General features: G+C 68.4%; 53 protein-coding genes and 1 tRNA gene (2 of these 54 running past the window's edge). 21 read left to right on the top strand and 33 right to left on the bottom strand.

Annotated elements, in window-relative coordinates; genetic code table 11:
* Nucleotides 1-2,401 carry the 5' portion of an RNA degradosome polyphosphate kinase gene (locus tag EL340_RS13630; protein ID WP_126415072.1) on the bottom strand. 518 nt of this gene lie to the left of the window's left edge, so the window shows 2,401 of its 2,919 coding nt (coding positions 1-2,401); it begins with the start codon at nucleotides 2,399-2,401; its stop codon lies off the left edge, out of view.
* 259 nt (nucleotides 2,402-2,660) lie between these two features.
* A complete protein-coding gene (locus EL340_RS13625; RefSeq protein ID WP_126415071.1) occupies nucleotides 2,661-3,323 on the bottom strand; it encodes a hypothetical protein in 663 nt (220 codons plus the stop codon).
* Between the two features lie 247 nt (nucleotides 3,324-3,570).
* On the opposite strand from EL340_RS13625, the gene EL340_RS13620 reads away from it, so the two are divergent.
* Nucleotides 3,571-3,644: transfer RNA gene (locus EL340_RS13620), tRNA-Lys, on the top strand.
* Nucleotides 3,645-4,397: 753 nt separating this feature from the next.
* Here the strand turns inward: EL340_RS13620 and EL340_RS13615 are convergent.
* Nucleotides 4,398-5,126 (bottom strand): GNAT family N-acetyltransferase, encoded by a 729-nt coding sequence (locus EL340_RS13615; protein WP_126415070.1) that lies wholly within the window; start codon nucleotides 5,124-5,126, stop codon nucleotides 4,398-4,400.
* A gap of 785 nt (nucleotides 5,127-5,911) precedes the next feature.
* On the opposite strand from EL340_RS13615, the gene EL340_RS13610 reads away from it, so the two are divergent.
* Nucleotides 5,912-6,199 carry a hypothetical protein gene (locus EL340_RS13610; protein WP_126415069.1) on the top strand — a complete coding sequence of 96 codons (288 nt, stop codon included), beginning with the start codon at nucleotides 5,912-5,914 and terminating at the stop codon, nucleotides 6,197-6,199.
* A gap of 57 nt (nucleotides 6,200-6,256) precedes the next feature.
* On the opposite strand, the gene EL340_RS13605 is transcribed toward EL340_RS13610, so the two are convergent.
* On the bottom strand, nucleotides 6,257-6,898 hold the full coding sequence (locus EL340_RS13605; RefSeq protein ID WP_126415068.1) for a DUF6037 family protein: 642 nt from the start codon (nucleotides 6,896-6,898) through the stop codon (nucleotides 6,257-6,259).
* 444 nt (nucleotides 6,899-7,342) lie between these two features.
* On the opposite strand from EL340_RS13605, the gene EL340_RS13595 reads away from it, so the two are divergent.
* Complete coding sequence (locus EL340_RS13595) at nucleotides 7,343-7,870, top strand: hypothetical protein (RefSeq protein WP_126415067.1); 528 nt, start codon at nucleotides 7,343-7,345, stop codon at nucleotides 7,868-7,870.
* A 303-nt stretch (nucleotides 7,871-8,173) separates the two neighbouring features.
* Here EL340_RS13595 and EL340_RS13590 read toward each other — a convergent pair whose 3' ends face one another.
* Nucleotides 8,174-8,599, bottom strand: a complete 426-nt coding sequence (locus EL340_RS13590; RefSeq protein WP_126415066.1) for a hypothetical protein — start codon at nucleotides 8,597-8,599, stop codon at nucleotides 8,174-8,176.
* 1,103 nt (nucleotides 8,600-9,702) lie between these two features.
* Here EL340_RS13590 and EL340_RS13585 point away from each other — a divergent pair.
* Together EL340_RS13585 and EL340_RS13580 are read left to right on the top strand one after the other, a co-directional pair.
* Entirely contained in the window at nucleotides 9,703-10,113 is a 411-nt protein-coding gene (locus tag EL340_RS13585; RefSeq protein ID WP_126415065.1) for a hypothetical protein, read from the top strand.
* Nucleotides 10,110-11,189, top strand: coding sequence for a helix-turn-helix domain-containing protein (locus EL340_RS13580; protein ID WP_126415064.1), 1,080 nt, complete (start codon nucleotides 10,110-10,112; stop codon nucleotides 11,187-11,189). The genes EL340_RS13585 and EL340_RS13580 overlap by 4 nt, the downstream gene beginning before the upstream one ends.
* Nucleotides 11,190-11,264: 75 nt before the next feature.
* On the opposite strand, the gene EL340_RS13575 is transcribed toward EL340_RS13580, so the two are convergent.
* Nucleotides 11,265-11,972, bottom strand: a complete 708-nt coding sequence (locus EL340_RS13575) for a hypothetical protein (RefSeq protein ID WP_126415063.1) — start codon at nucleotides 11,970-11,972, stop codon at nucleotides 11,265-11,267.
* Between the two features lie 121 nt (nucleotides 11,973-12,093).
* Here EL340_RS13575 and EL340_RS13570 point away from each other — a divergent pair, with 121 nt between their 5' ends.
* Genes EL340_RS13570 through EL340_RS13535 form a run of 8 tightly spaced genes read left to right on the top strand, consistent with a single transcriptional unit; the run spans nucleotide 12,094 to nucleotide 21,501 of the window.
* Nucleotides 12,094-12,681: a DUF6668 family protein gene (locus EL340_RS13570; protein WP_126415062.1), complete on the top strand. Its 588-nt coding sequence runs from the start codon at nucleotides 12,094-12,096 to the stop codon at nucleotides 12,679-12,681.
* The gene (locus tag EL340_RS13565; RefSeq protein WP_126415061.1) at nucleotides 12,678-12,983 is read left to right on the top strand and encodes a hypothetical protein; all 306 of its coding nucleotides are present in this window, start codon (nucleotides 12,678-12,680) and stop codon (nucleotides 12,981-12,983) included. Before EL340_RS13570 ends, EL340_RS13565 begins: the two co-directional genes overlap by 4 nt.
* Nucleotides 12,983-13,786: a DUF8175 domain-containg protein gene (locus tag EL340_RS13560; protein WP_126415060.1), complete on the top strand. Its 804-nt coding sequence runs from the start codon at nucleotides 12,983-12,985 to the stop codon at nucleotides 13,784-13,786. The genes EL340_RS13565 and EL340_RS13560 overlap by 1 nt, the downstream gene beginning before the upstream one ends.
* 1 nt (nucleotide 13,787) lies before the next feature.
* Nucleotides 13,788-15,215, top strand: a complete 1,428-nt coding sequence (locus EL340_RS15035; protein ID WP_164719402.1) for a hypothetical protein — start codon at nucleotides 13,788-13,790, stop codon at nucleotides 15,213-15,215.
* Nucleotides 15,212-16,708, top strand: coding sequence for an SCO6880 family protein (locus EL340_RS13550; RefSeq protein ID WP_126415059.1), 1,497 nt, complete (start codon nucleotides 15,212-15,214; stop codon nucleotides 16,706-16,708). The genes EL340_RS15035 and EL340_RS13550 overlap by 4 nt, the downstream gene beginning before the upstream one ends.
* Complete coding sequence (locus EL340_RS13545) at nucleotides 16,708-18,249, top strand: putative type IV secretion/conjugal transfer ATPase (protein ID WP_232023104.1); 1,542 nt, start codon at nucleotides 16,708-16,710, stop codon at nucleotides 18,247-18,249. Before EL340_RS13550 ends, EL340_RS13545 begins: the two co-directional genes overlap by 1 nt.
* Nucleotides 18,236-19,936 (top strand): type IV secretory system conjugative DNA transfer family protein, encoded by a 1,701-nt coding sequence (locus EL340_RS13540; RefSeq protein WP_126415058.1) that lies wholly within the window; start codon nucleotides 18,236-18,238, stop codon nucleotides 19,934-19,936. The genes EL340_RS13545 and EL340_RS13540 overlap by 14 nt, the downstream gene beginning before the upstream one ends.
* On the top strand, nucleotides 19,933-21,501 hold the full coding sequence (locus EL340_RS13535) for a hypothetical protein (protein ID WP_126415057.1): 1,569 nt from the start codon (nucleotides 19,933-19,935) through the stop codon (nucleotides 21,499-21,501). The genes EL340_RS13540 and EL340_RS13535 overlap by 4 nt, the downstream gene beginning before the upstream one ends.
* Before the next feature lie 83 nt (nucleotides 21,502-21,584).
* Here the strand turns inward: EL340_RS13535 and EL340_RS13530 are convergent, their stop codons facing one another.
* The 5 genes from EL340_RS13530 to mobC all read right to left on the bottom strand — a co-directional run bounded on the left by EL340_RS13530 (nucleotide 21,585) and on the right by mobC (nucleotide 26,572).
* Nucleotides 21,585-22,364, bottom strand: a complete 780-nt coding sequence (locus EL340_RS13530; RefSeq protein WP_126415056.1) for a DUF4913 domain-containing protein — start codon at nucleotides 22,362-22,364, stop codon at nucleotides 21,585-21,587.
* A 22-nt stretch (nucleotides 22,365-22,386) separates the two neighbouring features.
* Nucleotides 22,387-23,613 (bottom strand): XRE family transcriptional regulator, encoded by a 1,227-nt coding sequence (locus EL340_RS13525; protein ID WP_164719401.1) that lies wholly within the window; start codon nucleotides 23,611-23,613, stop codon nucleotides 22,387-22,389.
* On the bottom strand, nucleotides 23,603-24,106 hold the full coding sequence (locus tag EL340_RS13520) for a hypothetical protein (RefSeq protein ID WP_126415054.1): 504 nt from the start codon (nucleotides 24,104-24,106) through the stop codon (nucleotides 23,603-23,605). The genes EL340_RS13525 and EL340_RS13520 overlap by 11 nt, the downstream gene beginning before the upstream one ends.
* Before the next feature lie 271 nt (nucleotides 24,107-24,377).
* Nucleotides 24,378-26,153, bottom strand: a complete 1,776-nt coding sequence (locus EL340_RS13515; protein ID WP_126415053.1) for a relaxase/mobilization nuclease domain-containing protein — start codon at nucleotides 26,151-26,153, stop codon at nucleotides 24,378-24,380.
* On the bottom strand, nucleotides 26,150-26,572 hold the full coding sequence (gene mobC, locus EL340_RS15610) for a plasmid mobilization relaxosome protein MobC (protein WP_232023102.1): 423 nt from the start codon (nucleotides 26,570-26,572) through the stop codon (nucleotides 26,150-26,152). Before mobC ends, EL340_RS13515 begins: the two co-directional genes overlap by 4 nt.
* 449 nt (nucleotides 26,573-27,021) lie before the next feature.
* Between mobC and EL340_RS13505 the strand changes: the two genes are divergently transcribed.
* From EL340_RS13505 to EL340_RS13495, 3 genes are all read left to right on the top strand, one after another.
* Nucleotides 27,022-27,495 carry a hypothetical protein gene (locus EL340_RS13505; protein ID WP_126415052.1) on the top strand — a complete coding sequence of 158 codons (474 nt, stop codon included), beginning with the start codon at nucleotides 27,022-27,024 and terminating at the stop codon, nucleotides 27,493-27,495.
* Between the two features lie 136 nt (nucleotides 27,496-27,631).
* Nucleotides 27,632-27,919 carry a hypothetical protein gene (locus EL340_RS13500; RefSeq protein WP_126415051.1) on the top strand — a complete coding sequence of 96 codons (288 nt, stop codon included), beginning with the start codon at nucleotides 27,632-27,634 and terminating at the stop codon, nucleotides 27,917-27,919.
* Between the two features lie 20 nt (nucleotides 27,920-27,939).
* Nucleotides 27,940-29,403: an ATPase gene (locus EL340_RS13495; protein WP_126415050.1), complete on the top strand. Its 1,464-nt coding sequence runs from the start codon at nucleotides 27,940-27,942 to the stop codon at nucleotides 29,401-29,403.
* Between the two features lie 81 nt (nucleotides 29,404-29,484).
* On the opposite strand, the gene EL340_RS13490 is transcribed toward EL340_RS13495, so the two are convergent.
* The 17 genes from EL340_RS13490 to EL340_RS13415 form a co-directional block, all read right to left on the bottom strand.
* Entirely contained in the window at nucleotides 29,485-30,069 is a 585-nt protein-coding gene (locus EL340_RS13490) for a hypothetical protein (RefSeq protein ID WP_126415049.1), read from the bottom strand.
* A gap of 17 nt (nucleotides 30,070-30,086) precedes the next feature.
* The gene (locus tag EL340_RS13485; protein ID WP_126415048.1) at nucleotides 30,087-31,028 is read right to left on the bottom strand and encodes a C40 family peptidase; all 942 of its coding nucleotides are present in this window, start codon (nucleotides 31,026-31,028) and stop codon (nucleotides 30,087-30,089) included.
* Nucleotides 31,025-33,208, bottom strand: a complete 2,184-nt coding sequence (locus EL340_RS15605; RefSeq protein WP_232023101.1) for a glutaredoxin family protein — start codon at nucleotides 33,206-33,208, stop codon at nucleotides 31,025-31,027. Before EL340_RS15605 ends, EL340_RS13485 begins: the two co-directional genes overlap by 4 nt.
* A gap of 285 nt (nucleotides 33,209-33,493) precedes the next feature.
* Nucleotides 33,494-34,291, bottom strand: coding sequence for a DUF6414 family protein (locus EL340_RS13475; protein WP_126415047.1), 798 nt, complete (start codon nucleotides 34,289-34,291; stop codon nucleotides 33,494-33,496).
* A 156-nt stretch (nucleotides 34,292-34,447) separates the two neighbouring features.
* A complete protein-coding gene (locus tag EL340_RS13470) occupies nucleotides 34,448-34,753 on the bottom strand; it encodes a helix-turn-helix domain-containing protein (RefSeq protein WP_126415046.1) in 306 nt (101 codons plus the stop codon).
* A 2-nt stretch (nucleotides 34,754-34,755) separates the two neighbouring features.
* The gene (locus tag EL340_RS13465; RefSeq protein WP_126415045.1) at nucleotides 34,756-35,112 is read right to left on the bottom strand and encodes a type II toxin-antitoxin system RelE/ParE family toxin; all 357 of its coding nucleotides are present in this window, start codon (nucleotides 35,110-35,112) and stop codon (nucleotides 34,756-34,758) included.
* Between the two features lie 189 nt (nucleotides 35,113-35,301).
* Nucleotides 35,302-36,201, bottom strand: a complete 900-nt coding sequence (locus EL340_RS13460) for a tyrosine-type recombinase/integrase (RefSeq protein ID WP_126415044.1) — start codon at nucleotides 36,199-36,201, stop codon at nucleotides 35,302-35,304.
* A gap of 496 nt (nucleotides 36,202-36,697) precedes the next feature.
* Entirely contained in the window at nucleotides 36,698-37,498 is an 801-nt protein-coding gene (locus tag EL340_RS13455; protein WP_126415043.1) for a ParA family protein, read from the bottom strand.
* A gap of 50 nt (nucleotides 37,499-37,548) precedes the next feature.
* Nucleotides 37,549-38,064 carry a single-stranded DNA-binding protein gene (locus EL340_RS13450; protein WP_126415042.1) on the bottom strand — a complete coding sequence of 172 codons (516 nt, stop codon included), beginning with the start codon at nucleotides 38,062-38,064 and terminating at the stop codon, nucleotides 37,549-37,551.
* Between the two features lie 17 nt (nucleotides 38,065-38,081).
* Nucleotides 38,082-38,843, bottom strand: a complete 762-nt coding sequence (locus tag EL340_RS15030; RefSeq protein WP_164719400.1) for a DUF2786 domain-containing protein — start codon at nucleotides 38,841-38,843, stop codon at nucleotides 38,082-38,084.
* Nucleotides 38,840-39,061: a hypothetical protein gene (locus EL340_RS15025; RefSeq protein WP_164719399.1), complete on the bottom strand. Its 222-nt coding sequence runs from the start codon at nucleotides 39,059-39,061 to the stop codon at nucleotides 38,840-38,842. Before EL340_RS15025 ends, EL340_RS15030 begins: the two co-directional genes overlap by 4 nt.
* Nucleotides 39,049-39,468 carry a DUF6248 family natural product biosynthesis protein gene (locus tag EL340_RS15020; RefSeq protein ID WP_164719398.1) on the bottom strand — a complete coding sequence of 140 codons (420 nt, stop codon included), beginning with the start codon at nucleotides 39,466-39,468 and terminating at the stop codon, nucleotides 39,049-39,051. Before EL340_RS15020 ends, EL340_RS15025 begins: the two co-directional genes overlap by 13 nt.
* Entirely contained in the window at nucleotides 39,465-39,692 is a 228-nt protein-coding gene (locus EL340_RS13440) for a hypothetical protein (protein ID WP_126415040.1), read from the bottom strand. The genes EL340_RS15020 and EL340_RS13440 overlap by 4 nt, the downstream gene beginning before the upstream one ends.
* Before the next feature lie 853 nt (nucleotides 39,693-40,545).
* Nucleotides 40,546-41,403: an alpha/beta hydrolase gene (locus tag EL340_RS13430; protein ID WP_126415520.1), complete on the bottom strand. Its 858-nt coding sequence runs from the start codon at nucleotides 41,401-41,403 to the stop codon at nucleotides 40,546-40,548.
* Between the two features lie 209 nt (nucleotides 41,404-41,612).
* The gene (locus tag EL340_RS13425) at nucleotides 41,613-43,142 is read right to left on the bottom strand and encodes a DEAD/DEAH box helicase (RefSeq protein WP_126415038.1); all 1,530 of its coding nucleotides are present in this window, start codon (nucleotides 43,140-43,142) and stop codon (nucleotides 41,613-41,615) included.
* Nucleotides 43,143-43,627: 485 nt separating this feature from the next.
* Nucleotides 43,628-44,533 carry an EamA family transporter gene (locus EL340_RS13420; RefSeq protein ID WP_126415037.1) on the bottom strand — a complete coding sequence of 302 codons (906 nt, stop codon included), beginning with the start codon at nucleotides 44,531-44,533 and terminating at the stop codon, nucleotides 43,628-43,630.
* A gap of 148 nt (nucleotides 44,534-44,681) precedes the next feature.
* Nucleotides 44,682-45,500, bottom strand: a complete 819-nt coding sequence (locus tag EL340_RS13415) for an undecaprenyl diphosphate synthase family protein (protein WP_126415036.1) — start codon at nucleotides 45,498-45,500, stop codon at nucleotides 44,682-44,684.
* A 382-nt stretch (nucleotides 45,501-45,882) separates the two neighbouring features.
* Between EL340_RS13415 and trhA the strand changes: the two genes are divergently transcribed.
* The 5 genes from trhA (at nucleotide 45,883) to EL340_RS13390 (ending at nucleotide 49,820) form a co-directional block, all read left to right on the top strand.
* The gene (gene trhA, locus EL340_RS13410; protein ID WP_126415035.1) at nucleotides 45,883-46,611 is read left to right on the top strand and encodes a PAQR family membrane homeostasis protein TrhA; all 729 of its coding nucleotides are present in this window, start codon (nucleotides 45,883-45,885) and stop codon (nucleotides 46,609-46,611) included.
* Nucleotides 46,612-46,943: 332 nt separating this feature from the next.
* Entirely contained in the window at nucleotides 46,944-47,429 is a 486-nt protein-coding gene (locus EL340_RS13405) for a GreA/GreB family elongation factor (protein ID WP_126415034.1), read from the top strand.
* A gap of 120 nt (nucleotides 47,430-47,549) precedes the next feature.
* Nucleotides 47,550-48,113 (top strand): hypothetical protein, encoded by a 564-nt coding sequence (locus EL340_RS13400; protein WP_126415033.1) that lies wholly within the window; start codon nucleotides 47,550-47,552, stop codon nucleotides 48,111-48,113.
* Nucleotides 48,114-48,204: 91 nt separating this feature from the next.
* The gene (msrA, locus tag EL340_RS13395) at nucleotides 48,205-48,921 is read left to right on the top strand and encodes a peptide-methionine (S)-S-oxide reductase MsrA (RefSeq protein WP_126415032.1); all 717 of its coding nucleotides are present in this window, start codon (nucleotides 48,205-48,207) and stop codon (nucleotides 48,919-48,921) included.
* A gap of 164 nt (nucleotides 48,922-49,085) precedes the next feature.
* Nucleotides 49,086-49,820 (top strand): hypothetical protein, encoded by a 735-nt coding sequence (locus tag EL340_RS13390; RefSeq protein WP_126415031.1) that lies wholly within the window; start codon nucleotides 49,086-49,088, stop codon nucleotides 49,818-49,820.
* A gap of 537 nt (nucleotides 49,821-50,357) precedes the next feature.
* Here EL340_RS13390 and EL340_RS15760 read toward each other — a convergent pair.
* The 5 genes from EL340_RS15760 to ilvA all read right to left on the bottom strand — a co-directional run.
* Nucleotides 50,358-50,489, bottom strand: a complete 132-nt coding sequence (locus EL340_RS15760) for a hypothetical protein (RefSeq protein ID WP_269471636.1) — start codon at nucleotides 50,487-50,489, stop codon at nucleotides 50,358-50,360.
* Between the two features lie 57 nt (nucleotides 50,490-50,546).
* Nucleotides 50,547-52,457 carry an ABC-ATPase domain-containing protein gene (locus EL340_RS13385; protein ID WP_126415030.1) on the bottom strand — a complete coding sequence of 637 codons (1,911 nt, stop codon included), beginning with the start codon at nucleotides 52,455-52,457 and terminating at the stop codon, nucleotides 50,547-50,549.
* Nucleotides 52,458-52,602: 145 nt separating this feature from the next.
* Nucleotides 52,603-53,160, bottom strand: a complete 558-nt coding sequence (locus EL340_RS13380) for an NADPH-dependent FMN reductase (RefSeq protein WP_126415029.1) — start codon at nucleotides 53,158-53,160, stop codon at nucleotides 52,603-52,605.
* A gap of 54 nt (nucleotides 53,161-53,214) precedes the next feature.
* A complete protein-coding gene (locus EL340_RS13375) occupies nucleotides 53,215-53,769 on the bottom strand; it encodes an NADPH-dependent FMN reductase (RefSeq protein WP_126415028.1) in 555 nt (184 codons plus the stop codon).
* Nucleotides 53,770-53,989: 220 nt separating this feature from the next.
* Nucleotides 53,990-54,795, bottom strand: the 3' portion of a protein-coding gene (ilvA, locus tag EL340_RS13370) for a threonine ammonia-lyase, biosynthetic (protein WP_126415027.1). It continues 760 nt past the right edge of the window; 806 of the gene's 1,566 nt are visible here — the last part of the coding sequence; the start codon falls outside the window, past its right edge — the gene reads right to left on this strand; its stop codon occupies nucleotides 53,990-53,992.

The raw sequence follows: 54,795 nt of genomic DNA, 5'->3' as shown, positions 1-54,795 counted from the left end.
GCTCGATGTGCTCGACGAGCCCGTCGCGCAGGCCGCGGGGGGCCACGAGCAGGCGACGGAAGCGGGCGCGCGGGGCATAGCCGGAGAGCTGGTTGAACAGGGTGGTCAGGTCCTGGGCGACATCGCGGTCGCAGGTCAGCAGGCCGAGGTCCTCGTAGCCGCGGGCGGTCTTGGGGTGGTAGTTGCCGGTGCCGACGTGGCAGTAGCGGCGCAGGCCGTCGGACTCCTGGCGCACCACCAGCAGCAGCTTGCAGTGCGTCTTGAGGCCCACCATGCCGTAGACGACGTGGACGCCGGCGCGCTCGAGCTTGCGAGCCCAGGAGATGTTGGCCTCCTCGTCGAAGCGGGCCTTGATCTCCACGATGGCGACGACCTGCTTGCCGGCCTCGGCGGCCTCGATGAGGGCGTCCACGATCGGGGAGTCGCCGGAGGTGCGGTAGAGGGTCTGCTTGATGGCCAGGACCTTGGGGTCGGCGGCGGCCTGGGCCACGAACTCCTGGACGGAGGTGGAGAAGGAGTCGTAGGGGTGGTGCAGGAGGACGTCGTGCTCGCGCATGGCGGCGAAGACGTCCGGCGCCGAGGAGGACTCGTAGGCGGCCAGGCCCGCGGCCGTCACCGGCACGAAGCGCGGGTACTTCAGGTCGGGGATGTCCAGGTCGTGGAGCTGGTTGAGGCAGGTCAGGTCCAGGGGCGCGGGCAGCTCGAAGACGTCGTCGGCCTTGAGGCCCAGGGCGCGCACCAGGTAGCGGCGGGTGAAGGAGGAGATGGTGTTCTCCACCTCCAGGCGCACGCAGTCGCCGAAGCGGCGCCGCTCGAGCTCCTTCTCCATGGCCTTGAGGAGGTTCTCGGCGTCGTCCTCCTCGACCTCGAGGTCCTCGTTGCGGGTGACCCGGAAGAGGTGGTGCTCCAGGATGTCCATGCCCGGGAAGAGATGGTCGAGGTGCTGGCCGATGACGACCTCCAGGGGGATGACGGCGCAGCCGGCGGACTTGTCGGCGGCGTCGAGCTCGCGGCCGGGGACCTGGACCAGGCGCGGCAGGGAGTCGGGGACCTTGATGCGGGCGAAGTGCTCCTTGCCGCTGCGCGGGTTGCGCAGGATGACGGCCAGGTTGAGGGACAGGCCCGAGATGTAGGGGAAGGGGTGGGAGGGGTCGACCGCCAGCGGGGTGAGGACCGGGTAGATCTGGTGGCGGAAGTAGCGGGTCAGGCGCTCCTGCTGGTCGGAGTTGAGCTCGTCCCAGCCCAGGATGTTCACGTTGTGCTCGGCCAGGGCGGGGCGGATGTCATCCTGGAAGAGGGCGGCCTGGCGGGCGGTGAGCTCCTTGGCGCGGCTGGTGACCTGGGCCAGGACCTGGTTGGCGTCCAGGCCCGAGGCGCGCACCGGGGTGATGCCGGCCTTGATGCGGCGCATGAGCCCCGCGACGCGCACCATGTAGAACTCATCGAGGTTGGAGGAGAAGATCGCCAGGAACCAGGCGCGCTCCAGCAGGGGCAGCGTGTGGTCCTCGGCCTGCTCCAGGACGCGCTCGTTGAAGTCCAGCCAGGTCAGCTCGCGGTCGATGAAGCGGTTCTTGAAGGACTTCAGCGGCGGCAGGAGGTCCTCGGGGTCGACCTGGGCGGTGTCGGCGGAGGCGGCCGAGGCCGCGGCGTCGGCGGCGCTGGCCGAGCTGAGCGAGGAGGCAGAGGAGGCGGCGCTGGCGGGGCTGACGGCATGGCCCGAGCTGGCGGCGCTGCCGGGGACGAAGGTGCCGCACTCCCCCGGCGTCGCGGTCGAGGGCGTCGCCAGGGCCTCGGCCGCGGAGGGGGCCGACTGCGAGCTGGCGGAGGTGATGGAGGACGGGGCGATCGCCGGGGTCGCCGTGCCGACGGGGCCGGGGGCCGGGGCGGCCTCGCCGTCGACGATCTCGTCGAAGTCCTCGTCCTCGTACTGGGGGCCGGAGTCGTCGGCGAAGTCGCGGGGGTCGGCGACCTCGATGACGTGCTCCTCCTCGCCGTCGTCGGCGTCGGGGTCCGGGCCCTCCGGCTCGTCAGGCTCGTCTGCGCTCGCGGCGTCCTCGGGGGCGACGGTGGGCCGGGTGGGCTCAGCCGCGGTCTCGGTGGGGGCAGCGGGCTCGTTGTCGGTGCCGGCAGAGGCGGCGGGCTCAGCCTTGGCCGCGGCGGCCTCGGGCGTGCCGGCCGACCGGGGGGCGTCGGCACCCTCAGCGACCTCGGCGGCCCCGGCGTGCTCGGCACCCTCGACCGCGTCGGATGGCTCGGTTGCCTCCAAGGGGGCGTCGGGGGCAGCCTCGGGGGCGTCGTCGGCGGGCTGCTCCTCGGGCTCCTGGGGGCTCGGGTGACGCATCCACCCGCCCAGGAAGCGGGAGAGCGGCGTGGGGGCGGAGTGGGACGCGTCGTTGGTCATGGTCACATGGTCCCACGTCCGGGCGACCTTGTGGGGTGGCGGTCCGCTCCAGTTCACAGAATAGGCGAGGCGCAGCGCGCATGACCTCGCCGACGATGCCCGATCGTGTCCAAATCTGTCACAAAGGAGCCTGCGGGCAGATCAGACACCTAAAGGAACCCCGGAATCATGCGGTTTCATACCGTCGACGGACGCTCACCTCGGGCCTTTGTGACAGATTTGGACATCCCGCGCCCGGATAGCCCCGACGCAGTCCCTCTCAGTCGAGCAGGCCTGCGGCGGCGCGGCGGGCGGAGTCAGTCAACTCGTCGGCGGTGGCCAGGAGGGCGGAGTCGCGGCGGGTGACGCGGTCGGCGAGCTCGTCGGCGTCGTCCTCGATCCACACGGGGTTGGAGCCGGCCGCAAGCGCCCGCAGGAAGTCGGCGGTCGCAGTCAGCAGCGGGGCGATCTCGGTGACGGAGTCCTCGACTCCGCCGGTCAGCACGACGTCGAGGCGCTCGCGCAGCTCGGCGGGAGCGGGCACGGCGCGCGCCTGCGCGAGGGCGGTCTCGAGGCGGGCGCTGGTGGCATCGTCGGTCCCGGTGAGGTCGACGACAGTGGCGTAGCGGCGGGCGACGAGCTCGGGGTCTCGGCGGACCCACTCGCGCACGAGGAACAGGCGCCACAGGGTGCCAGGCAGGGTGGTGGCCGGGGAGTCGGCCCACAGCTCGGCGATGTCGTCGACACCGTTGGTGGCGACCGCGGCGACGACGCCGGAGCGGGTGATGGGGTCGTCGTCGCTCTCGGTGCCGGGGAAGCCGCCGATGAGGGCCTGGGCCGCGCGATGGGCGAGCTCGGAGGCGACGGCGGTGTCGGCGCTGCCCTCGATCTGCTCGGCGGCCTCGGGGTCGAGCCGGGCGGGGCGGTGGAACTGGCGGGCCATGGGGACTCCTCACGCGGTGCGGGCACGCCGGCGACGACGCGCGGCCCTATTGTCTCGCGACCGGGACACCGGTCCCCCACCGGTTCACTTCCGGCCGACGGCCCGGCGACCGAGGCGGGCGGCGAGTCTGAGGGGCCAGCGGTGAGCTGAGGGGCCAGCGGCGCGGCGAGTTCGACACAGCGGTCGGTTGTCCGGTTATGCTGGCCCCTGCCGATGGCGTCTGGACTCTGCTTCCGGCCGTCGGTGCGCCCCCTTAGCTCAGTTGGTCAGAGCTGCGGACTTTTAATCCGAAGGTCGTGGGTTCGAGCCCCACAGGGGGTACCGCACCGGCCTCGGCCCCACCAGGGACCGGGGCCTTACTTGTGCCCGGAACGTAAGGTGCCGGAACCCAACCCTCGGCGCTGCGGGTGGGATAGAGGTCAGCAACCCCCACCCCGAAGAGCTCGGCGACGACGACGAGGTCGGCAGCAGTCCAACGACTTTTACCTCGTAGACGGTTAGACACATTGGAGCCCGCCACCCCTAAGACTTCCCCGAGGTCGGCTCGCGTCATCCCATGGGCGAAGAGGTACTGGTTCACGGTGAAGCCCAGGGCCTGATCGATCGACATCACAGCCCCTCCCTCGCCATGCACGCCTCGCACCGCTTGAACGGTTTGAGCACTAACGAACGTCATGCAACAAACGTAACATATGCACGATTTGCGTGCAATACAACGCTTGACGTACGCCACCACACAGTTCATCATGAACGTATGACTGAACGAAAATCGTACAGGCGAATGCCTGGCGATCTCCTCACTGCTCGTCAGGTAGTTGAGCAGTATCCAGAAGCGGGTCTCAGCCAGCCGATGCTGCGACGTTGGGGACGAGACGGCCTCATCGAGGTCGTGAGGTATCCATCTGGCCGCATGCGGTTCCGTCGTTCCAACGTCGAGGCGCTTCTGAGTCCGGTAGGCCCGTCGGCACCTTCGGTGTCGTCGGTGCCCGGTGTTGAGGGTGTGGAGCTTCCTGGTCAGGGGGTGTTGTTGTGATGGGTGCTGGTGGGGGTCGGTCGTGGGCCGAGTGCGTGGTGTCAGTTGAGGAACTGGACGCTCAGGATGTGGTGTTCGCCCCGGTTCGCGTGGGGCATCGGTTGGTGTACTCCCACGCGGATGGGAGGGTCGGTTGCCTGGTCGAGGATGCGAAGCGCCCAGGTGGTGCCTTCTTTCGCGGGGAATCCGTGGGCGCTTGCGTGTGCCTTGATCTGCATGATGAGCGTGATGTCCGGTGGGAGGAGGATGTAGTCGGCTGCCTGGTTGAGGTTGCGGGACGCCTGGTTCATTGGGACGGCGAGGATCAGGTGTGCGCTGTGGTCGCGCGCCCAGGTGTTGAGGTGGTGCTTGATGGCCAGGGCGGTGCCGGTCCTTCGGTGGGTGGGTTCTACGGCGAGGCTGTGGGTCATGGCCACGTCGCGGAGGATCACCTCGGCGTCGTGGTGCGCTGTGGGTCCTACGAGGTTGTGGGCCTCTTGTTCGGCGGGTCCGATGAAGGCGGCTCCTATGAGGTGGCTGTCGCGCCAAGCTCCTATCAGTTCCCGGTGCAGGTGGTTGTGCCGGTTGGGCAGGACTTCTGGGAGCGGAACGAAGTTTGGATACGGGACCTGTTCGGTGAGGAGGGTGCGGATTGCCTGTACTTCTTCCTGCGTCGCGGCGGGTCGGATATCGAGTCCGGTGGTTCCTGTTCTGCTGGTGGGGGTGACGTCGGTGTCGCTGGTGGGCCGGCGGAGGAGGTTTTTGAGGGGTTTGAGGATGTTGTGAGCCATGGTGGCTTTCCTTTCTTGGAGCACGGCGGCGGTTCCGTCGTTGCTTCAGTGGAGCGCGGTGGCCTTTCCACCGTCGCTTCCGTGGGGCGTGACGGTCGGTCCGTCGTCGCTCCGGTGGGGACGGCAGGTGGGTCCTGCCTGTCTCTTTCGAGGCTCGGGTTTCGGTCTGCCCGGTCTCGGTGGTCCGGCGGTTTTGGTTTGTTGCCGCTGGGCTGGGGTGAGGGGGCGTTGGTAGCGCCCTCTCACCCTTATTGCTTGTCGTGGGTTGTGGGCGCACGCCGTCGTGGTGCGAGCAGGTCGTCGGTGTCGGTGTCTTTGTCTGCTGGTTCTTCGGTGGGTGGGGTTTTGCCTGGTCAGGGGGCGTTGTTGTGATGGCTGGTGTTGGGGATGTGAGTACTGCGGATGTTGAGGCTCGTGAGCACTTCGTGCGTGAGCTTGTTCCTGGTGGGGTTGGTGGCTGCTCGGTGTGGGCTGTTGAGGCTTTGCCTGCTTGTGTGCGGGAGGTGTGTCAGGTTGCGGGTGTTGATGAGGGGTATCTGAGTCGTTGGCCTGTGGAGGCTTGGGTGGAGTGGTCCAGGGCGTTGGAGGCTTTCTCGTCTGGTGGGGTGCTGCTTCGTCCGGATGCGTGGTTGGAGTGTCCGGTGCTGCCTGGGTGGATGCGGCCGTTGGTGCGGCCGTGGTACAGCGACTTTGATGTGCCGTTCCCGTGCGTGGCCAGGGTGTCCTCCTCGGGGCACGACTGGTTCGCCGAGGCTGGGGAGCATCCGGAGTCGTTCAGGCTGAGCATGACGTTCTTCGGTATCCCGGGGGTGCCGTCCGTGGCTGAGGTGGAGGAGGCCTGGCGGTGGGCGGCTGGGCAGGGGCTGTCGCCTGTGCTGTCGATGTCGCTGGTTCCGGCTGCTCCGTGGGGGCAGGCCGTGGTGGGCGCAGTTGAGGCGTTGTGTGTTGACGGGCCGAGTGAGGAGCAGGTGGATGTCCTGGCGTCGTTTCTCGGCCGGGGTCGTCTTCGCCGGGACCCGTTGGAGGGGTTCACGGCCAGGCGGCCGGTGGCCTGGGAGTGGGTGGTCGGCTGATGACGTCAGTGGTGGCTTGCGGACGGCACTGGGACCAGCCGTTTCCCGTCGACGCTGCTAGTGGGGGTCTTCCCAGCCTGGGGGTAGTGGGCGGTGTTCGCAGTGCTTGAGTTTGGGGTTGTCTGGGGTGGTCCAGCACGAGCTGATGTGGTGGGTTCGGCAGTGGTCGGCGATGTCCTTGCCGAGCAGCTTGCGGGTCTTGTCGTAGTTCTTGGGGCTGGGGCCGTCTCGGAGGGGGTCGTTCTCCCAGGGCCGCCATCTGAGGAAGTAGATCTTGTCTTCTTCCTCGATGTTGGTGCGTGCGGCTTTGGGGAGCTCGTTGGGCGGGATCCAGGTTCGGGGTCGGGCTTTGCTGGCGCCGTGGTCGGCGGCTTCGAGGAGCAGGCTGGCGGGCCATGGCCTGGTGCCGCTGCCTCCGATGTTGAGGGCTTCGAGGAGGCGGCTGTAGTCGGCTGCGAGGAAGGCGTCGGCCCTGAGGCCGCCGCCGGGGCTGATGGTGATGTTGTAGGTGTGGGCCCAGTGGTGGGGGCCGATGAGGGCTATGAGGAGGGTCCAGGGTGGTTCTCCTTCGGCGGCGAGGACGCTGTCGAGCTCGTGGGTGCGGCCGCCGGCGTCGAGGGTGAAGCGGTAGAGGACGCGGTGTCCTCCTGCTCGCTTGGTGCGCCAGAGGGCTTGTGTGAGCTGGGGCAGGTCGGTCATTGGCCTGTTCCTTTCTGGGGGCGCGGCGGGCCTTCCGCCGTTGCTTCCTTGGGACGCGACGGGTGGTCCGTCGTTGCCCTGGTGGGGCCGGTAGGTGGTTTCTGCTGGTCCTGGTGGCCAGGTGGCGGTGGTGCGTCGCCTGGCCGGGGTGGGAGGGCGCCCGGGCTGGTGCCCTCCCACCCGTCCCGAATTGTTCCTGTGACCTACGACAAGTATTCCTGCGGCGAGATGCGAGGTGGTCGTGATGGTGTTTTCTCCTGAGTTCTGCTGGCTTGTGCTGGACGTGGTGCCGTGGTGGTGCTGGTTACTCATCGTCGCGTCCCTCCTGGGCGCGGTTGGGGTGGCGGAGCTTCTGCGCGGCAGGGCTGCGCGTCGTGAGGCTGCGGCTCCCGTGTTGGTTGAGGCTCGGTCTGAGGGGCGGGCTGTCCGGGTGGTGTCGGGGTCATGAGCTCGTCGGTGGCGGCTGGCTTGTGGGTGATGTTCAGTACCGGTCTGCTTGTGGGCCTGTGGGCCGAGGCGGCGGAGCAGCGCCCGCCAAGAGACCTCTCGGCGTCCGAGTGGGTGCCTGTGGCGTTGGGGCTGCTGCGTGCAGAGCTGGCCTGCCTGCTGGGGCTGTTGGTTCTGCTGATGCTGCGACCGGTGTCGTGGGTGCCGTTCGCCGCGCTGGTGGTGATGGCTGGGCTGGTCGGGCGCGTGCGGTTCATGCGGCTTGTCCGGCGTCGTTGCTGGTGGTGGTTGGTGGCCGGGGCGGGGCTGGTGGGGCTGTGGCCGGCGGTTGTCGCGGTGTTCCTGCCTGCGACCGCGCCGCTCGGCGTGCGTGTTGGGGCTGCCTACGTGGTGATGATCGTCGCTTGCTGGGTCCTCAGCGTGGCGCGGTTTGCGGCTGGCGTGGTGGCCGGTGCACGGGTTCGACCGGGTCGGCCTGGTGAGTACGTGGCTGTGCCCGAGTATGAGGGGCCCGCGGGGACCTGAGGGTCTACCCGTTAATTGTTCTTCATTTCTTCTTGTTTTCTTGAATCACATTCGTGTTGTTTACGAGTGGGAGGTTTCTGTGTTTGAGGGGCTACAAGCAGGTGTGGCGGTGGATGGCGCGGCTATGGGTAGGGGCGGCGAGGTGCTGCCTCCGGGCCGTGGGGTGTGCAGTGTGCTCACCCCGGTCATGGTCCTAGGTGAAGGCAGTTCCGTCGGCGTGGTGCCGGCTTATTGGAAGGGTGTTGAGGAGCAGTGAGCGCTAAGCGTGACGGCGCAGGCCGGGGACCGTTGGGAGCAGGACAGTCAGTCCACGTCGACGTCGGCGGCCTCGAGGGCATCGATGTCGTCGGTTTCGGCTTCGAGGGCGGCGTCGGCCTTGCCTTCGGCTGTGGTGGCGTAGGAGTCGGGGCTGTGGATGAGCCAGGAGAGGCCTTCGTCCTGGTCGGTGTGGCTGGTGATGACGATGTAGCTCTGCCATTTGAGGGCGACGTCGAGGAGGTTGGCGAGCCTGTCGACGTCTCCTGTGGTGGGGATGTACCTGTCGAGTACGGAGAGGGTGACGCCGTCGTGGCGGTTGGGGTCGCCGTAGGGGATGAGTGCCGGGGAGGTGACGCGGAAGGTCCCGTCGGGGGCCTGCTCGATCTTGACGGTGTCGCCGAGCTTGAAGGCGTCGTTGATGGCTTTGTCGAGGTGCTGTCGGGCGTCGGGGGCGATCTGCCAGAAGTGCATGGGGGTCCTGTTCTGGTTGGGGGGTGGGTGCTGTGAGTGAGTACTTCGTTGTTCGTAAGGGTGCCACAGCGCTGCCTAATGAGGTGGTGTGGGACTCGTCGATCTCGTACGGGGCTCTGGGGATTCTTGCGAGGGCTCTATCGACTGCTCCGGGGGCGGATCTGGGTTACCGGGCGTTCGCTGGCCGGGGTATGGGTGAGAAGGCCGTGCGGGCGGCTCTGGGTGAGCTGGAGGAGGCTGGTTACCGGCACCGGTTCACGGTGCGTCGTGAGGGTGGCCGGATCCGGACGGTGACGGTGTTCTCGGACGTGTCGATAGGGCGGGCTACGGCGTTGTCGGAGCTGCCTGAGGAGCAGCGGGCGGGTGTGGTTGACCCTGAGGAGCCGAGGCAGTCGTGCGGGTCGCGTATCCGCAGGTCGCACCGTGCGGCAGATGGTGCCGCACGGTCTGACCTGGGCAAACGCACCCCTTCCGAGGGGCCTGTGGATAACTTGTCTGATGATGGTCGCCGTGCGGCAACAGGTGCCGCACGGTCTGACCTGGGCAAACAGGGTGTTTCCGCAGGTCGCACCGTGCCGCGCTCCACCGTGGCACGGTCAAGCGCGGCACTATCCCTACGGGATACCAAACCTTCTTCCTCACTACGTTCGGAAGAAGAGTCTTTAGACCAGACCGGACCTGACCGGGCCGAGGTGGTGTCACCAGGCGCGGGCGCCGGTTCGCGGTCGGGGTCGGTCGGGGCGGGTCGGGATCGTGCTCGACAGGCGTCGGGCGCCGGCCGGGCTCGGCGGGGCGCCTCGCCCGGCGGCGTGAAGCACCCGAGTACCCAGGAGCCGGCTGGCCGCGGCACGTCCCGGACCGGCCCCGCGCCGAGCCCCGAGTCGGGCACGGAGCCGTCGAGGTCGCAGGAGCCTCGTGAGCGGCCTATCGGAGCCTCACCCAATCGCGGACACGGATCGGGTGTGAAATCCTCTTCACGGGCCTCACAGGCACCTTCTGAGGGTGTTTCTGGTGTTGAGCGAGCCGTCGATGGCCCTGTGGGTGGTGATCCGGGGTTGCCGGCTGAGGCTCGTGGCCTGCTGGGGTCGTGCCTGCCTGCGAGCATGCTGAGGGTCGCGTCGGACCCGCAGGGCGCCTCGGAGGTGGCCAGGCTGCTGCGGGAGCGGGTCGAGGCCGGCTGGAGGCCGAGCGAGATCCGTTCGGCGCTGGACGAGGACCTACCTGAGCCGGTGGGACACCTGTCGCGGCTGGTGGCCTGGCGGCTGAGGCACAAGGTGGATCCGACACTGGCGCCAGCGGCGCTGGTGGCGGCGGGTGAGGGACAGGTTGAGGTCGCCCGGCGGGCGGTGAAGGTCGTTGAGCCGCCGCGGACACGGGATCAGGAGCTGGCTGAGCGGGCCTGGGAGCAGGTGCGGCGTGAGCATCCCGATGTGGGGCGGGCCAGGCAGATGAGCCTGGCCGGCGAGCTGGTTGAGCAGTGGAGGCAGGCTGAGGTTGGGGAGGTTGCGTCGTGAGTGAGGAGACGCGGGTGTCGTGGCCGGTGTGGGTGGAGTCCTTGGAGGGGCTTAAGCCGGCGGATACGGCTGTGGTGATGGAGCTGGCGCGGTTGGCTGACTGGCGTGGTGAGGTGATTGCGTCGGTGGCTTGGTTGGCGGCTCATGCGCACGTGTCGGAGCGGTCGGTGAAGCGGGCTCTGGCTCGGATGGAGGATCGGGGTGTTCTGGTGCGTCGGCTTCGTCGTCGTAGGCAGCGTCAGGGGGCGAACTTGATTCGTCTGCTGCCTGTGGAGACGGGGGCTGATGAGGATGTGGATGAGGACGTGCGGGTGTACCGGTTCGCGGTCCCGGATGTTGACCCGGATGGGCCGTGGGTGGTTACTGGGGACAACCCGGGGCTGCGGGAGGCGGTTCTGGGGGCTATCTGCGAGGAGTGGGTGGGTGAGTCGATGGCTGTGGTGGCTCGGAGCCTGGACAAGGCGGTTGAGAGTCAGTTTGCGGGGTCGGTGCATCAGGGGATGCGGTTTGGTGGGTTGAGTCGGCGGGAGTCGAAGGCGGACACGATGGGCTGGGCCTGGGAGGTGATGCGTTTGAACGCCAGGGGGATCGCGATCGCGGACTCGCCGTGGGCGATGTGGACCCGGATCACGAGGACAGCGACCTTGGAGGGGCGTGACTGCCTGCCGCCTGAGGGTGTGTCGGTGACGTCGGTGGAGCCGGGGCTGGTTCCGGAGGGCAGTGGTCTGCCGGGTGCGCTGGAGGTGTCGGCGGTGGGGCTGGATGATTTTCAGGTGGTGATGTCGGGACTGGTGAACGCTCTGGTGGATGCGGGGATGGCGGAGCCGTTGGCGTGGGCCGGGACCCGGAGGGTCACGGAGCTGGCTTTGGCGTGGGGTGAGTCGAGGCGGCAGACGGCGGCGGCTAATGACTCTCGCCTGGCGGACCTGGGGGCGTCGAAGGCGTGTGCTCGGGCGTGGATGACGCTGCTGATCGGGTCGCGTCGAGGCACGAAGGCTCCGATTGTGGCGCTGGGGTCTGAGGAGGTGGCTGAGCGGGCTCGGGAGGTGGTCGAGGCGTTCCAACCAACCACGTAGATGTGATTGTGGCCACATATGGTTTCAGGGTGACACTGTGTCACCCTGAAACTTTTTCTTTTGGTGGTGGGGTTTTTACTGGGTGAGCTGGTCGTAGAGCTGGGTGATGGCCTGGGTGGGGTCGATGTTGATGTCGTCGGGGTACCAGGGGGTGGAGGCGCTGGTCTCGAGGGTGTACCAGAAGCGGATGCCGGTGGTGGGTTCGGGGTCGGGTGGGACGACTCTGTTGAGGTCCTTGGCGACGGTGAGGTAGCGGTCGCGGGCCTGGGCGTAGGTGGTGGGGGGCTCGTCGGCGTAGATGGGGCTTACCCAGATGTCGTCGACGCCGTCGTTGGGGTCGTCGGCCTCGAGGGTGACCGCCCAGGTGCCTTGGGTCTTGATGTTGGTGAGGGTGGGGGCGGTGGTGATGGCTGGGCGACCTAGGACGCGGGGGTCGGCGTGGTCTCCGGTGATGGTTGGGGTGGGGTGGGTGGCGAGCTCGGTGCGGGCCTTGGCGAGGATGGCGTCCAGGTCGATGTCGTGGTCGACGGGGATCCAGGTGGCTTGAGCGAGCAGGGAGAGCTGGTAGAAGAAGCTGGCTTCCCGCTCGGGGATGACGACGGCCATGTCGGCGAGGCGGACCCAGTAGTCGTTTGCGTCGTCGGGGACGGGCTGGAGGAGGCGCTGGTAGAGGGTGACCGCGGCGAAGTGTCGTGACTCGTGGAGGGGGCAGTAGTAGGGCTTGGTGTCTGGGTTGTTTCCGCGGGTGACTGCCCAGTGGTGCTGGACCCCTGCTACCGCCATGGCTTGTTTCCCCCTGTTTTCTTCGTGCTTTTGGGTGTGGTGGGCACCACGGTACCGGAGGGTGGTGGTGTCTTCCCTTGTTGTAGGCGGGTGTCGTGCGCCCACGTTCTACGTGATGGGCATGGGAAGCAATCCGTGGGTGCAGGAGCCTGCACCTCCTGAGCCGGTCAGTGACGGCGTGGAGGTGCTGGGCGTGGACTACCGCAGGTGGGCCAGCGGGGCTGAGGTGTCGGCGTCGCGGCGTCTGGGGCGTGTGCAGGTTCGGGGGTCGGCGCTGTGGGTCGTTGGGGCTCATGGTGGGGCTGGGACCTCGACGTGGGCGGGTCTGCTGGGCGCGGGGGACGCGGGGGTGTCGTGGCCGGTGCCGGCTGTGCCTGGTGAGGGCGTGCGGGTGCTGGTGGCGGCGCGGACTCATGCTGCCGGGCTGGAGGCCGCTCGGGCTGCGGCCGTGGAGTGGCTGGAGGGCACGGTTCCGGGGGTGGAGCTCCTGGGGCTGGTCCTGGGGGCGGACGCCCCGGGCCGGCGTCGCCCGAAGCCTCTTGCGCGGCTGGTGCGTGACGTGAGCGGGGCGTTTCCCGTGGTGCTGCGCGTGCCGTGGCAGGCGTCGTGGCGGCTGAGCCAGCCGAGCGAGGCGCACAGGGGTCTGCGCGTGCGCCGGATCATCAAGACCATCAACAAGATCAACAACGATGAGAGGAAGAGCTCATGAATGATGTCGTTCTCGGTGCTGTGGCGAATGTGCACACCCGTCTTCTGCAGGCGGGTCTTGTGCCTGTGGACTCGGGCCCGGTGGCGCCTCCTGGTGTGGCGACGAAGACGGACACGATTATCGGCTGGTCCAAATGGGTCTGCTTCGCCATCTGTATCTTCGGGCTGGTGGCCGTGGCCGCGAAGCTCGCGATCAATAACAGGCGCGGTGAGGGTGAGGACCACGCCAAGGCCCTGGGTTTCGTCATGGCCGCCGCGATCGTGTGCGGCGCGGCCGGCTCTCTGATTCAGGCGTTGCAGTGATGAGCGGGGGGAACGTGTCGGCTGGCAGCCCGGAGGGTGCCGGTCAGAAGAGCAGTAGTCCGTTTACGTCGCCGTGGTTCATTGCTGCGGTGGTGTTCCTGGTGGTCATTCTTGCTGCTGGCGGCTGGGTGGTTGGTGGCCGCGTCGTCAGCGGCGGCGGCCGCGCCGGTCGTGGTTCGCCGGCTCCTTCGGCTGCGCCGGCGCCGGCAGCGTCTGAGGGCGCCGCGGGGGCTGGTGGTGCTTCTGCCGGTGAGGGTGCGTCGGCGTCGGTGTGCGGCCTGGCGGCGGGGGACCAGCAGGTCCCGGTGCAGGCGCCCGTAGGTGATATCACCACGATCGCCCCGGGGGTTGGTGTCCCGGTGGTTGATGGTGCGGGGCCGGGTATCCGCACGGGTATCAGCCGGTGCTTCGCCCACTCCCCTACGGGGGCGGTGGTTGCGTCGGCGAACTGGATGAAGTGGTTCTCCTCGCAGCAGAGGCTGCCTGAGGTCATCACGACGCTGATGGCTGAGGGGGAGGACAGGGACCGTCTGGCTCGTCAGGTTGATGACGGCTGGGACGGGTCGACCACCAGCCCGGTGGGGATCAAGGGTTTCAAGGTCGACGTCCGCAGCTCTGACGAGGTCGTCGTGACCCTGGCGGTGAGGACCGGGCGTTCTTCGGACGAGGGGCTGGTGTCCTGGCCGGTTCTCCTGCGCTGGGAGAACGGCGACTGGAAGGTCGTGGCGCCGGCGTCCAACGCCTGGGGGCAGGAGCCGGTGGCGTCCGTGGCGGCGGGCGGTTTCACGGAGTGGAACATCTGATATGAGTGACTGCCACTTCTGGGAGGTCTCGTGCAAGGTCAGCGAGACGGTCGCTCAGGCCGGGGACGACATCGTCTCGAAGTGGGCTGAGCACATCACGGACGGTGTGAATAAGACCCTGGTGTCCCTGGGCACGATCTGGGTGAACGTCAAGACGAATGTCGGTGGCGATGAGTCGGTGGCGTCGTTCATTCAGGAGCACCAGCGGTGGCTGGTGATTGTGATCGCCATCGTGTCGCTGGTGGTCGCTGCTATGCAGATGGCCTGGCGGCAGCGGGTCGAGCCGTTGCAGGACGCGCAGGGCGGTCTGCTGCGCCTGATCGTGGTGGGGGCGGCCTTCCCGACGATCACGCAGCTGATGCTTGAGATCGGGGACCTGTACTCGCCGTGGATCATTGAGCAGGCTGGGTCTCAGGATGACGGGAAGTTTTTGACCAAGATCCTGGACATGGGACTGTTTCAGACCGGGCAGCTGGGCATGATCATGCTCATCGTCGGGGGCCTGATCGCGTTGCTTTCGAACATCGTGCAGGTTTTCTTGATGTTCGTCCGCTCGGGGCTGCTGACTCTTCTGACTGGTTTCTCGCCGCTGGCTGCGGCTGCGTCGACGACGAAGTGGGGCCAGCAGTGGTTCAACAAGTACATGGCCTGGACGATGGCTCTCATCGCTTTCAAGCCGACGGCGTCGACGATCTACGCGGCTTCGCTGAAGCTGCTGTCGGGGGACTCCTACAGCTTCAGCGACGATATCGGGAAGTTTCTGATGGGGATCATCTTCCTGATCCTGGCGATTGTGGCGCTGCCTGCGCTGGTGATGTTCCTGGTGCCGGTGACGGCGAACCTCGGTGGCGGTGGGGGTACTGGCGGCCTGCTCGGCGGGATGCTGGCCACGGGCGCGGTGAACGTGGCGAACCGGTCCATGTTCCAGGGCGGCTCCGGCGGAAGCGGTGGCGGTGGCGGTGGGGGCTCGTCCTCCAGCCCACCGAGTCAGCCGCAGTCGATGCAGGCGCCTACCGGTGCGGCGCCTACGGGCGGTGCTGCTGGTGGCGGCGGTGGAGCCGCGGCCGGCGGGGCCGGTGGCGCTTCTGGTGGTGGAGCTGCTGGCGCCGCCGGTGGTGGCGGCGGCGCTGCGGCCGGCGGCGGTGCGGCTGCTGCTGGTGGTGGCGCTGCTGCGGCGGCTGGTCCTGTGGGGGCCGGGATCGCGGCTGGCGCCAAGGTCGTGGGTGCTGGTGTGGGTGCCGCCAAGAGCGTGGCCGAGCAGACCACCGGTGCTGGGGGTGCCGCTCCGGTGGCTGCGCCCGGTGCGGCGGGGTCGTCCGGTGTCCAGGGCGGGCGCGGGGCCTCAAGTGGGGCGCGTTCCGGCGGCGGTGCTGCCGGTGGTAGTGGGGGTAGACAGTCAACAGGAGCGAGAGAGGTGCACAGGAGATGAGTGCTGCTGTTCAGGCGCAGGTGAAGGCCGAGGTGCGTACCTACGGCGGGTGGCGTGAGCCCCGGTCGGCGGGTATCGGCGCGCTGACCATGCTGGAGACGATGGCAGCGCTCGCCGGTCTGGTCGTGGTGATCATGGTGATGATGATCAAGGGCGTCGTATGGGCCGGTGTGGTGCTGCTGGTTGAGGCTGGTGTGCTGTATTTGGTGACGACGAAGGACAAGCACGGGATGTCGCTGCTGGACCGGGGTGCTGAGAGGCTGCGGTTTCGTCGTTCGGTGCGGGCCGGGAGTACCCGGTACGTGTCGGGGCCCTTGGCGCCTCGCTACACCACTGGCGGCTTCCGGCTGCCGGGGGTGCTGTGGCGCTCGACCCTGAGTGAGCACACGGACTCCGTAGGGCGCCCGTTCGCGCTGATCCATCACGGGGACAAGTCCCTGGCAGTGGTGATGGCCCTGTCCCCTCCGGGGACGGGACTGGTGGACCTGGATCAGGCCAATGACCTGGTCGCCCTGTTCGGGCACTGGCTGGGGAACCTGTCGGGTGAGGCGGCTGTGGTGGCCGCGTCGGTGACCGTGGAGACCTGCCCGGACTCCGGGGAGCGTCTTCGGCGGGCCATGGCGCGCCAGTCGGCGCCTGGGGCGCCGGAGGCCGCCCGCCGGGTGATCAGTGAGGTGGTGGACTCCTCTGCGCAGGGGGCCGTGGACATCAAGGTGTGGGCCACGTTGACGTTCTCTCCTGCGGCGCTGGGGGCCGGTAAGCAGGACCTGGCTGAGCAGGAGATCGCGGCTCGGCTTCCGGGCTTGACCCAGACGCTTCAGCACGCCGGTACAGGGCCGGTGCACCTGATGACGGCTGGCGAGCTGTGCCAGATGGTGCGGGTGGCTCACGACCCGGTTAGCGCCGCTCTGTTCGATGCTGCGGCCTCGCGGGGCGAGACGGCTGCTCTTGAGTGGGGCCAGTGCGGTCCTGCCGGGCACGACACCGGCCGGGACCGGTATGAGCACGACTCGGGTGTCTCGAGGGTGTGGACCATGAGCTCACCGCCGTCGGGGACGGTGCAGTTCAGGGTGCTGGAGCCCATCCTGGGGCTGCACCCGAGTGTCGAGCGCAAGCGGGTGACGTGGCTCTACCGCCCGATTGACGCCGCCATGGCCCCGTCGATCATCGACAACGACGTGAACCAGGCCAACGCACGGCTGTATACCAGCGGCGGTAACCCGAGCGCCCGAGCTATGCGTGAGGCGCAGGTGGCTCGCCAGATGGCTGATGAGGAGGCCGCCGGGGGCGGGCTGCTCGACTTCGGGGCAGTCATCACGTGCACCACGACGTCGGGTGACGTGGAGGACGCGGCGGCGCCGGTGGAGTCGCTGGCGGCCTCCAGCCGCCTACTGATCCGTGAGGCGTGGGGCGCCCAGGACTCCGGGTTCGCTGTGGGGCTGCCGCTGGGGCTCCGGCCGGGAGACCAGGACATGAGGAGGAGGACGCGCTGATGGACGGGTTCAAGGCTCTGGCGGGTGTGGCCCGCGGGGCGGTCGAGGTCGCCGGCCAGATGTGGGGGCTGCTGACCGGGGGCGGCTCCTCGCCGGCCGCCGGCGCCCTGGGGCCGGCGGGGCCGGGAGGCGGCCGGGCCGCGATGATGCCGAGGGTGCGGATGTTCCGCACCACCTCGGTGCAGGCGTGCGGCCTGTACCCGTTCGTGGTTGGCGGGGCGACCCCGCTTGAGGGGGTGATCCTGGGTGAGAACCTCAACGGGCCCGGGACCGTCTGCGCGGACCACATGGCGTGGTTCGAGCGGCGGATCATCTCGGCGCCCTCGGCGATGGTGATGGGCCTGAACGGCCTGGGGAAGTCCACGTTGATCAGGAGGATCATGCTGGGGCTGGCCAACCGAGGGATCCACAGCATGATCTTGGGCGACATCAAGCCGGACTATGTCGACGCTGTCGAGGCCATCGGCGGTCAGGTGGTGCGTATCGGCCACGGGCTGGCGGGTATCAACCCGCTGGACGCCGGTAACGTGGCCGAGGCGGCGGAGCTGCTGGCCGACCACCCGCAGGAGCGGGCGGCGCTGCTCCAGGCGGCGCACGAGCGCAAGAAGAACATGGTGGTATCCCTGGTGCACATCGTGCGCCGTCAGGCCCCCACCGACCGCGAGGAGGTGATCCTGGACGCTGCGGTGAGGATCCTGGAGGAGCGCGGCGGGGCACCGGTGCTGGCCGACCTGCTGGAGGTGGTGCGCGAGGCCCCGCCGCAGCTGCGTGCCGCGGCCCTGGACCGGGGGTCGATGGAGCGCTACCTGGACGTCACCGAGAACCTGGAGGCCTCCCTGATGGCCCTGTTGTCGGGGAGGTTGGGCGGGATCTTCGCTGCGGCCACGACGACGCCGATGATGATGGACCGTGCGGTGGTGTTCGATGTGTCGGCGACGAGGGACGAGTCCAGCGACGTACAGGCCGCGACGTTGTTGTCCACCTGGTCGTACGGGTTCGCGACGGTGGAGATCGCTCAGGTCCTGGCTGACGCGGGCGTGGCGCCTCGGCGCCACTACAACGTCATCATGGACGAGATGTGGCGGATCATGCGCGCCTCGCCGGGCCTGGTCGACCGGATCGACGCGCTGACGCGCACGAACCGGTCTGTGGGTGTAGGGCAGATGCTGTGCACGCACTCGATCACCGACATGGACACCCTTCCCAATGAGGAGGACCGGGTCAAGGCGCGCGGCTTCGTGGAGCGCTCCAAGATGCTGTTCACCGCCGGTGTCCCACCGCGGGAGATGGACATGATCGCCACGGTGTTCAACCTCAGTCAGGAGGAGCAGTCCCTGCTGCGCTCGTGGAACGCACCGGGCAGCCTGGACCCGACGTCGGGGGAGAACGTCCCGCCGGCCGGGATGGGCAACTTCATGCTCAAGACCTCTGACGCCCCGGGAGTCCCGTTCCACCTGCACCTGGCAGCCTCCGAGGTGGACATCAACAACACGAACAAGCGGTGGACGATGCAGGGTGGTGAGGGCAGTGAGGCTGCGTGACGAGATCAGGACGTGGGAGCCGTCCACGATCCTGCTGTGGCTGGGACTGATCGCCTTCGGGGTCTTCTCGGTGTGCCTGGAGGTGGGCGTGCACCTGTGGGCGTGGTGGAACGGCCAGCCTTCACCGTCGTGGAACCCTTTCGACCTGGTCCTGGCGCTGGGCAAGGGGCCACTGAAGGCAACGCCCGGTATGTGGGTGTGCGTCGGTCTCGTGGCGGCACTCCTGCCGGTGGTGGTGCTGGGGGTCCATCTGGTGCGTCGTCGTGGGCGTGCTCGACGCCGGCGTGGGGACGAGGCGTCGGCGCTGGTGGGCTACAGGCGTGACACGGAGCCGCTCAGCCGGGGACAGGTGGAGTCCACCGCCCGACGCCTGAAGGTGGCCACCGACAGCTTCGGGCTTCCGATAGGCAGGGCGGTCAGTGACAGCCGGCCCCTGTACTCCGACTTTGAGGCGGTGGGGGTGGGGATCGCCGGCCCCAGGACGGGCAAGACGACCTGCTGGGTGGTCCCCAGGATCCTGGCGGCCCCGGGCCTGGTGGTGGCGACGTCCAACAAGCCCGACATCGTGGAGCTGACACGTCAGGCGCGTCAGGAGCGCGGCAAGGTGTGGGTGTTCGACCCGCAGGAGATCGTCGGTGAGCCTCAGTCCTTCTGGTGGAACCCGTTGAGCTACGTCACCAGCTCAGTGCGAGCCACTGCGATGGCGCAGGCGCTGATGGACGCCAGCCGGCCGGCCACGGGCCAGTCCAACCCGTTCTTCGACACCGGTGCGCGTGACCTGGTGGCTCGCCTGCTGCTGGCCGCCGCCAGGTCGGGGCAGTGGCTGGATGCGGTCAAGCGGTGGGTCAACGACCCCAGTGATGACGAGCCGGTGATGCTCCTGCGCCAGGCCGGGGAGTACGAGAAGGCCGATGAGCTCCAGGCCACGCTCAACATGGTGGAGGTGACCCGTTCGGGCATCTTCGCCGGGGCGCAGCAAATCATGGGGTTCACGACTGACGACCGGACCATGTCGTGGGTGAGGCCGAACAACTGGATCCCGGAGCTGCGTATCGAGGATCTTGTGCGCAGCTCTGACACTCTCTACCTGCTCAGCCAGGAGGGGCCGGTGAGCGCTGCCCCTGTGGTGACGGCCCTGACGATGGTCTTCACCGAGACCGCGATGGAGTATGCCAAGCGTCAGAGCGGCGGCCGGCTGAGCGTTCCGGTCCTGGTGGAGCTGGACGAGGCGGCGAACGTCTGCCGGTGGAGCCAGCTGCCGGCCCAGTACTCGCACTTCGGGTCACGGGGGATCCTGGTGGAGGCGATGCTCCAGAGCTGGTCCCAGGGGGTCACGGCGTGGGGCCGGGAGGGGATGCAGACGCTGTGGTCGGCGGCGAACGTGAAGGTCTACGGCGGAGGCAATTCCGAGCCGGAGTTCCTCTCGATGCTCTCGGACCTGATCGGATCTCACTGGGTCGATCAGGTCCAGACGACCAGCTCGCAGGGTGGCTCGTCGTCGACGAGGTCGATGGAGGCCCAGGAACGCAAGATCGCCCCGATCGACCAGCTCGGCTCCCTGCCCCAGGGCCGGGCGTGGGTGCTGGCCTCCGGGGCGACCGCCCTGCTGACAAGGCTCGTCCCGTTCTGGGAGGAGACCATTCCCACGACGAGTAGCTCGATGAGCAAGGAAGGTGCACGACGATGAGTGACGACGTCCTGGCTGAGGCCAGTCAGGAGATCACCAAGGGCTGGCGGGCCGGCATGCAGGTTGCCGAGTTCCTGGCCAGGCGCCGTCAGCGCGACCTGACCAGGGCCGAGAGGCAGAGCCTTGAGGACGAGCGGCGCCTGCGCCAGGTCATGGAGGGTGAGCGGCGCCTGGCCGCCCCCGTCTACCGGGCGGCCCTCGATGAGGGCTGGTGGGAGACCGCGACGGTCGAGCAGGCGGCCCACGTCTACTCCGTGGCCGGGCGCTTCTCGCAGCTCGACCCTGAGGCTGCCCGGGCGGTGGCCGAGTGCGAGCGGCAGGCCAAGCTGCGGTGGAACATCGACCTCACCCAGCCCATCCAACCGCTCACCAGCCAGGACGTGGACCCCAAGGTCCTGGCGGCGTCTGCGCCGGCGATCGCCGGCGAAGAGCGGGAGGACTGGGGGCGACGTCTTGATGAGTCCGCCCAGGAGCACGTCAGTCAGGACCGCGGCCGTGACGCCGCGTCCCAGGATCCTCCGGCACGCTCAGCCTCTCGGGTCGACGTCATGGAGGCCGAGCAGGCCACGGCCGTGGCCTGGGTCAAGGAGCACTACAGCACCCATGACGCGCCCTGGGCGGCTGGCCTCGATGAGGACGCCGCCAGCAGGCAGTGGGCCCACAGGCTGTACTCCTCGCTGGCGGCCGAGGGCTACGACCTGGACGCTCCGCCGGCCCTGTCGTCCCTGGACGACCGGGTCAGGCCGGACCTTGAGGCGCAGGCGACCGAGGGCTACCAGGCTGACCTGGCTGCTGCCACGGGCACTGACCGCAGCCAGGTCGACATCAGCTCAGTGATCGGCGCTGACAGCACGGAGGCGCTCAAGCGGTCCTGGCAGGCTGAGCACGACGGCTCCTACCCCGATCCGCAGCAGTGGTTTGCGCACTTCGCCTCCCAGGGAAGCAGGGTGGCGCCGACGGTGCCCGGGACGGTGCAGCTAGCCGGCTCCCCCGCCCGGAGCGGCGCCTACACCGAGCTGGCTAGGCGCGCGGCCGCTGGTGAGGCCGAGCAAGCCGGTATGGCTCCGGAGGCCTACCTCGACAGTCTCCAGCTGCACCAGCGGCGCGCCCTGATAAACGGCTACGGAGTCACTGGTGACCAGAACGCGGCGTCCAGAGGACGCGTAGCCGCGTACCGCATCGCCTATGCCGGCGCTGCCGCTGAGGCGCGAGGACGGGGCTCGGTGGCTCACGCGCGCACCAACCTGGAGGCCGCTGAGGCTCGCGAGGCTCTGTACGCCTCTGGAGGGGCGCCTACCGCGGCCACGAGCAGGGAGCAGGCTGACGTCTCCTGGGCACAGGCGGCTGAGACGGCCTGGGACTCGCAGGCTGCTCGAGAGCAGTGGGCGCAGCAGCAGCTCGAGGCCGGTTCCCCACCTGAGGCGGTGCGTGCGGCTGTCACGGGCCAGCAGGCCCTGCACGAGCCGGCGTCCCGGGCCACGCGAGCCCCGTCCAGTCCGCGTCGTCGCGGCCGGGCTCGTGGCGTGCGCCAGAACGGGCCCAGGAGGCGCCAGCAGCACCTGTGACCAGGCACCCCGGTGGAGAAGGATGGGGCCTGCCACGATCACCGTGGCAGGCCCCATCCTTCTCGCCCTCCTGACGCTGGGGGTCAGCTGCGTTCGTCGAACAGGCCGGCGGGGGCCGGCTGACAGGGTAGGGCGGCGTTCTGGTGGGGGCGCATGGGTTTGTGGCCACGGTCGGACTTGCAGCCCCGGAAGGGGCCGGCCTCGGCGTCCAGGACAACGCTCATGATGGGGTCGGCGTACTCGACGAGCCAGGCGGCCATGGCGGTGGGGCCGTCGTGGAGGCGCATGTGCTCCCACGCCGTCCACAACGCCGTGAGCCGGAAGACGGCCTCGTCGTGGCACCACCACTTCGGGCACCACGTCAGGGTCTGGGAGCCGTCGGTGGGACGCTCCCAGACCACCGCGATGAAGTCCTCGACGAACCGGTCCAGACTCGCGTGCTGAAGCCGGGCCAGCCCCTTCTCCTGCGCGTCGGCGACCCTGCCGTCAAACAGGCCGGCGGGGGCCGGCTGACAGGGTAGGGCGGCGTTCTTGTGGGGGCGCATGGGTTTGTGGCCACGGTCGGACTTGCAGCCCCGGAACGGGCCGGCCTCAGCGTCCAGGACGATCGCCATGATGGGGTCGGCGTAGCGGGTCAGCCAGGCGGCCATGGCGGTGGGGCCGTCGTGGAGGCGCATGTGCTCCCACGCCGTCCACAACGCCGTGAGCCGGAAGACTGCCTCGTCGTGGCACCACCACTGGGGGCACCACGTCAGGGTCTGGGAGCCGTCGGTGGGACGCTCCCAGACCACCGCGATGAAGTCCTCGACGAACCGGTCCAGACTCGCGTGCTGGAGCGGCGGGATCTCCTGGTTACTGCTCATGGTCTTTACGTGGCGCGTGCGCTCACAGCATCCGTCCGCTGGAGCACGCTGAAACCGACCGTGATGGGCTCTCGCAGCGTCTGGAGGCAAGACGCTCAGTCAGAGACACAACATTGGTGTTGGTCTCGCGGACCGCAGTCACGGCTGGTTGCTTCGTCTCTGTCCAGGCGGAAATAAGGCTGTGCTTGACGCCGACGTCCTCAGCGGCCGCGCGGATGGTGTTGACGGGCCAGGCACGCTGTGTGGCCTGGTACAAGAGAGTCGGGTGCTCATCGGACACCGGGACCGGCTCGTTGTCTCTCCAACCACGTGAGGAGATCTGGATGTGAAGACTACGTGCACGCCGACTGGAGATGACGCCGAGTCTCTGGGCCCGCATCACTATGGCGCTGACGGAGGCCCCGTAGTCGGCCTTGATACGCAGGTAGGAGTTGAGGGTCATGTCCTCGTAGACGCGGCGACGCATCATGGACTCGGGCAGGAGGAGCGCGCTGGCGAAACTGTATGCCCGTTTCTCCTCGATCTCCCGAGCACGGGGCGAGACCTGTAGGTCGGGGTCGAAGATGATGTGCCCGAGCTCGTGCCCGATGGTCATGCGGGTAACAGCCCCGGGTTGCGGTGCCACGGTCGTGACCAGGGGACGGTCCTCGAAACGTGAGGGGGAGGAAACACCTGAGTAATCCTTGTCCCCAAGCTCGTTGTACTCGTCGGTCAGGCGCTGGGACAGCAGGGGGTCAAGTCCGAGGATGACGCCCACACCACGGCGTTCGGTAAAGCGCACCATGTTCGGGATCGGGTCCTCGGAGCCGAGTCCGTCCTCCTTCCGCAAAGCCACAGCGACGTCCTCGACACGATTGTCTCGCACGAGCTCGCGCAGGCCGCTCATGTCAACGGTGCGGAAGCCCGAGCTCTCGGAGGCGGTCCTCCACAGCCGTGCGGCTTCGCGGAACAAACGGGTGATGCGCTTATCGGCACGGATGCTGCTGGACGCCCGTTTGCGGAACGTTATGGCGGCCTGGTCCTGCTGCGCGGGCACGACGGAGAAGAACACGGCGGGAACCCCGTAGGTCGTGGTTGCCGCCTCGATGATGTCGGGGGTGAGCCGGCTCTTCGCGTTGACGATCTTTGATATGCGGTTCTGGGTGGTTCCGAGCGCGGCAGCGAGGTCGCGCATAGACAGACCTTCCATCTCAGCCAGGTCGCGGAGACGTTCCCCGCGAAACGGCGTGGCGTGGAGGTCAGCTGCCATCTTTCTGCTCCAAGTCGTCGATGTCGGCATAGAAGTCGGTGTCGTCCGCGTCCCCACGGAACCTCAGGCCGTGCTCCAGACCGAGGCTGGGGGCGAGGTCAACGCTGATGTCGAAGGGTGTGCAGCGCCCGTACTGCCCGGCGCCGGTGGGGCGGACGATACGCATGGTGAAGGCGCTGTCCGCGTCGGCCGGGGAAAGATAGTCCCACAGCAGGAGAAGGTTGGTGGTCCTGACTGGCTCCTCGGGCTGAGCCCACTCGCCTTCCTTGAACTGCGTGAACAGTGGCTGTTCCCAGTATGTTTTGCGTGCGGCGGTGTGTCCTGCGGCGGGGACGCCACCCGGGTAGGTGCTTCGGCGCTCCTTGAGGTATCGCAGGCACACACCGTGACCGGTGATGAGAGTCTGCGCCATGCGTCTTGGCTCGCCGCCGAGGGTCCACCCCTTGGGCATGGCCACGTTGCCGAGCTCGTCGCGGAAGACGGTGCGGGTCATAATCGGCCGCAGATAAGAGTAGTCATTGTGCTTGAGGCCACGGCAGCGGGTGTCAGCCGATGCAATCGCGGAGGACTGGGTCTCCCACACGAGGTCTCTTAGGTCGTTGACAGCACGTTCGATGTGCTGGCGCGTTGCATCGAGGGTCAAAATATTCCTCCTTGCCCCCGCTAGGCTAGTTTCACCCACCAATGTTACACCTGTCGACTGCGCGCCGGAGTACTCGGTGCGCAACGGCGAGCCGGGTCTGCCTTGCATCCAGCGCGTGGGCTCACAGAGCCCGGGCTGACTTACGGCTCGTGGCTTGCTTCGGCGCTGTCCTCGGCATGGTCGGCACCGGTGAACCACCGGTCTGCGGGGCGCCGACCGGTTGGGCCAGGGCGGCCATGCGCTGGATGCGGGAGCGCTGCTCATCGCTCATGCCGTCGTCGTTCTGCTGTCCGCCTGCCTGCCGGGGCGTGTCAGCTCGGGGCACAGCTGACGGCGCGGTAGGCGCCGGCGCAGCCACCGTGGTGGCCTCAAGCTGGCCGCTGGTTGCCTGAGCAACCAGGCGCCGGTAGGCGAAGAGCTCCAGGTCGGGCACGCCGGCGTGCAGACGCCTGAATGTCTGCACGGTGTTGTCCCGCACGTGCTGCGCCGTGCGGGTCTGGTCCGTCTGCCGGTAGAGGTCGGCCAGGGCGTCGGCCAGGCGCAACGCGGACAGCGCGACCAGGACGCCGCTGGAGAAACCGGGGCGCATGTGCGCCGTCGAGATCAGGCCGGCGGCCAGGACGATGGCGTCACTGGTGGGGTTGGACTCGGCACTGCGGGTCTTGGTCTGTGCGTGGCGGCCCACGGCTTGGGAGGCTCGCTCCATCATGGCGCGCTCGGGCGTGCCGGCCTCGTAGCCGTGAGCGACGGCGGCCAGCAGGCCGGCGACGTCGGTGGTGGCGTCAGCCAGTGCCGTGGCGTCGGTGGGATCAAGACCAACCAGGCGCGTGCGGTAGACCTCTAGGGCCACCGCACGTGCCTTGAGCTGCGCGGAGCTGGCCACCGTCTCACGGGCGGGGAGCGTTCCCTTCCAGGCGTCGCGCCAGGTGTCGACGGCCAGCTGGGCCGATGCCGGTGTGTCGGGCCATCGTGTGCGCAGTCTGTTCAGTGTCAGGTCGCGTGCGATCTTGCCGCCGGCGTACCACTGCGCTTTGTGGCCTTTGGGCTTGTGCAGCGCGACGCTGTAGCCCTCGACGACGTCGGTGCGTCCACGCGCGAAGCGCGGCCGGGCCCGCACGCCGAGCTCACGCAGGCGCAGCACGAAGTCGCGCTCACTGGTGGCCGCTGTGGCTGCGGCACGGACGCGGGGCAGCAGGATCTCTCGGTCGGTGCGGTCCTGGCCGCGCCGGGCTGAGGCTTGCAGGTCGGCGGCGGTGTCGGCGCGTGCGCTACGGGCGTGCTCTCGGGACTCGATGACCTCCAGCCCGTAGGTGTGCTCGAGCTTGTTGCATGCGGCGCTGGCCTTGACCATGTCCTGCCACTTGCTCCACTTGGTGCCGTCCTCCCGAATGATGTTGACGGCGATGTGGATGTGGTCGCCGCCGTTCTTGGCGGACCCGTGGTGGATGGCGACCCACCGGCACGGCGCCTTGCCGTCGGCGCCGGTGAAGCCCATCTGGTCTGCGAAGTCGCGTGCGATTTGCTGCCACCTCTCGTCGCCCTGGGCAGCCTCCTCAGGGCTCAGGGACAGGGAGCAGTGCCACACGTGGTCAGCGACCGGCCCCTCGATGACCTCACGCACACCAGGCTCACCGGTCTTCTCGTCGATCTTGTCCATGTTGACCACGCGCCGGCTGCCCATGGAGCGGGTGCCGGTCTCGTTCATGAACTGGTCGACGTACTTGGCGATCTCGAATCCCTGGGCGGCGCTGAGCCTGTCCCACGCGCCCCAGCGGCGCATGATGACGTCCGAGCCGGCCACCAGGTGCGGGCTGGTGTGCTCGTTGGCCCGCCCCGGGCCGACAAGGTACTGAAGCAGCCCGGCCGTGTTGCCGCCGTCGCTGATCGCGGCGATCATCGGCGCGCTCCGACCAGGATCGCGTTGATGTCATCGTGCAGCTGATGAACCTCAGCCACCAGCGCCGCGAAGTCCGCGGGCACCTCACTGGTGGTGTTGGCGTGGTAGGCGATCTGATTCAAGTTGGTGGTCACGCCGACGAGCTGACGACGGTAGTCACGCAGCTGGGCCACCAGCTCGTGCACGTCACTCGCGTCCACGCCCTCACCCGCGCTGGCCGGGTGCAGCGCGCAGTCCACCAGGATCTTCGCCATCGACTCCCCCGACACCTCTGAGCGCGCCTCCAACAAGGAGCGCTCCTCATCCGTGAGATAGACCGTCAGACGCCCACGCCGAACGCCTTGCGTGCGCGCGCTGCGACGACGGTCCAAACGCGGCCCGCGCGTTACGACGCCCGCGTCATCGACGGTGCTCGTCACCGCAACCACCTCACTTCATGCCCAGCGCAGCGACCCGAAGGGACCACACGACAAGTGTGCCAAGCGAGACGAGGTAAGTCGAGCGCAAACCTACTTAGCACATGTGCTAAGTACTATCTTGCTCCGCGTACGCGGTACCAGGCCCATGGTTACGTTTCAGCAATTGCTAATCGTCTTTGACGCCACCGGCCCGCCAGGGTGACCACGCGTCCATGATCAATCGGTGTTAGGCGGCGTACGGCAGGTGGGTGGCTACGGACACCGGCCGCCGTGCCGATTGATGTCCGACGCTTCCCGGCCCTGGGTGCTTGCCCGGCCGCGCACGGTGACCCCGGGTGGGTGGCTGGGTTCGGGTCTGGTCCGGTCGGGCGTCGAGCGCCCCCAGGCGCTCGACGTGCGGGTCCGTACATGCTCGCCCTCGTTATTCACCTGGCGTTAGCATTCGGGGTATGGAACAGGCAATGTCGATGCTGACTCCTTCGGCCAGGGACATGGTCGGCACACTGGTGTGCGACTATCCCGACATTGACGTGTGCGTGCGTGCGGTGGCCTGGGGGTGCTGGCGCTGCGGGAGAACATCGCCGGCCTTCGGTTTCGTTCACGTCGATGACTTCACCGGCCCCGACGACGTCATCGACGTCTCGGCCGGCATCGAGCTGGAGTACGTGCGCGACCTGCTCACGCTCGTGGGCAGCCCACTGGCTTCCACGATCAAGGTACGCGCCTCGCGCACTGCCGGGACCTCCTACCTCTCCAGCGGCTGCTTCTACTGCGACGCACTGTTCGGGGCCTTCCCCATCCGCGAGGCACTTACCGACATCCGTGTCCAGGACGCCGTCGACAACATGCTCCTGATCCTGCGCGAGCCGCGACCACAGCTCGAGATCTTTCTTCTCGAGGCGCTGCGCAACGCCGCGATCTAAAAGGGCCCGCCAGCTGCACGGGCTCGGGTGTCCTCGCACGGCTCAGACAGCGGGCACCGCCGGTGTGCGCCCACGCTTTACGTAGTGGGTGAGCGGCCGCCAGCGGGGTGGTCGCACCCTGAACGTAGGAGAAACCGTGACACCCACCGACATGAACCCGGTCGACGAGCTGCTGGCCGCTGAGAGCGACCGTGACAGGCGAGCGCGCGAGCTCGGCGCCGCACTGACCGCACTGCTCGCAGACGTCGAGACATACCGAGCCGCGTGGAAGGCCGCCCAGGCCGCCGGCTTCGCCAGGACCGATCTGCTGCGCGTGGGATTCGTCGACCCGGCCAAGCTCCCACGCCCCCGCCGCACCGCCACCACCCCGGCGCGCGAGACGCCGCCGGCGGCCGGCCCGCGCCACGAGCCAGCCGACAACTAAGCAGGAAGGACGGATGAACGATGACAGCCACGCAACAGGCGACAGAGCACGCGGCTCGGGCAAGTGTCGAGCTGCGTGACCAGGGCGGCTCATCGGTGTCGATAGACGGCACCTTCCACGCCCTGCGCGCAAAGACCGTAGAGAACGCACGCATGGAGGCTCTTGAGCTGCTACGCCGCTCCGCCGCCGACCTCGGCGGCCCCCTCACCGTACGCAGCACGGAACCCTCAGGGGTGTATGACTTCCTCATCAACCCCGACGGCTCCACGCACCTGCCCGCGCACGAGGAACGCAAGCCGGCCGAGCCCGCTCCCCCTCCCGCTCCCTCACTCGCCCCTCCCCCGACCGTACGCACCACCACACCGTCCACAGCACCCTCCCCCGCACCGGCTGCCCCGACGCCAGCACCAGCGCTGGAGCAACCCGTGCAGCCTGTGCGGCCGGCTCCGGCTGTCGCACCGCCGCAGGAGCCACAGCCTCCAGCAGCCTCGGTGCCGCGCGTGCAGGAGCACGAGCCCGCTGCACCGGCCCCGGTGCACCAGCCCAGGCGCAGGGAGGTCCAGGCCGAGCTGCGCCGGCAGTCCCTGCTGGAGGAGATCACGACCCAGGGACCCGCCCACCACGGGGTGCGTGGGCTGCTCAACGCCATGGGTCTGAACCTGGCGCCCTCGAGGGCCGAGCTGACTGAGCGTGACGACATCACCAAGGTCTCCCAGCACTGGGTGGGCCCCAGAACGATCGCCGTGGTCAACGGCAAGGGCGGGTCAGCCAAGACGCCCTCGACGATCCTGCTGTCGGCTCTCCTGGCCCGCTACGGTGGCGGTAACGTCATCGCCTGGGACAACAACTCGACCCGCGGCACACTGGGTTGGAGGACTGAGTCTGGTGGCCATGAGGCGACCGTGGCTGACCTGCTCCCCCGCGCCAGCTACCTGCTTGGGACCAAGGCGAGAGCCTCGGACCTCGAGCGCTTCACTCACCACCAGAGCGTGGACCGCTTCGACGTGCTGCGCTCTGACCCCACGCAGCTGTCCAGCGAGCAGCCGGCCGATGAGGCCAGCTTCCGGGCCGTGCACGCGGTCCTGGCTCGCTACTACCGCATCATCATGATCGACACGGGCAACGACGAGTCCCTGCCGGCATGGGGCTCCATGATCGAGCGCACCGACGCGATCGTGGTGCCGACCATCACCCGTCCGGAGCACGCTGAGTCGGCCAGGCTCCTGCTTGACGGGCTGGCTCGCAGCGGCCGGCACGGTGAGAGACTTGCCAACCAGGCAACCGTCATCGTCTCCCAGGCCTCGGCCTCAGAGCCGTCGCCGGCCCACTACGTCGAGGTCTTCAACGGCATGGCGCGCGCCGCCGTCGGTATCCCCTACGACCCAGCGATGTCCAACAGCCCGCTGCTGCTGGACTCGCTGGGAGCAGCCACCAGGCGCGCCTGGCTGGCCGCCGGCGCCGCCCTGACGGGCGCCCTGACCTGAACCCACACCACACAAGCAAGCGGGGCACCCAGGAACTTACCTGGGTGCCCCGCTTCACCTGCACGCGGGACCGTCTGGTGGCTAGTCGATGGTGGAGCGCACGGCGCTGACTCTCCACGCCCCGTTCACGTTGGTCAGGGTCAGCCAGTAACGGGTAGTGCGCACCAGCCCGCTCCAGCCGTCATCGCCGTGAGCTCTGACGGTGACAGCCCGCTGACGCTGCGCCCTGGTGACGGTGTCAGGAACGGGGTCGTCAGTGGCGCGGTCGATGTCCTCGACGACGTCGTGGGCCTGGTGCCGCTGCATCATTACCCACCGGTTGTCGGGGCGCTCCACGTCGGCGGCGCCGGCGTCCTGGGCGGAAGCGGCCAGGTCACCGGTCAGCAGCGGCTGGGCACGCTCCCACACGGCCTGGGAGCTGGTGTCGGTACGCGCGTCGCGTACCGACAGGGCCACGGCCACCGCGTCAGCCACGGAGTCGGGGTCCGTCTCGTCGACCTCGCCGAGGACCACCGGTGTCGGTGCAGGACTCGCTGTCGCCGTCCGTGAGGCCTCTCCACCGCTCGGTGATGGTGCGCTGGAAGCGTGCTGCTGGGAGCACGCCGCTGCCCCGGTCGCCAGGATGGTTGTGACCAGGGCCGTGAGTAGTCGTGTCGCTGATCTCATGGGTGCCTCCTCGTGGGCTAGTTGATGTGGACGTAGTAGGGGCCGCCGGCCATCTGGTAGACGGTGGTCTCCCTGACGGGAATCCCCTCGGTGGCGGCCTCGACGATCGTGTTGCCTCCGGCGTAGACGGCGACGTGTCCGTCCCAGCACACCAGGTCGCCGGGCTGGGCCTGGTCCTGGCTGACGCGTGAGCCGGCGGTGCACTGGGACGCTGAGGAGTGGGCCAGCTCGACACCAGCGGCGGCGTAGGCGGTCTGGACCAGGCCTGAGCAGTCGTAGCCGACGTCGTCGGAGGCTGCTCCCCATACGTAGGGCTTGCCAATCTTGGATCGGGCCACGGCCAGGATCGTCGAGCCTCTCGAACCGTCCCCACCGCCGCCGCCCTGGGACTGGGAGGCCATGGAGGTGATCTTCTCGACGTAGCTCTGCGTCTCTGCGTACGGCGGGATACCCCCGTACTGGCGGACCGCTCCGGAGCCGGCGTTGTAGGCAGCCAGGGCGAGGCTGAGCACCTCGCCCTTGACCTTGCCGGAGTCGAGGAGCTGCTTCATCTCGGCGGCCAGGGAGCACATGAGGGTGCCCTGGGAGTAGATAGCGTCATGGGGGTTCATGATGTCCGCCTGCCCATCACCATCACCGTCCCTGCCTACGGTCTTCCACGTGGCGGGCATGAACTGTGCGATCCCCTGCGCGCCGGCGGGGCTCTTAGCCTGTGGCTGCCAGCCCGACTCCTGGGTGATCTGGGCGGCGATCGCGGCGGGGGTGATCTCGGGGCAGATCGAGCCTGCCCGGGACACGTCAGCCTGGTACTCGGCCGGGACGTTGACCGGGACCGCCCCACCGGCTGCCTTCTTCTCGTCCTCACCGTTCTTGCCCCCACCCCCAGAGGCGAACATCAGTGACATGGTCAGGGCAGGCACCACCAGGAGCACGCCAAGAGCCATCTTCCCGCTCTTCACAGGTGCATCCCCTTTACGTGCCCACGAGACCGCTGGTGGGGTGTATGCGAAGGTCTGGCCCCGCCACTGTCCGACGACTGTCCCGGGCTGCCGGTGGCCTGCTGCGGGGTGGCTGCGGCCACGATCGCCTTGATCCTGGCCGGGTCGAAGCCCGCCGTGCGCTGACCGTCAGGAGTCTCGATGATCGGCGCCTGGCGTAGCCCCTCGGCCCTGAACTGCTCCACCAGGTCCGGCCGGCCAGACAGGTCCACCGCCTCGTAGGCCACTCCGGCCTTATCGAGCTGGCGACGGGTCATCTCACAGCCCATGCAGCTCGGGGTGGTGTAGACCGTCAGCATCGCCGTCTCGGCCCGCTCACGAACCTGTGGGCCCAGGTCAAGAGCCTGATCTCGTCCTGATATGTGCTCGAGCGTCTGGGTGGTGGTGTCGGGCCAGGAGGCCCTGACCTGGTCCATCATCTCGGTGGTCGTCATCGTGGCCACGCCGGCAGGGGTGGCCACCGTCACCTCTCCCGGGCTGGTGGTGGCCACCCGGCAGTCCAGACCACCGCCCTGCAGGTCGATCAGCCGCCCAGCGGCGGCAGTAGCAGTATCAGTCTCGAGGGCGCTGCCCGGTACGGTCTCGTGGATCGTGACGTGGGCGTCGTCGCCGGCCAGGGTCGCCTGGGCCTGTGCCCAGCGCTCCAGGGCGGCGGCCTCCTGGGTGCTCCAGCCCTGGGCGCCGGCGGCACGCCATGTGGCCCAGGTGCGGGCGGTGTGCTCGTCGGCGTCACGCAGGACAGCGGAGTCGATGTCCCACCCGGCCTGCTCCTCGCTGACCGGGGTGGCAGCCTCGTAGCGCTCGGCGTCGCTCAACGGTGTGGGATCCACCCACGGCCCCACGGTGCCGGGCTCCACAACCTGACGGTCGACAACCTCCAGCAGGGGACTGTCCGGGTCGACGGGGACACCGATCGTGATGGGGCGGTGTGAGGCGTCCATGGCCTGGGCCCTGACCCAGGCCACACCCCGGTCCAGGTCGAAGCTGGTGGACGCGGTATCGCGGGCAGCGTCCGGCAAGAGAGAGCCGACCCGGATCAGGTGCGTGCGCAGGTCGTTGAAGATGCTGGTGGCCGACCGGCGCGGAGCGGCCGCGTCACGCGCTGCTACCAGGCCCTCACGGACGCTGCTCGCGGCTGCGTCGAACTCCTCCTGGGACATCCCCAGGATCGTCGCGGCCACCTCGGTGCTACTCATCTCGCCTACCCCAGGGGCGGCGGCCAGGTCTGGGGACAGCCACATGGTGCGCTCGTCGCCTGCGTCGAGCACGCCGCTGCGCAGCTCCTGGGTGATTGGCCCGCCAGCGCGTATCGCAAGCTCGTCACCGTCCAGTGAGAAGGTCACTGACTGCTCGTCCCAGGACCCCAGTGGACCGGCCTCGACGGCCGGGGGGTGGACCTGGACGCTGACACCGACCATACGGTCCCAGTGGAGGGCGGGATCCTCAACCTCGAGGCCGTGGTCCCGGAGGCCGGCCGTGTGGGGGTGCAGGGCCTCCCAGGCCGCCTGCCCAGGCTCCCGACGCGCCTCCTGTACGGCGTAGGAGAGCAGCTGGCGAGCGTGCTCGTCCGTCAGTCTGCCTGTGCTTTGGGCACCCTGAAGGCCTAGGAACGCCCGTTGGCCCGTCTCCTCGACGGTGAGCTCACCCCTCATCCCGGGAGTAGGTAGTAGCCCGTGCTCGGTGCGCTCCGGGAGCACCATGACCTGGGCCGTGACGGTGCGCCTGTACGGGTCGAAGCCTATCTGCGTCTCCTCGACGCCCAGTCCCGCCGGGTTGGTGATCGCATCAAGGCGTTCCAGCAGCTGGCCTGCGGCGTCCACGTCCTGCCTGTAGTGGTCCCAGTCCTGGGCCAGTGCCTGGTTCAGGTCGTCGAGCGCCACCGTGCGCTCGGGCCGGCCACGGACGCTGTAAGCGACCGCCTGCGCCTGGTCGTCCCAGGCGACCTCGATATCGACGTCTGCTGCTGCGGGCCCGGGCCCACGCCACTCGATCTCACTGCCAGGGCCGGTAGAGGCCGTGAGGCCCTCGATCACCTGGCGCGCGGCCGCGGGCAGGTCCTCGGTGGCCGCGTAGACCACTCCTGACGGCAGGTACTCGACCATCAGTGCCGGTCCTGGCGAGCTGATGCTGTACTCACTCATGCGTGTCCCCCTTGTTGCGAGCTCGGGTGGTCCCGGCGCCTGCCGCCGGGCTCCTACCCCTCTCGTAGGGCGTGGGCGCACACCACTCAGACAAGCAGCGGTGCCAGCACAAGAGCTTTGTGCTGGCACCGAATTGCGAGAGCGGCGATGTTGTCAGTTCAGCAACTCGCCACCATCGTCTAGGTATAGGTACACGAAACTGGCGAGGCAAAATGCGTCACATACATCCCCTGTCTTGGTTTCGAGTTGAGGAACTCCACTGAACCCAACATTGACGCCCACCATTTAACTATAGACCGCAAGGTATTCCACCACCAGAAGCGGACCTTTCTCGAACAACCCTTCTTGATCCTCCTGTGGTCCTTGACGCTCAAGTTTGCGTCTTTCATCGCGACCGATGAGGTTCATCCCAGGAAGTGACGCAAGGAGATACCAACTGTCTTTACCGATCGTTTTCTTAACTTTGGCTATTATGCGAGCTCGGCCGTCAATCTCGGCGGAACCAACGATGCACTCAGGCTTGAGTGACCCAATAATTCTCCAGCCAGTACAATCATCCTCTCCTATAACTACTGGAGCAACACCAAAGCTATTGATAGCAGCAGCCATGGCACCTAGTTCCTTGGGCGTAGGAAGACCCTCTACGTCGAGCTTGAGGGCGCTCGCCTGCGGCATCAGGTCTTCCATGACTTGTAGACCTTCTTTTACCTTAGGGTTGGAGAACGCATTAATAGCGTCCGGAATGTAGACATCACACTCCCAGTGGATTACCGCACCCATGCCAATGTCTTTAAAATCAACGTCAGGGTTCCCCACCTCAACCCAGGCCAACCCCTCCGAATCGGAATTCCCAGCCGCAATAAGGCGCTGGAGACGCGACGCGTCATGATCCTCGTAGGTGAGCTCCGTCTCTTGCTCTCCTGAAAGACTACCTTCAGTCTTAACTAACCCCAGATCAACACCACCTCCCCCTCCTTTCGTCTGGGAGGTCCTTGAAGACAGCGACTGACGCACTCCGCCCTCGATATTGGCCAAGAATGTAGCGAGCATCGCCGAGTCTAAGTATTGAGGTTGAATGATCATGTGTTCTACTTTCCCTGCCGAGTTGCGTTTCTTGGTTAGTGTCGAGAGCGACAGCTGCCAGATGGTGGGAATGCTCTGGCGGTTGGCGAGGTAGATGCTGAGGGCGTCGCGGATGGCTGCACTGGGCGTTATCTGGGGGCTCTCACGCTTCAGCAGTCAGCTCGCGGCAGCCATGTCGATGGTCAGGCGCAGGTCCAGTGCGTGGGCGATGCGCCAGAGAGTCGAGACGGAGGGGACCTGCCCACCGTTCTCGACGGCGGAGATGACCGACTGCTGGGTTCCCATGCGTCTAGCCAGCTCGGTCTGAGTCAGTCCTGCACGCGTGCGTGCGCCGTAGACGAGCTCGGCGAGCTGCAGACGGGCTTCTTCCTCGGCCTCAGCGGCGTCGAATCGAGCACGCTCGTCCGGGGTCATGGCGGCCAGGGCCTCGGCCTCGGCCTGCCGGAACGGTGTGGTCCTCATGATTACTTCCTCTTCTTTCGGGCGTCCTTGGTCGCTGCCTGGGTGGACTGGTGAGCTGCCTGGGCCCGCCGGGCTCGCAGGATCTCCCGCCGCTCGTTCTGGCGCTGCTTACGGAAGGTGGTCAACGTGATGGCCTTCCGCTCAGGTTCGAGAACGTACGTGATCCGTCTCGCCACCCCCTCGCACGTGAACCGCAGTTCACGCAGGCCTCCACCCAGCTGTTTCGACAACGGCATACCGAGCATGTGCCCGGCATCCTCCAGCCGAGCCAGCACGCGACGGGTCGCCGCCTTCCCCTCGGGGGTCAGGTCCCGATACCAGGTCAGAACCTCGTCGGAGAACTCAACTGTCCATCGCATGAATCTAATATATCACATCAGCGATATCGCATCAAGGTGATACTCCTGTTTCTGTTGGTCGCTGACGCCGGTGTCTTGTTGGGTCTTGTTCGTTCTCCCGTCCATCCAAGCCGACCCCCTAGCACGGAGGTTGGGGTAGGGCGCCGATCGTGATTTGCTGCCGGTTGTGGCTGATTTGCTCGGCCATGGCTACTCAGATTTTCGGCTTGGGCTGGCGTCGACTCTACGTTGGGTGGCGTTGGGAGTGGGTACTAGGGCGCTTAGGGCGGTGCGCTGCTGGTCGGTGTCGACGGCGAGGTAGCGGCCGGTGGTGGCCAGGGACTCGTGGCGCATGAGGCTCTGGACGACTCGACTGTCGGTGCCTGCACGCAGGAGGCTGGTGGCGAAGTAGTGCCTGAGCTGATGGGCTGTAGCTGGGGCGTCGGCGCGGTCGAACGCGTCGCTGATGACTCTGCTGACGGTCTTGGCCTGTACGGGCGCGGACGGGTCTCGAGGTGAGGGGAACCAGAGGCCTCGGCGAGGGTAGTAGCAGGCTTGTTGGAGGATGAGCTGGTGGGCGGGGAGGGTGTCGGTGCGGCCGCCCTTACCGGTGATGGTGATGGTGCCGGCGACGGGACTGATGTCCTCTCCACGGATCTTGGCGATCTCGTGGACACGCATACCCGCCCAGGCGCCGAGGATGATCTTGGTTCGGGTGTCCTGTCGGAGTGGGAGTGCGAGGACGGCGTCGAGCTGGGTGTCGGTGACCGGTCTGGGATGGCCGGCCGGGGTCCTGGGTCTGGGGACGCGGGTGGTGGGGTCGTCGACGCGGTGGTCGGACTGGACGAGCCACGTGCTCCAGGCCCTCAGTACCGTGAAGTAGGCGTTCTTGGTGGCTGCGCTGGGGAGCGTGGCGAGCCAGGTGCTGATGGTCTGTGGGGTGAGTGCTGCGGGGTCGGTGCCGGTAGCGGCAGTGATCTGCCTGATGACACGGATTCGTTCGGTGATGGTGCGCGCAGACAGGCCTTGCCCCTGCATGGATGCCTCCCACGCCTCGACCAGGAGGGTGGGGGCGTCGGTGTCGCTGACAATTCTTAAGCACGTTGCCACCTCTTAATGATTGATCCCTCGAGCCGGTTCCCGCTGCGAAGAGAGAGGAGGGGCGCTATAGGGGCTCGCGTGTGCGAGCTCCAGACGCGCCCTCGTCTCTGCCTGTCTGTCGTGCCCTACTGGGGTTGGCGGCCTCGGGGTATCTGGCCGGCGGGTGTTGGGGGCAGTAGTCTGCCTCCGTTGAGGCGTTCCTCGGCTTCGGTGACGCCGGCCTCGATGAAGTCGGTCATCAGCTCGTTGTAGGAGCGGTAGGGGGTGTATGGCTGGGCGCTCTCTAGGCGCCATACGGAGCGCGCTCTGCCTGCGAGCTCGATTGGGACACGGATGGTGATCTTCTTGAGGACAGGAGCGTCAGCGCCGCCAGCTCCACCATTATTGCCAGCATTGCCGCTATTGCTGGCATTGCTGGCGTTAGCGGCTTGGCCGGCGGTCAGCGCTGCAGGGTCCGGGCCTGTCGCTTTTGGGATAGAGACTGCTCGTCGGCGGGGCTGTGGCTTCACCTGACTGCCTCCTTGCCCTGGTTAGTGAGGACGTGGCGCGCTACGGCCTCGATGGCGGCGACGTAGGCGGACGCCTCGCGTCGAGGTACGGGTACACAGTTGGTGGCCGCGATGGCGACGATTTCCCTCTCGGGTAGAGGGTGGTCGATGATGCCGGGGCCGTATGTGTCGTGGAGCTCTTTGCGCCATACTGCGCGATCGAGCCGGTCGTTTCTCCAGCGGTTGATGAGGATGCCTGCGGTGGTGAGGTCTGGGTTGTAGTACCGCCTGACCGTGTCGATCGTGACAGCCAGTTCACGGACGCCGTCGACTGATGATGCGCGGGGTTCGGTGACGATGAGGACGTGCGTGGCGGCGGCGAGTGCACTGAGGGTCAGCGCCCCCAGCGATGGTGGACAGTCGATGATGACGGCGTCGTAGTCGTCGATGGCGCCGTCCATGGCGGTGCGTAGGTGGAACTCGCGCCCAGGGCTGTTGTCGGCTTCGCGTGAGGCGAGCTCGCGCTGTGCTGGGATGACGTCGATACCTGTCCAGGCGGGGCCGGCGGGGTGGATGGCGGCGGCTAGGGCGCCGGCGCCGGCCTGGCTGGTGGCCACGGCGGTGAGGACGTCGTACAGCGTTCGACTCTCGGTGGGGTCGAGCTCGACGTCGAGGATGCTGGTTGCGTTGGACTGGGGGTCGGCGTCAACTACGAGGACGCGGTGCCCATTGCGGGCGAGGGCGTCGGCCAGGTTGACGGTTGTCGCGGTTTTTCCGACGCCGCCTTTCTGGTTGGCGACAGCGATAACGATGGGCATGTGGTTGCTCCTTGGTGTACTTGTGGGAACGGGGCGGCGTCGTTGCAGCCCTAGAACGGGGGCTCGTCACCGATGGTGGTGGGGCCGCCCGTGGCCCACGGGTCATCTGCGGCGCCGCCGGCGGGGGCGTTGTACCCGGACTGGCTCTGGCCGCCGAAGCCGCCGCCCTGGCCGCCACCGAAGCCTCCCCGGCCGCCGCCGCGCGGCTGGCGGGTGACCTGGGCCTTGGCGTAGCGCAGGGAGGGGCCGATCTCGTCGACCTGCATCTCTACAACGGTGCGCTGCTCTCCTTCGCGGGTGGTGTAGGAGCGCTGGGTGAGGCGTCCTTGGACGATGACGCGTGTGCCTTTGGTCAGTGACTCGGCGATGTTCTCGGCCATTTGTCGCCATGCTTGGCAGGGCATGAATAGGGTTTCGGCGTTCTTCCATTCGCCGGCGGCGCGGTCGAAGGTGCGTGGTGTGGAGGCGACGGTGAAGGAGGCTACCGCTGCCCCGGAGGGCGTGAAGCGGAGCTCGGGGTCTGCGGTGAGGTTCCCGATGATGGTGATGATGGTGTCTCCGGCCATGATGGTGTCTCCGTTCGTTACTGGGTGATGAGGTTGGGGTTGAGGTCTTTGATTGTTTTGTTGGTTGGGCTTCCGAGGCCTGATGCCCAGCCGTCGTCGTGACCGTCGGCGACGCCGGCGGGGTCGAGGGTTAGGTCTTTGGGGGCTCCGAGGTTGAGGCTGTTCATGTGGTCTTCGAGTCTTTGCTCCTTGGTGCGTAGTACGAGGGCTGTGCTGGTGTCTCCGGAGTTGGTTCGTTCCTGGACGGCTTCCTGTCTGGATGACTTGATTCGTTGTGCGACGCCTTCGGCGTAGCCGTAGACGTATCCGGCTCGGAGCTCTTTCTTCTCGACTGGGGTCATCCACTGGTAGTCGTAGCGGTGGCTGCGTCGCCAGGTGGTCCAGGCGAGGGCGGTCTGGGCGATGAGTGAGCTGGCTAGTGGGATGAGGGTGTCGAGCTCGGTGCGGAAGGCGGCGATGTGGACGGTGATGCCGGGGCCGGTGTCCGTGTGGTATCGGCGTCGATTGTCGTTGTAGTAGATCCGTGCTCCTGAGGCTCTGGCTACCCTGCCTATCCCGAGTACCTGGGCGAGCGAGGGTGTTGAGGGACCTCCGGGGACGAAGATGCTGGTGGTGGTGATCTCTTCGGTGTGGGCTGTGTTGAGGTCGAGGGAGGTGATGGTGTGTCTGGCCATGAGTTTGGCGGCACGGTTGGCGGCGACCTCGCGTTCGTGTGGAGAGGCTGAGGAGTCCTCGGCGATGGCCAACAGCTTGCGGATGGTGTCGGTGACGGCGCTCATGCTGCTTCTCCGATCTGCTTGTTGGTGGTTCGGGTGGCGCCTGGTAGTGGCTTGATGTGGACGGTGCCGGTGTCGAGGAGCTTTTCGATGGTTTCGAGTTCTTGGAGTGTTTCCTGTAGGAGGGTCTCGCCGGCGGCGACGCGGTTGCGGACGCTGCTCGTGAGCTCGTTCAGGGCCTCCATGAGCAGGAGGTGTTGCAGGAAGTTCAGGCACTGCATGGGGTTGCTCCTTCTTTGAGGAAGTCGTAGATGGTGGTCTGCTGGCCGTCGTTAGGGTCGGTGGGCTCTTTGAGGGCGCCGTGGTGGTCTTCGCGGGCACAGCAGCAGCGAGCGTCGTGCTGGACGCCGGCCTCCCAGAGTTGCCAGCTTTCAGCGCCGCCAAGGGTGGGGACCTGTTCGTCGGCGGTGGTGATCCAGCCAGCGGGAGCGTTGCTGAGACTGGTTGTCCACTGGGCATTGCGTGGGTCGTTGTGGGCGCATGCTGCGTGGTGGCCGGATGCGCAGTGGCCGCATGGTCCGTACTCGCAGGGGCACATGACTAGTACTGCTGGTGTGGATTTGTAGGTCTTGCGCATGGTCGGGGTCCATGCGTGTTGGCGTACCCATGCGGCCTCGAGGTCAGTCATGCTGTGCATGGTGTCTCCTCGGGTGTCGGGGTTTCGACCTGGACGGCGACGACGTCGGCGATGAGCTGCAGAAGGTTCTGGTAGTCCTCAAGGAACGCGTTGGTTGACAGGTCGGTGAGGTCGGGGTTGTTCGCTCTGTTGCTGAGGTCGGTGACCTGCTCCTCGACTGCGAGGGTGAGCAGCACCTGCTGGGGGAGGGTCAGTGGGATGGTCTTGAGTGTCATGGTTGTCTCCTGGCTCGGGGTGGTCTTGCCGGGTTTGCTGGCATTGCCGCTATTGCTGGCAACTGCTGCAATGCCAGCAATCGGGAGGAGACGGTCCCCTTGGGAGGGGGTGGTTCCGCGTCATTGCAGGGGTTCCGCCGTGGCGGACTGGGGGCTTCATCGGAGTGCCCCCTTGCTGCCGTCATTGCTGGCATTGCCAGCAATAGCGCTATTGCTGGCAATAGAGGCGCAGTGAGTCCAGTAGTTGCGGGCGAGCACATCGGCGTGCTCGAGCCAGACGATGATGCTTCTACGGACTTTTAATCCGAAGGTCGTGGGTTCGAGCCCCACAGGGGGTACCCCCCGCCGCCTCGGCCCCGGCGTAGATTTCCTGGCGGCCTGCGAGGCAGGCATTGAGGTCATCTCGACTGACGGCGCTGAGCGCCGACCCGCAGGTCGCCCAGCCGAACCGACCTGAGACAACCACAGGGGGTCGGCAAAGTTGGTGGGTGGGGGTGTCTGAGCCGTTTTGACGGGGGTGGTGTGTCGCTAGGACGGGGGCGCGGGCCCCGCAGGGACGATGAGTGGTGTCTAATCAATCCCTTCGTCCTGGGAGCCCGCGCCGATGTCATCTTCCACCACGACCGCCTTGTCGCGCCAGCCCCCGACGAGACTCATAAGGAATGCCCGCGAAGGAGGCTCGGTGCCTCATGTAGGAATGCCCACGAAGCTCGTGGACCGAGGCGGGCATGGGAAGCGAGTTGCCCGCCGTAGGCCAGAGCCAACCCGGCAGGCATCGGCCCGACAAGGCCGCACGCACCGCCAGGCCCAGGCCACCCGTGCCCGGCCCTTCTTAAGCCACCGGCAGGTGAGCTCAGCCGCCCTCCTTGGCAGCATCGAGCACGCGACCGAGGTAGCGGCCGAACTTCTCGGTGATGCTGCCGTGGTCGTCGTCGGGCCACTCGCTCCAGGTATGGCTGAATCCCGCCGAGCGGTAGTAGGACAGGCTGTTGCGGGCGCGCTCGATACCGTCGAAGCCGTCGACGCCGTCGCCGGGTACGTCACGCGTCCCGGTCACCCAGTTCAGGAAGAGGCGCCCCTTGACGTCATCGGAGAACGTCGCCGTCGCACTCTCCGGAGCTTCGCCGCCCCCGAAGAGAAGGAAACCGCCACCGGCCATGCGCTCGGCGTAGGCGGGGAAGAACCACTGGCTGATGAACTCCGAGCCGCCGGAGTAGCCCACGAGCCAGACCCGCTCCGTGCTGGCCCCGCACTCGGCCACCACGTACTCGAGGGCCTCCTCCAGGTAGCGGACCTTCTCATCCTGGTCATCCAGCCACCAGATCCCCTCGTCCCCGGGAGAACGTACCGAGACGACGTCGTAGCCACGGGCGCCCGCCGCCTCGACGACTCCCCCGGCACCGGCCAGGCCACCGCGGGACCTCGCACTCCGGCTCTGGCCGCCCTGGCTGTGGAAGGGCTGGCCGTCGCCGTCGAGGTAGACGACCAGCCCCACCGGCACGTCGGCGGCCGCGTAGAAGATGCAGTCTGAGGTCTCGTCGTCGGTGTCGGTGTAGGAGAACGCGGCAGGGACCGACAGGTCCCCCGACGTCGGCCGCAGGCTCGGGGCAACACTCGCCCCTCGTGAGCGCAGGTGCGACGGCGGAGTGGGGTGCACGGCCGCCTGCTGCGGCCCGCGAGAAGCGCACCCGGCCAGGAGCAGACTCGCCATCGCGCCGGTCAGGGCACGCCGCGAAAGGTGTGCTGTCACGATCTCCACTCACTTTCCCGGTCATCATCAGCCACTCGACCGTAGCACCGCCGGTCTGCTCCCGCGCGGCCAGCACCGCCATCCAGCGGCTCTGAGGGGCGCGAGCGCGGAGCGGCCCGACGGCGTCGGCCTCCGAGGCCTCCCTCTCGGCCCTTATCTCGCGACGCAGCCTAAGCCGGGTGTCCACCGCCCCGCTTGGCCCCGTGGCGCCGTCCGCCACTTCCGCCTCGCCCGCCGCGCCCGGCGGGCTGACCGGTGGAGTGGCCGCCCCCTCGCACGCCGCTCCCACCGCTCCCGCTGCTCCGCTTGGACCCGCGACCTCGACCTCGGCCTCCGCCCCCGCTACGGCCTCCGCGGCCGGAGCGGCCTCGCCCGGCCTCCCCATGACCGTGTCCGGGGCGCCCGGTGGATGCCCGCCCGCTGGGGCTGCCGCCCTTGACGGCCACGCCCTCGGGCATGTCCTCGAGCGCGACGGCGTCGGCGACCTGCCCCACGAGGGCCGTGACGGCGTCGTCGTCGGGCCGGATGCGCTCGATATCCGCGCGGATCCGCGCCTTCTTGAGCAGGACCTGGACGTCACGGCCCTGCTCGGGCAGCACGAGGGTGACTACGGTTCCGGCGGCCCCGGCGCGGGCGGTGCGACCGGACCGGTGCAGGTAGGCCTTGTGCTCGGCGGGCGGGTCGACGTGGACGACCAGCTCGACCCCGGAGACGTCGATACCGCGGGCGGCGATATCGGTGGCGACCATGACATGGACCTGCCCGGCGGAGAAGGCCCGCATGGCGCGCTCGCGCGCGTTCTGGCTCATGTTGCCCTGGAGCTCGACGGCGGGGATGCCGGCCTGGACGAGCTTGCGGGCCAGGCGCCGGGCGAGGTGCTTGGTGCGAGTGAACAGGATGCGCTGCCCCTGCCCGGAGGCGAGGCGGCGCACAATGCCGTCCTTGGCGGTCTTGTCCGCCACCATCCACACGCGGTGGGCCATGGCGTCCACCGGCGAGGTCGAGGGGGCCACGGAGTGCAGGAGCGGGTCGTGCAGGAACTCCTTGACCAGCGTGTCCACTCCGTTGTCCAGGGTGGCGGAGAAGAGCAGGCGCTGGCCGCGCTGCGGGGTGGCGCGCAGGATGCGGCGGACGTTGGGCAGGAAGCCGAGGTCGGCCATGTGGTCGGCCTCGTCCAGGACGGTGATCTCCACCTCGTCGAGCTCGATGAGGCCCTGGCCCATGAGGTCCAGGAGGCGCCCAGGGCAGGCGACGACGACGTCGACCCCCGCCTTGAGGGCCTTCTCCTGAGGCTTGGCGGAGACCCCGCCGAAGATGGTGGTCACGTCCATGTCGACCACGCGCGCCAGGGGCTCGATGACCTCGGCGATCTGGAGGGCGAGCTCGCGGGTGGGGGCCAGGACCAGGCCGATGGGGTGGCCGGGGCGGGCCTTGTCCTGCTGGGCCAGGCGCTGGACCAGCGGGAGGCTGAAGGCCAGGGTCTTGCCCGAGCCGGTGCGGCCGCGGCCGAGGACGTCGCGTCCGGCGAGGGTGTCGGGCAGGGTGGCGGCCTGGATGGGGAAGGGCGCGGTGAAGCCGCGGGCGTCGAGGTCGGCGGCGAGGTCGGCGTCCACGCCGAGGGAGGCGAAGGTCGCCTCCCCGGCGGCCGGGGTCTTCCCGGAGGCGAAGCGGCGGGAGGCGGAGGGGCGGTGTGCGGCCACGAGGGTCCTGTCGGTTGGGACCGCGGCACGCCGGCGCGAGTCGCTGGCAGCGTGCGCGTCGGTGCGTGAGGTGCCGGCGTTCGCGGCTCGACGGCGCACAGCGTCGGTGAGTCGACGCGTGCCGGGACCGGGGCACCAGCCAGGCCGGGCGGCGCCCGGACCAGAAGACATCCTGCCCGAGATTCCGCCGCTTCCCAAGGGCATCGCTCACACGCGCGGCGAACACTCCGGATTCACTGGGCCTTCACGACTCACCCGAGAGTTCCCGAGCGGCTGGGCCCGCCGGGGTACGGCGAGGACCGCCCCGTAGCACCCCAATGTGTCACTCTGGGCGACTTTTCATCCAGCAGCTGCTCACCGTTGCAGCCGGCGAGCCGTCCTGACCAGCGGTTTCACGGTGCAGCACAGTCGTGAAGCCCGCAGGGCGGCGGAAAAGCCTGCGGAAAAGTCTCCGCTTGTGACATTTTGAGCCCGTATGCCGCCGGCTATCGGCGCGATGGGCGCGGCGAGCGCCCGTCCGTGCTGGCCAGGGCGACGGCCGCCGAGACCAGTGCCAGCCCGATCACCTCCCAGGCGCCGGGCAGCTGGCGCAGCACCACCACCCCCACCAGCATCGACGTCGCCGGCATGAGCGAGGACAGCAGCGCGAAGGTGTCGGTACCCAGCCGCTTGAGCACCACCTGATCGAGGCCGTAGGGCACTGCGGTGGACAGGAGCCCGACCCCCAGCGCCATCGCGGCGGAGGCCACCGAGGTCAGGGCGATGCCTGCCGTCCCGACAGCGAAGGGGGCGTAGACCAACGCCCCGAAGACCATGCCCACGGCGAGCGAGTCGATCCCGACCCCGGCCGCGGCCACGCGTCGGCCCAGAAGAATGTAGGCCGCCCAGGCGACGCCCGCCCCCAGCGCGAGCAGGACACCCGCCCTCTGGCCCGGCTGGCCCAGGTCGATACCGAGCCCGGAGATGGACACGACCCCGAGGAGCGCCAGCACCGCGGCGCAGCGCGGCCGCCAGCCCCGTCCGGTGAGGGCCGCGACGCAGACCGGGCCGAGGAACTCCAGGGAGACGACCGTGCCCAGCGGAAGCAGCGAGATCGCCGCGTAGAAGATGACGTTCATCGTGGCCGTCGCCGTCCCGAAGGCGGCGGCCACCGCCAGCGTCCTGCGCGTCCACCTCGTCCGCCAGGGATGCCGGACCGCGAGGAGCACGGCGGCCCCCACCACCAGGCGCCACCAGGCCACCGTGGTGGAGGGCATGAGCGCGAACAGGGAGACAGCCAGCCCCGCACCGAGGTACTGGGAGGAGGCGGAGACGACGAAGACCAGCGGAGCCGGAACCCTTCCCGCGAGCGCACCAACCGGACCGCCCTCACCGGCGGCGCCGGGGCTCATGCTGCGGGGAGAGCGGGGACTGTCACTGACCACCCTCGTATTCTCACCCGTCTCCTTCGCCGTCTTCTCCCCCGCATCGCCGCGGGCTCTTCACCCGTGACCCACTCGCGGCTGCCCCGCAGCCGCAGCCCCGCGGCCGTGGACCCGGCTACCTGCCCAGGCGGCGCTCCCGGCCGGCGAAGTCGCGCAGCGCCCGCAGGAAGTCCACGCGCCGGAAGGCCGGCCAGTTGACCTCGCAGAAGTAGTACTCGGAGTGCACCGACTGCCACAGGAGGAAGCCGGAGAGCCGCTGCTCGCCCGAGGTGCGGATGACCAGGTCGGGGTCGGGCTGACCCTTGGTGTAGAGGTGGTCGGTGATGTCCTCCTCGTTGAGGGAGGCGGCGACCTCCTCCAGGCTCGCCCCTGCGGCGGCCCGCTCGCGCAGCAGCTCGCGCACGGCGTCGGCGATCTCCTGACGCCCCCCGTAGCCGACGGCGATATTGACCTGCATGCGCCGGCCCTCCGGCTCGGCGGCCGCTCCCGTCTCCCCGTTCGGCTCAGGGCCGTCAGCAGCCAGCGGCTGGGACCTGGCGACGGCGGCGCGCAGGCGCTCGGCGAGCGGCTCGGGCAGGAGGTCGACGGCGCCCACGAGCCGCAGGCTCCAGCGTCCGGTCTCAGCGAGCTCGTCGACGGCGTGGGCGATGATGTCCAGCAGGGGCGAGAGCTCGGCCGGGTCTCGGGAGAGGTTGTCGGTGCTCAGCAGCCACAGGGTGACGACCTGGACCCCCATCTGCTCGGCCCACCCGAGGAACTCCTCGATCTTGTCCGCGCCGCGCTTGTGCCCCTGGGCGGCGCCGAACCCCATGGACTTGGCCCAGCGCCGGTTGCCGTCGAGGATGACTCCCACATGGTGCGGCACGGTGGCCCGGTCGATGCGCGCGGCCAACCGGCGCTCGTAGATGTCATAGAGGAGGTTGTCGCCTGCCATGCCGTTTCCTCAGGGTTCCTCGGTAGGGGTGTGGGGACGGGGACCCGACGGCGCGGGGCCATCTCCAACGGTATCGCGCGCCGTCCCTCCCGCGCTGGGCGAGACGGCTAACAGCCGGGTCAAATCCGGCGTTCAGGTTCGTCCAGGACTACCAGGGCACAACAGGGGCGTATCAGGACGTTCGACCGCGTCGACCGGCTCAACGCCCGTCGGGGAGACGGTCGGCACGACCACCGCAGAGGGCGAGCGTGCCGCCCGGATCACATCGCTCTCCAGACGGCTACCACCACAACCTACGCTCACGTAACCTACGGACTCGTAAGGTCTGCAACCGACCTCGCCTCGACCTCGATCCACGCGACCCAGAAGGACGCTCTCGCCCATGTCACCGACATCGTCACCGACGCAGTCACCGACGCCGCCGGCACCGGCTCCGCGTCGCAGTGCGTCCACGAGCGCCAAGGGCGTCATCGCCGCCGTCAAGCCGCGGCTGCGCGGCTGGATCCACGCCGGAACCGCGCCGCTGGCCCTGGCCGCGTGCATCGTGCTGACGGTGCTGGCGCCGGGGGCGGGCCTGAAGTGGGCCTGCGCCATCTACCTGACCTGCTCGCTGCTGCTGTTCGCCAACTCCGGCGTCTACCACATCGGCACCGGCCACTGGCCCGCGAAGGTGGCGTCCACGCTGCGGCGGATCGACCACGCGAACATCTACCTGCTCATCGCCGGCACCTACACACCCCTGTCGGTGGCCCTGCTGCCGCCGCGCACGGCCGCACTGGTCCTGGGCATCGTGTGGGCCGGCGCCGCGATCGGTACGGCCACGAACCTGCTGTGGATGAACGCGCCGCGCTGGTTCACCACCGCGCTCTACATCATCCTGGGCTGGGTGGCGATCTGGTTCCTGCCGCAGTTCTGGAGGACTGGCGGCCCGGCGATCGTGTGGCTGCTGGTGGCCGGCGGCGTGACGTACACGCTGGGCGCCGTCGTCTACGCCCGCAAGACCCCCGACCCCTCGCCGCGCTGGTTCGGCTTCCACGAGATCTTCCACGTGTGCACCGTGGCGGCGTGGGCCTGCCAGTGCGTGGCCTGCTTCCTGGCGGTGCTGCGGTAGCGCGGCAGGCGGACCACGGGACCGCGGCAGGAGGCGGGAGCGCCGCCGCGCACCGCCACGCCGTCGGGCCGGCTATTGTTCCTACCGGTTTTCCTGATAACAACAGCCGACGCCGATCGAGCAGGTCAGCGCCGATTCACCCGCCTCCGGACACACTCTTGAGGCAGTCGCACCCCAACACCTTCCGCCGAGCATTCAGTGTTCTTCCAGGCTACGGCGTAGACTCGCGCTTCAAACCCGGTCGGCCCTGTGAGGAGCCGCCGGGTGTCGTCGTCGCAAGGTGGCCCGGCAGGCCGCTGCGCGACCAGCACCAGTCATCCAAGGAGGACCCCATGTCCGAGCAGTCACAGGGCACCTGGCTCACACAGGAGGCCTACGACCGCCTGTCCGCCGAGCTCGAGCACCGCAAGACGACCGAGCGCAAGGAGATCGCCCAGCGCGTGGAGGCGGCCCGCCAGGAGGGTGACCTGAGAGAGAACGCCGGCTACCACGCGGCCCGCGAGGAGGCGGGACTCAACGAGGCGCGCATCATCCAGCTCGAGGAGACCCTGGAGAACGCCCAGATCGGTGAGGCGGCCGACGACGGCTCGGTCTCGGCCGGCACGATCGTCACCGCGAAGGTGGCCGGCAAGGAGCAGGTCTTCGCCCTGGGCGGCCAGGAGATCACCGAGGACGTGCCCGACGGCGTCAAGGTCTTCTCCCCCGATGCCCCGCTGGGCCAGGCCCTCATGGGTCACCGCGCGGGCGACACCGTCTCCTACGAGGCCCCCACCGGCCGGGAGATCAAGGCCCAGATCGTCAAGGTCGAGCGGGTCTGACCCTCCCCTTCCACCACCTCTCCGCCGAGCCGGGCATTTTTCGCGTAGGACAACAGAAATTCTGTTGGGCACCGCGAAGAATGCCCGGCTCGACGACACCCAGACGGGACACTCTCATCCATGGGCTTCTCTCTTTATCTCTACAAGATCGACGGAGACCGACTCGTCGACCCTGATCGCGACGGCGTGAAGGCGTTCTTGCGACGGCGTCGACTGCATATGAAGGTCATACCGCCCTCCAGTGCGGACCGTTCCTCGTCCGCAACCCTGCTCAACGAGGACGGATCCGACATCAATATCGACGGGCTCCAGGACTTCCACTTCTCCCACGTGCTCGAGGAGGACGAGGCGATGACGGCGGGAACCGGGCACGCCCACCTCACTGCCGGTGAGTGCGACTTCATCTTTGACCTGTGCATCTCGGCAGGTTTCATGATCGTCAACCCTCAGGGAGGCCCCTCCTACATCGTCCCGCGCGGCAACCACACCGCTGAGCAACTGCGCGCCATCACGGAGAACATGAGCGAGGCGGATCAGCAGCAAGACATCGTCGTCGTCAACAGCGGTGCAGAGCTTCAGGCCTTGCTCACCGGCAGATTCCAGAACTTCCTCGATTGGCGCGAGCGAGCCCTCACTCAGTTGGGGGTAAGCAGCTCCGGTTCGGAGTCCTCACCGGACACCTGACTGACACCCACCCTCACGTCTCGCCCCAACCGCTCCTCGCGGTCAGTGAAGCGCGGGCGGGAATAGGGCTCTGGCGCAGTAGCGTGTCCTCATGTTCAACGCCCTTCGTCACTCGCTCAGCGGCGCGGCGCCGGCCGGCCGCGAGACGCCGGTCCTGCCCACCCCCGGAGACCACCCGGTGCTGGGGACACCCCTGGACGGCCCCTGGCCCGAGAGCAGTCGGGTCCTCTACCTGGCGGCCGGCTGCTTCTGGGGCGTGGAGCGCATCCTGTGGCGCCAGGACGGCGTCATCTCGACGTCGGTCGGGTACATGGGCGGCCAGACCCCCAACCCGGCCTACCAGGAGGTGTGCACCGGGGCGACCGGTCACGCCGAGACGGTGCGCGTCGTCTACGATCCGGCCGTGTGCGGCGAGGGCGGCGAGACGCTGCTGCGGACCTTCTGGGAGAACCACGACTCCACGCACCTGAACCGTCACGGCAACGACGTCGGCACCCAGTACCGCTCGGCCGTGTGGACGACGACGCCCGCCCAGCGCGAGGCGGCCGCAAGGATCCGCGAGGCCTTCCAGGGCGAGCTGACGCGCCTGGGCCTGGGCATGTGCGTGACCACCATCGAGGACGCCGCGGACGCGCCGGCCGACTTCGGTGGCCCCTACTACCTGGCCGAGGACTACCACCAGGCCTACCTGCACAAGAACCCCAACGGCTACTGCAACCACGGCCCCAACGGCGTCACCTGCCCGGTCGGCATCACGGACCTGCCCGCCCAGGTCGACGTCCTGGCCCCCGGCGACGCTCCGGCCTGAGGCAGGGGCCAGCCACCCCACCTCAGCCTTTGAAGGTTAAATCACCAGGGTTCTCACACGTTGCCTTGAGACACTCGCCACCGGTCGCCGGCCCGCATTCCCAGCGTTGAGCGCCCGCGACCGCTTGACCTGTTTCCCTGCGCACCACAGGAGGCTCAACCCTGATGAGCAGCCAGCAGCCCGCCAGCACATCGTCGCCGGACCAGGCACCGGACCGCACGGAGCCGGAGACCCACTGGTCCGAGGACGCGGACTTCCAGTGGCGCGCCGCGACCGAGCTGCTCATCGCCCTGGGGGTTCCGCGCTCCACCGCCCGTCTCACCCGCGACCTGCGCACCTCCATCGCCCACCTGGAGGAGGTTGACGCCCGCCTGCCCCGCGACGGCAAGCCCCTGCCCGAGGCCGACCGCCTCACCCGCAACAACGCCGTCGGCGACGTCGCCCGGGCCATCCTGCCGCTGGCGCACGCCACCTTGGAGCAGATCCGGGCCGAGGAGCTGCGCACCGAGGTGGTCGGGGTCGACTACGACGCCCTGTGCGACGCCGTCGAGCAGCTCGAGGCCACCTACCGTGCCGGCTGGTGGCGCGCGGCCGAGCGGGAGGGCGCCGACTTCTTCCTGCGCGAGGTCGAGGCCCTCGACCGTCTCAACGTGCCTCCCATCCGGGCCACCTGGCGCGACGCCGGCAGGATCGTCAGCGTGCTGCGCAAGATGCCCGACTCGACGCTTCGCCGCGTGGCCCGCACGAGCAACCCCATGACGCTGCGCTTCAAGGTGCTGTTCGGCCTCCAGGCCGGCTACCGCGACGGCCTGTTCGACAACACCATCTCGATCCCCCGCCTCATCCACACCAGGACCAGCGAGTACCGCAGCGAGTACCGGGCCGGCTCAGCCGCCTAGGGGCTGTTGCGAAAACAGGATGAAGCACCAGCGCGGTCGTAGGGTAGGTCGCGCGTTCGTACCCTCTACCCCTCGAACGCGAGACATAAGGTACGACCGCGACATCGGGTGACTGGTGAGGGACGGCCCCCACCCGGACATACGCAACAGGACCTAGTGCAGACCAGGTGGCCGCGCCTCCGTGCCGGCCGCGACGAGCGGGTCGACGCCCGACCAGGTCCGGTCTCACAGGCGGATTCACCGCAGGGCGCCGCCCCGAGACGGCCTCCGAGAGGCGGCTGGTGTCCACCAGGGACGACTTTGACAGCAGCTAATCGTCGGTATCTGGAAGTAACAGAGGGCTGACCTGTACTGTCGTGAACGGCGCTCTTGAGCCTCCGATTCAAAGTCGTCCCATACGGACAAATTCGCCGTTCGTTGCGGCCTGATCGTGGCTGGCGGGTCGATCCGGCGGAGGTGGGCACGGGGCTCACTGGCGAGGAACTGGGCGCACCCATCTCGCGGGCGGGGACATGTTGCGCATGCGGGTGCAGGATTTCAGCCCTCGGTGGCGTCGAAGGTCGCCAACCGCGCGGAACGGCCCCCGTAGGGGTGGATAGTCCCCGCACGCGGGAGGCAACGCACCGTCGTCTTGTCCTTGTAGCGGTCAACCGTGGACTGTCCCCGCACGCGCGAGGCAACGAGGCACAACCCTCGTGGCCACCATCGGCGTGACGGAGATGGTCGTCAGGCCAGCTCCAGCTTGCGGTAGCGGCTGACGGCGGCAGCGACATCGACCATGCGCGGGCGCACGAGGAAGGCGGGCCGCTCGCGCTCGTCGGTCAGGGCGTCCAGCCCCTCGTCGTTGAGCAGGGCTTCGAGGTCGTCGAGGCACTCGCGCAGCGGGGAGACCCCGTCGAAGCGCTGTTCGAGCAGGGCGCGCAGGGCGTAGGCGATGGCCTCGGCCTGGCCGGGGTCGACGACGCCGCCGACGTCGGAGATGTCGATGTCCTCGCGGTCCAGGACGAGGGTGGAGGTGCCCTGGGCCCGGGTGCGCACAGGCCCCCGGCGGGTGCGCGGCGGGGCGGGCTCGGGCACGCGCTGGCGGGGCGCGGCGAAGTCCTCCAGCTCGGTGAGGGGCCGGGGCTGGTCGGCCACGACCTGGCGGGCCCGCTCGGTGACGTCGCGCAGGTGGTAGGCGTCCATGAGCAGGACCCGGTCGGCCACGTCCAGGTAGTCCCCGGAGCCGCCCATGACCATGACCGTGGAGACCCCGCGCCGGCGGAACAGCGCGGTGATGCGGTCCACCAGCGGGGTGATGGGCTCACGGTCACTGGCGACCAGCTCGCGCATGCGCGAGTCGCGGATGAGCAGGTTGGTGGCGGAGGTGTCCTCGTCCAGCAGCAGCACGGTGGAGCCGGCCTCGACCGCCTCGATGATGGAGGCGGCCTGGGAGGTGGAGCCCGAGGCGTTGCGGGTGGTGAAGGAGGCGGTCTCGCGCCCGCCCGGCAGGTGGGAGATGAAGGGGGTCAGGTCCACCCCGGTCACGGCGCGCCCGTCGGCGGCCCGTACCTTGACGGCGTCGGGGACCGTGGCCACGAGCTCACGCCCGTCCCCGGGCACGTGCGGGTAGACGCCGCGCTCGATGGCGCTCAGCAGCGTCGACTTGCCATGGTAGCCGCCGCCGACGATGACGTTGACGCCGGCCTCGACGACGGTGCCGCGCACGCGCCCGGCGTGGGGCAGGTCGACCTCGGCGGCCATGGAGTCGGGGGCCTCAAGGGGGATGCCGTCGGCCAGGGGCTCGTCGCTGACGCCGGAGCGGCGCGGCAGGACGGCGCCGTCGGCGAGTAAGGACACCCAGCCGTTGCGGGCCACGGCGGCACTCAGGGCCCGGTGGTCCTCGAGGGTGGCGACGTGGCGCACGAGCCGGTCGCCCCGCTCGCCGGTGAGGTCCATGGCCTCCTCCAGCTCGCGCACGAGGTCGCGCCCCACGATCCGGGCGGCCTCGTTGCCCCGGATGGAGCGGCCCTGGGCAGGCAGGGCCAGGCGGGCACGGACCTCCAGGACCCAGCCGGACTTCTCGTCCGTGTCATCCGGGCGCACGATGACGCTGGAGCGCTCAAGGATCTCCTGGCCCGGGGAGGCGATCGACAGGGCGGTGCCGCGGAAGCCGGCGTGCAGCTGTCGGGTGAGGAAGTCGCCCACGGCCAGGCGCCGGTCGACGTCGGCCAGCAGGTCGGCCTCGTCGAGCAGGGCCAGGCTGTGCAGGTCAGCGGGCACGTCCACATGGATGCGCGTGGGCGGGGCGTAGGGGTCGGACTGGACGCGGTCGATGTGCAGGACCCAGCCGGCGGGAGCCCGGTAGCGTCCGACGATCGCCTTGTAGGCGGCGTAGGAGCGCCCGTCGAGGGCGTGGAGGTGGCCGACGAGGTCGGCCAGGAGGCCGTCGCGGGGCTCGTCATCGTAGACGCGGCGCGAGCGGCCGCGCTCGCCGCCCCGGTGGCCGCGGTCACCGCCACGGTCCCCTCCCCCGCGACCGCCTCGGTAGCCGCGGTCGCCGCCGGAGCCGCCCCGGTAGCCGCGGTCACCACTGCGGTCGCCGCGTCCGTCTCTGTCGTCCCGGCGGGAACCGCCTCGCTCGCTGCGCGCAGTCATGGTGGAAACCCTACCCACCGACCGGCTGCGTCCGCGCAGCCGAAGCAGGTACGGCGTCGCCGTCGGCACCACCCTCAGGTGGCGACGACGGCGACGTGACGAGCCGGAGGGACCGGCCGGCTACCCGGCCGTCCGGGCTCGAGCCTCAGCGCAGGGAGGCCAGGGCCTGGGACGAGGCGACGACGTCAGCGACCAGGGCCGGCACCTCCGTGTCACGCGCGGGCGTGGGAACGAAGGTGGAGAAGTTCTCGAAGTCCGTCTTCATGTTGAGGCCGATCTGCCGGCGCGCCACGGAGGCCTGGAAGTTGGCCAGGATGACGCGCAGGGCCTCAGCCGGTCGGACGCCGCCGGTCGAGGAGTAGGAGACGATGCCGACTCCCTTGTGGGCCAGGGCGACGGGCTCGAGGAAGTCGATGGCGTTCTTCAGCGCACCGGGGATGGACCAGTTGTACTCCGGGGTGACGAAGATGATGGCGTCGGCGGCCTTGATCCGCTCGTTGAAGGCGGCGCCGGCGGGGTCCGTGGGGGCGGCCATGGCCGGCGGGGCGGCCTCGGCGAAGACGGGCAGGTTGAGCTCGGCCAGGTCGACGAGGTCGACCTCAACGCCCTCGACGGCGGAGGCCTGGTCGACCACCCACTGGGCGACGGCGCCTCCGGCTCGGTTGGGGCGCACGGAGCTGAGGACAACGGCGAGACGGGTCATGAGTTCTCCTTGATGAGGGGTGATGCTGCGGACGGGCCGGCGAGCGGGTGGCCGTCAGCGCAGGGAGGCCAGGGCGTCGGAGTGGGCGACGACGTCGCGCACCATGGCCGGGACCTCGGGGTCGTGGAAGGAGGCCGGTGAGAAGGAGCCGTCGGCGAAGTCGGTGTTGAGGGAGAGGAACACGTTGGAGGCCACGACGGTGGCGCCCATGCCCTGGAGGATCTGCTGGAGGTGGCTGACGGCGCGGATGCCGACGTTGTAGGAGTAGCCGACCACGCCCACGCCCTTGTTGGCCACGGCGCCGGGCTGGAGGAAGTCGATGGCGTTCTTCAGGGCCCCGGGGATGGAGAAGTTGTACTCGGGGGTGACGAAGATCAGCGCGTCGAAGGACTTCAGGGCGGCGTCGAAGGCGGCGCCGGCCGGGTCGGAGGGGACGGCCATGCGCGGGGGGATCTCCTCGGAGAACAGGGGCAGGTTGAAGGAGGCGATGTCGACGATCTCGGCGTCGACGCCCTCGATCTGGTTGGCCTGGTCGACCACCCACTGGGCGATGGCGCCACCCACGCGGTTGGGGCGGACGGAGCCGACGACGACGGCGAGACGGGTCATGGTGTTTCTCCTGGTGAGACGAGTCGGGGCGCGGCCGGCGTCAGGTGGAGGCCACCGGGGCGCTCTCAACGCACCCGGCCGCGACAAGTGATTCGTCAATAACCTTATGGGAGTCGCACTAGAAACAGCGACCCCCTATCTCATGACACCCACCACAGCAGATCGCCGCCAGCACCGAAGCCCACTGGCCGAGACCCCGGGGTCACGAGTTTGTCACGGTTCAGCGGGCCAAGAAGAAGCGGAAGGCGGGGTCGGCGGTCTCCTCGTTGTAGGAGTAGCCGAGCCGGTCCATGTGCTCGGTCAGCTCGACGTCGTCGGGCCCGGCGGCGAAGGCGCACAGGATGCGGCCGTAGTCGGCGCCGTCGGTGCGGTAGTGGAACAGGGTGATGTTCCAGCGCGTGCCCAGCACCTCCAGGAAGTGGACGAGGGCCCCGGGGGACTCTGGGAAGAGGAAGGAGAAGAGGCGCTCGGGCACACCGGGGGTGGCGCGCCCGCCGATCATGGAGCGCACGTGGACCTTGGCGAGCTCGTCGTCGGTGAGGTCGACGACGTCGTAGCCGGCCTCCTCCAGGTCGACCACGATCGCGGCGCGCTCCTGATTGCCGGCGATGCGCACGCCCACGAAGATACGGGCGGGGTCGGTGGCGGCGCGGGCCGCGGAGAGGCGGTAGTTGAACTCGGTGACCGAGCGGGTGCCCAGGATGGAGGCGAAGCGCAGGAAGGAGCCCTGCTCCTCGGGGATGGTGACGCCCAGGATCGCCTCGCGCTGCTCACCGATCTCGGAGCGCTCGGAGATGTAGCGCAGCTGGTGGAAGTTGAGGTTGGCGCCCGAGAGGATGAAGGCCAGGCGCTCGTCGGCCAGGTGGTGCTCGGCGGCGTAGCGCTTGAGGCCGGCCAGGGCCAGGGCGCCCGAGGGCTCGGAGATGGCGCGCACGTCGTCGAAGATGTCGCGCACGGCGGCGGAGGTCTCGTCGGAGGAGACGGTGACGACGTCGTCGAGCAGGGCGCGGCACATGCGGAAGGTCT

This window comes from Actinomyces viscosus, from assembly GCF_900637975.1.
Classification (GTDB): Bacteria; Actinomycetota; Actinomycetes; order Actinomycetales; family Actinomycetaceae; genus Actinomyces; species Actinomyces viscosus.
Note: the sequence above shows the minus strand (reverse complement) of the source record. Positions and strands in the feature narration are given on the sequence as shown.

What these genes read in the sequence shown, in the direction of transcription:
- EL340_RS13405 (WP_126415034.1), top strand. Translation starts at nt 46,944, where the DNA reads ATGTCCGAGCAGTCACAGGGCACCTGGCTCACACAGGAGGCCTACGAC.
- EL340_RS13570 (WP_126415062.1), top strand. Translation starts at nt 12,094, where the DNA reads ATGGGAAGCAATCCGTGGGTGCAGGAGCCTGCACCTCCTGAGCCGGTC.
- EL340_RS13475 (WP_126415047.1), bottom strand. Translation starts at nt 34,291, where the DNA reads ATGATCATTCAACCTCAATACTTAGACTCGGCGATGCTCGCTACATTC.
- EL340_RS13615 (WP_126415070.1), bottom strand. Translation starts at nt 5,126, where the DNA reads ATGGCTCACAACATCCTCAAACCCCTCAAAAACCTCCTCCGCCGGCCC.
- EL340_RS13390 (WP_126415031.1), top strand. Translation starts at nt 49,086, where the DNA reads ATGAGCAGCCAGCAGCCCGCCAGCACATCGTCGCCGGACCAGGCACCG.
- EL340_RS13585 (WP_126415065.1), top strand. Translation starts at nt 9,703, where the DNA reads ATGCTGAGGGTCGCGTCGGACCCGCAGGGCGCCTCGGAGGTGGCCAGG.
- msrA (WP_126415032.1), top strand. Translation starts at nt 48,205, where the DNA reads ATGTTCAACGCCCTTCGTCACTCGCTCAGCGGCGCGGCGCCGGCCGGC.
- EL340_RS15605 (WP_232023101.1), bottom strand. Translation starts at nt 33,208, where the DNA reads ATGAGTGAGTACAGCATCAGCTCGCCAGGACCGGCACTGATGGTCGAG.
- EL340_RS15020 (WP_164719398.1), bottom strand. Translation starts at nt 39,468, where the DNA reads ATGACTGACCTCGAGGCCGCATGGGTACGCCAACACGCATGGACCCCG.
- trhA (WP_126415035.1), top strand. Translation starts at nt 45,883, where the DNA reads ATGTCACCGACATCGTCACCGACGCAGTCACCGACGCCGCCGGCACCG.
- EL340_RS13525 (WP_164719401.1), bottom strand. Translation starts at nt 23,613, where the DNA reads ATGGCAGCTGACCTCCACGCCACGCCGTTTCGCGGGGAACGTCTCCGC.
- EL340_RS13595 (WP_126415067.1), top strand. Translation starts at nt 7,343, where the DNA reads ATGAGCTCGTCGGTGGCGGCTGGCTTGTGGGTGATGTTCAGTACCGGT.
- EL340_RS15035 (WP_164719402.1), top strand. Translation starts at nt 13,788, where the DNA reads ATGAGTGACTGCCACTTCTGGGAGGTCTCGTGCAAGGTCAGCGAGACG.
- EL340_RS13495 (WP_126415050.1), top strand. Translation starts at nt 27,940, where the DNA reads ATGACAGCCACGCAACAGGCGACAGAGCACGCGGCTCGGGCAAGTGTC.
- EL340_RS15030 (WP_164719400.1), bottom strand. Translation starts at nt 38,843, where the DNA reads ATGAGCGCCGTCACCGACACCATCCGCAAGCTGTTGGCCATCGCCGAG.
- EL340_RS13520 (WP_126415054.1), bottom strand. Translation starts at nt 24,106, where the DNA reads ATGACCCGCACCGTCTTCCGCGACGAGCTCGGCAACGTGGCCATGCCC.
- EL340_RS13465 (WP_126415045.1), bottom strand. Translation starts at nt 35,112, where the DNA reads ATGCGATGGACAGTTGAGTTCTCCGACGAGGTTCTGACCTGGTATCGG.
- EL340_RS13625 (WP_126415071.1), bottom strand. Translation starts at nt 3,323, where the DNA reads ATGGCCCGCCAGTTCCACCGCCCCGCCCGGCTCGACCCCGAGGCCGCC.
- EL340_RS13455 (WP_126415043.1), bottom strand. Translation starts at nt 37,498, where the DNA reads ATGCCCATCGTTATCGCTGTCGCCAACCAGAAAGGCGGCGTCGGAAAA.
- EL340_RS13440 (WP_126415040.1), bottom strand. Translation starts at nt 39,692, where the DNA reads ATGACACTCAAGACCATCCCACTGACCCTCCCCCAGCAGGTGCTGCTC.
- EL340_RS13380 (WP_126415029.1), bottom strand. Translation starts at nt 53,160, where the DNA reads ATGACCCGTCTCGCCGTTGTCCTCAGCTCCGTGCGCCCCAACCGAGCC.
- EL340_RS13605 (WP_126415068.1), bottom strand. Translation starts at nt 6,898, where the DNA reads ATGACCGACCTGCCCCAGCTCACACAAGCCCTCTGGCGCACCAAGCGA.
- EL340_RS13400 (WP_126415033.1), top strand. Translation starts at nt 47,550, where the DNA reads ATGGGCTTCTCTCTTTATCTCTACAAGATCGACGGAGACCGACTCGTC.
- EL340_RS13530 (WP_126415056.1), bottom strand. Translation starts at nt 22,364, where the DNA reads ATGAGCAGTAACCAGGAGATCCCGCCGCTCCAGCACGCGAGTCTGGAC.
- EL340_RS13560 (WP_126415060.1), top strand. Translation starts at nt 12,983, where the DNA reads ATGAGCGGGGGGAACGTGTCGGCTGGCAGCCCGGAGGGTGCCGGTCAG.
- EL340_RS13515 (WP_126415053.1), bottom strand. Translation starts at nt 26,153, where the DNA reads ATGATCGCCGCGATCAGCGACGGCGGCAACACGGCCGGGCTGCTTCAG.
- EL340_RS13450 (WP_126415042.1), bottom strand. Translation starts at nt 38,064, where the DNA reads ATGGCCGGAGACACCATCATCACCATCATCGGGAACCTCACCGCAGAC.
- EL340_RS13535 (WP_126415057.1), top strand. Translation starts at nt 19,933, where the DNA reads ATGAGTGACGACGTCCTGGCTGAGGCCAGTCAGGAGATCACCAAGGGC.
- EL340_RS13490 (WP_126415049.1), bottom strand. Translation starts at nt 30,069, where the DNA reads ATGAGATCAGCGACACGACTACTCACGGCCCTGGTCACAACCATCCTG.
- EL340_RS13545 (WP_232023104.1), top strand. Translation starts at nt 16,708, where the DNA reads ATGGACGGGTTCAAGGCTCTGGCGGGTGTGGCCCGCGGGGCGGTCGAG.
- EL340_RS13375 (WP_126415028.1), bottom strand. Translation starts at nt 53,769, where the DNA reads ATGACCCGTCTCGCCGTCGTCGTCGGCTCCGTCCGCCCCAACCGCGTG.
- EL340_RS13385 (WP_126415030.1), bottom strand. Translation starts at nt 52,457, where the DNA reads ATGACTGCGCGCAGCGAGCGAGGCGGTTCCCGCCGGGACGACAGAGAC.
- EL340_RS13575 (WP_126415063.1), bottom strand. Translation starts at nt 11,972, where the DNA reads ATGGCGGTAGCAGGGGTCCAGCACCACTGGGCAGTCACCCGCGGAAAC.
- EL340_RS13610 (WP_126415069.1), top strand. Translation starts at nt 5,912, where the DNA reads ATGACGTTCTTCGGTATCCCGGGGGTGCCGTCCGTGGCTGAGGTGGAG.
- EL340_RS13430 (WP_126415520.1), bottom strand. Translation starts at nt 41,403, where the DNA reads ATGGCGAGTCTGCTCCTGGCCGGGTGCGCTTCTCGCGGGCCGCAGCAG.
- EL340_RS13590 (WP_126415066.1), bottom strand. Translation starts at nt 8,599, where the DNA reads ATGCACTTCTGGCAGATCGCCCCCGACGCCCGACAGCACCTCGACAAA.
- EL340_RS13505 (WP_126415052.1), top strand. Translation starts at nt 27,022, where the DNA reads ATGGAACAGGCAATGTCGATGCTGACTCCTTCGGCCAGGGACATGGTC.
- EL340_RS13415 (WP_126415036.1), bottom strand. Translation starts at nt 45,500, where the DNA reads ATGGCAGGCGACAACCTCCTCTATGACATCTACGAGCGCCGGTTGGCC.
- EL340_RS13550 (WP_126415059.1), top strand. Translation starts at nt 15,212, where the DNA reads ATGAGTGCTGCTGTTCAGGCGCAGGTGAAGGCCGAGGTGCGTACCTAC.
- EL340_RS13470 (WP_126415046.1), bottom strand. Translation starts at nt 34,753, where the DNA reads ATGAGGACCACACCGTTCCGGCAGGCCGAGGCCGAGGCCCTGGCCGCC.
- EL340_RS13565 (WP_126415061.1), top strand. Translation starts at nt 12,678, where the DNA reads ATGAATGATGTCGTTCTCGGTGCTGTGGCGAATGTGCACACCCGTCTT.
- EL340_RS13420 (WP_126415037.1), bottom strand. Translation starts at nt 44,533, where the DNA reads ATGAGCCCCGGCGCCGCCGGTGAGGGCGGTCCGGTTGGTGCGCTCGCG.
- EL340_RS15025 (WP_164719399.1), bottom strand. Translation starts at nt 39,061, where the DNA reads ATGCAGTGCCTGAACTTCCTGCAACACCTCCTGCTCATGGAGGCCCTG.